At 41.6% G+C, this 57,671-nt stretch carries 52 protein-coding genes (1 of these 52 running past the window's edge); 29 read left to right on the plus strand and 23 right to left on the minus strand.

Annotation, left to right across the window (positions count from 1 at the left end):
- The first annotated feature begins 91 nt into the window (after window positions 1–91).
- Window positions 92–247 (plus strand): hypothetical protein, encoded by a 156-nt coding sequence (locus tag AB4484_RS10350; RefSeq protein WP_372077927.1) that lies wholly within the window; start codon window positions 92–94, stop codon window positions 245–247.
- A 10-nt stretch (window positions 248–257) separates the two neighbouring features.
- On the opposite strand, the gene AB4484_RS10355 is transcribed toward AB4484_RS10350, so the two are convergent.
- Window positions 258–1,967 carry a response regulator gene (locus AB4484_RS10355; RefSeq protein WP_372077930.1) on the minus strand — a complete coding sequence of 570 codons (1,710 nt, stop codon included), beginning with the start codon at window positions 1,965–1,967 and terminating at the stop codon, window positions 258–260.
- Between the two features lie 278 nt (window positions 1,968–2,245).
- On the opposite strand from AB4484_RS10355, the gene AB4484_RS10360 reads away from it, so the two are divergent.
- Window positions 2,246–2,998 carry an EAL domain-containing protein gene (locus AB4484_RS10360; protein WP_372077932.1) on the plus strand — a complete coding sequence of 251 codons (753 nt, stop codon included), beginning with the start codon at window positions 2,246–2,248 and terminating at the stop codon, window positions 2,996–2,998.
- 20 nt (window positions 2,999–3,018) lie between these two features.
- On the opposite strand, the gene AB4484_RS10365 is transcribed toward AB4484_RS10360, so the two are convergent.
- The gene (locus AB4484_RS10365) at window positions 3,019–3,831 is read right to left on the minus strand and encodes a helix-turn-helix transcriptional regulator (RefSeq protein ID WP_372077934.1); all 813 of its coding nucleotides are present in this window, start codon (window positions 3,829–3,831) and stop codon (window positions 3,019–3,021) included.
- Between the two features lie 173 nt (window positions 3,832–4,004).
- On the opposite strand from AB4484_RS10365, the gene AB4484_RS10370 reads away from it, so the two are divergent.
- Together AB4484_RS10370 and AB4484_RS10375 are read left to right on the plus strand one after the other, a co-directional pair.
- A complete protein-coding gene (locus AB4484_RS10370; protein ID WP_050621673.1) occupies window positions 4,005–4,937 on the plus strand; it encodes a LysR family transcriptional regulator in 933 nt (310 codons plus the stop codon).
- Window positions 4,937–5,320 (plus strand): VOC family protein, encoded by a 384-nt coding sequence (locus AB4484_RS10375; protein WP_372077936.1) that lies wholly within the window; start codon window positions 4,937–4,939, stop codon window positions 5,318–5,320. The genes AB4484_RS10370 and AB4484_RS10375 overlap by 1 nt, the downstream gene beginning before the upstream one ends.
- Before the next feature lie 113 nt (window positions 5,321–5,433).
- Here AB4484_RS10375 and AB4484_RS10380 read toward each other — a convergent pair whose 3' ends face one another.
- The 4 genes from AB4484_RS10380 to AB4484_RS10395 all read right to left on the minus strand — a co-directional run bounded on the left by AB4484_RS10380 (window position 5,434) and on the right by AB4484_RS10395 (window position 9,019).
- On the minus strand, window positions 5,434–6,969 hold the full coding sequence (locus tag AB4484_RS10380; protein ID WP_372077938.1) for a PepSY-associated TM helix domain-containing protein: 1,536 nt from the start codon (window positions 6,967–6,969) through the stop codon (window positions 5,434–5,436).
- Between the two features lie 111 nt (window positions 6,970–7,080).
- A complete protein-coding gene (locus tag AB4484_RS10385; RefSeq protein WP_372077940.1) occupies window positions 7,081–7,431 on the minus strand; it encodes a hypothetical protein in 351 nt (116 codons plus the stop codon).
- Window positions 7,432–7,732: 301 nt separating this feature from the next.
- Window positions 7,733–8,128: a cytochrome b562 gene (locus AB4484_RS10390; protein WP_372077942.1), complete on the minus strand. Its 396-nt coding sequence runs from the start codon at window positions 8,126–8,128 to the stop codon at window positions 7,733–7,735.
- A gap of 144 nt (window positions 8,129–8,272) precedes the next feature.
- Window positions 8,273–9,019 (minus strand): phosphatase, encoded by a 747-nt coding sequence (locus tag AB4484_RS10395; RefSeq protein WP_372077944.1) that lies wholly within the window; start codon window positions 9,017–9,019, stop codon window positions 8,273–8,275.
- Between the two features lie 320 nt (window positions 9,020–9,339).
- Here AB4484_RS10395 and AB4484_RS10400 point away from each other — a divergent pair, with 320 nt between their 5' ends.
- The gene (locus AB4484_RS10400; protein ID WP_372077946.1) at window positions 9,340–12,339 is read left to right on the plus strand and encodes an HD domain-containing phosphohydrolase; all 3,000 of its coding nucleotides are present in this window, start codon (window positions 9,340–9,342) and stop codon (window positions 12,337–12,339) included.
- Window positions 12,340–12,395: 56 nt separating this feature from the next.
- On the opposite strand, the gene AB4484_RS10405 is transcribed toward AB4484_RS10400, so the two are convergent.
- Window positions 12,396–13,421: a DMT family transporter gene (locus tag AB4484_RS10405; RefSeq protein WP_372077948.1), complete on the minus strand. Its 1,026-nt coding sequence runs from the start codon at window positions 13,419–13,421 to the stop codon at window positions 12,396–12,398.
- 91 nt (window positions 13,422–13,512) lie between these two features.
- Between AB4484_RS10405 and AB4484_RS10410 the strand changes: the two genes are divergently transcribed.
- On the plus strand, window positions 13,513–14,460 hold the full coding sequence (locus AB4484_RS10410; RefSeq protein ID WP_372077950.1) for a LysR substrate-binding domain-containing protein: 948 nt from the start codon (window positions 13,513–13,515) through the stop codon (window positions 14,458–14,460).
- A 36-nt stretch (window positions 14,461–14,496) separates the two neighbouring features.
- Window positions 14,497–14,817, plus strand: a complete 321-nt coding sequence (locus tag AB4484_RS10415) for a heavy metal-binding domain-containing protein (protein ID WP_004730185.1) — start codon at window positions 14,497–14,499, stop codon at window positions 14,815–14,817.
- Window positions 14,818–14,924: 107 nt separating this feature from the next.
- Here AB4484_RS10415 and AB4484_RS10420 read toward each other — a convergent pair whose 3' ends face one another.
- Window positions 14,925–16,181, minus strand: coding sequence for a peptidoglycan DD-metalloendopeptidase family protein (locus tag AB4484_RS10420; protein WP_372077952.1), 1,257 nt, complete (start codon window positions 16,179–16,181; stop codon window positions 14,925–14,927).
- A 161-nt stretch (window positions 16,182–16,342) separates the two neighbouring features.
- Window positions 16,343–17,182, minus strand: a complete 840-nt coding sequence (locus AB4484_RS10425) for a tetratricopeptide repeat protein (RefSeq protein WP_050621682.1) — start codon at window positions 17,180–17,182, stop codon at window positions 16,343–16,345.
- A gap of 276 nt (window positions 17,183–17,458) precedes the next feature.
- Here AB4484_RS10425 and AB4484_RS10430 point away from each other — a divergent pair, with 276 nt between their 5' ends.
- Window positions 17,459–17,974 (plus strand): cytochrome b, encoded by a 516-nt coding sequence (locus tag AB4484_RS10430; RefSeq protein WP_082151303.1) that lies wholly within the window; start codon window positions 17,459–17,461, stop codon window positions 17,972–17,974.
- Window positions 17,975–18,051: 77 nt separating this feature from the next.
- Here the strand turns inward: AB4484_RS10430 and AB4484_RS10435 are convergent, their stop codons facing one another.
- The 5 genes from AB4484_RS10435 to AB4484_RS10455 all read right to left on the minus strand — a co-directional run bounded on the left by AB4484_RS10435 (window position 18,052) and on the right by AB4484_RS10455 (window position 23,395).
- Window positions 18,052–18,486 carry a hypothetical protein gene (locus AB4484_RS10435; protein WP_048616918.1) on the minus strand — a complete coding sequence of 145 codons (435 nt, stop codon included), beginning with the start codon at window positions 18,484–18,486 and terminating at the stop codon, window positions 18,052–18,054.
- Between the two features lie 116 nt (window positions 18,487–18,602).
- A complete protein-coding gene (locus tag AB4484_RS10440) occupies window positions 18,603–18,869 on the minus strand; it encodes a hypothetical protein (RefSeq protein WP_372077955.1) in 267 nt (88 codons plus the stop codon).
- Window positions 18,870–19,102: 233 nt separating this feature from the next.
- The gene (locus tag AB4484_RS10445; RefSeq protein WP_372077957.1) at window positions 19,103–20,887 is read right to left on the minus strand and encodes an ABC transporter ATP-binding protein; all 1,785 of its coding nucleotides are present in this window, start codon (window positions 20,885–20,887) and stop codon (window positions 19,103–19,105) included.
- Window positions 20,881–22,644, minus strand: a complete 1,764-nt coding sequence (locus AB4484_RS10450; RefSeq protein WP_050649223.1) for an ABC transporter ATP-binding protein — start codon at window positions 22,642–22,644, stop codon at window positions 20,881–20,883. The genes AB4484_RS10445 and AB4484_RS10450 overlap by 7 nt, the downstream gene beginning before the upstream one ends.
- A 232-nt stretch (window positions 22,645–22,876) precedes the next feature.
- Window positions 22,877–23,395 (minus strand): NUDIX hydrolase, encoded by a 519-nt coding sequence (locus AB4484_RS10455; protein ID WP_017059522.1) that lies wholly within the window; start codon window positions 23,393–23,395, stop codon window positions 22,877–22,879.
- Window positions 23,396–23,697: 302 nt separating this feature from the next.
- Here AB4484_RS10455 and AB4484_RS10460 point away from each other — a divergent pair, with 302 nt between their 5' ends.
- Window positions 23,698–23,952 carry a DUF333 domain-containing protein gene (locus AB4484_RS10460; protein WP_017079683.1) on the plus strand — a complete coding sequence of 85 codons (255 nt, stop codon included), beginning with the start codon at window positions 23,698–23,700 and terminating at the stop codon, window positions 23,950–23,952.
- Window positions 23,953–24,163: 211 nt separating this feature from the next.
- On the plus strand, window positions 24,164–24,841 hold the full coding sequence (locus AB4484_RS10465; RefSeq protein ID WP_048616924.1) for a hypothetical protein: 678 nt from the start codon (window positions 24,164–24,166) through the stop codon (window positions 24,839–24,841).
- Window positions 24,842–24,845: 4 nt separating this feature from the next.
- On the opposite strand, the gene AB4484_RS10470 is transcribed toward AB4484_RS10465, so the two are convergent.
- Window positions 24,846–25,724, minus strand: coding sequence for a YdcF family protein (locus AB4484_RS10470; protein ID WP_372077959.1), 879 nt, complete (start codon window positions 25,722–25,724; stop codon window positions 24,846–24,848).
- Between the two features lie 356 nt (window positions 25,725–26,080).
- Here AB4484_RS10470 and AB4484_RS10475 point away from each other — a divergent pair, with 356 nt between their 5' ends.
- Together AB4484_RS10475 and AB4484_RS10480 are read left to right on the plus strand one after the other, a co-directional pair.
- Window positions 26,081–27,439, plus strand: coding sequence for an L-serine ammonia-lyase (locus tag AB4484_RS10475; protein ID WP_372077961.1), 1,359 nt, complete (start codon window positions 26,081–26,083; stop codon window positions 27,437–27,439).
- A gap of 33 nt (window positions 27,440–27,472) precedes the next feature.
- The gene (locus AB4484_RS10480) at window positions 27,473–29,281 is read left to right on the plus strand and encodes a recombinase family protein (protein WP_222717102.1); all 1,809 of its coding nucleotides are present in this window, start codon (window positions 27,473–27,475) and stop codon (window positions 29,279–29,281) included.
- A 42-nt stretch (window positions 29,282–29,323) separates the two neighbouring features.
- Here the strand turns inward: AB4484_RS10480 and AB4484_RS10485 are convergent, their stop codons facing one another.
- Window positions 29,324–30,706: a zincin-like metallopeptidase domain-containing protein gene (locus AB4484_RS10485; protein WP_222717101.1), complete on the minus strand. Its 1,383-nt coding sequence runs from the start codon at window positions 30,704–30,706 to the stop codon at window positions 29,324–29,326.
- Window positions 30,707–30,902: 196 nt separating this feature from the next.
- Here AB4484_RS10485 and AB4484_RS10490 point away from each other — a divergent pair, with 196 nt between their 5' ends.
- Window positions 30,903–32,072 (plus strand): hypothetical protein, encoded by a 1,170-nt coding sequence (locus tag AB4484_RS10490; protein ID WP_222717100.1) that lies wholly within the window; start codon window positions 30,903–30,905, stop codon window positions 32,070–32,072.
- Entirely contained in the window at window positions 32,065–32,502 is a 438-nt protein-coding gene (locus tag AB4484_RS10495) for a hypothetical protein (protein ID WP_222717099.1), read from the plus strand. The genes AB4484_RS10490 and AB4484_RS10495 overlap by 8 nt, the downstream gene beginning before the upstream one ends.
- Here AB4484_RS10495 and AB4484_RS10500 read toward each other — a convergent pair.
- Window positions 32,499–33,218, minus strand: coding sequence for a hypothetical protein (locus AB4484_RS10500; protein WP_222717098.1), 720 nt, complete (start codon window positions 33,216–33,218; stop codon window positions 32,499–32,501). The genes AB4484_RS10495 and AB4484_RS10500 overlap by 4 nt on opposite strands.
- Complete coding sequence (locus tag AB4484_RS10505) at window positions 33,218–33,589, minus strand: hypothetical protein (RefSeq protein WP_222717097.1); 372 nt, start codon at window positions 33,587–33,589, stop codon at window positions 33,218–33,220. Before AB4484_RS10505 ends, AB4484_RS10500 begins: the two co-directional genes overlap by 1 nt.
- Before the next feature lie 110 nt (window positions 33,590–33,699).
- Here AB4484_RS10505 and AB4484_RS10510 point away from each other — a divergent pair, with 110 nt between their 5' ends.
- Window positions 33,700–34,737 carry a hypothetical protein gene (locus AB4484_RS10510; protein WP_372077964.1) on the plus strand — a complete coding sequence of 346 codons (1,038 nt, stop codon included), beginning with the start codon at window positions 33,700–33,702 and terminating at the stop codon, window positions 34,735–34,737.
- Window positions 34,738–34,745: 8 nt separating this feature from the next.
- Here AB4484_RS10510 and AB4484_RS10515 read toward each other — a convergent pair whose 3' ends face one another.
- Entirely contained in the window at window positions 34,746–36,878 is a 2,133-nt protein-coding gene (locus tag AB4484_RS10515; protein ID WP_372077966.1) for a hypothetical protein, read from the minus strand.
- A gap of 86 nt (window positions 36,879–36,964) precedes the next feature.
- The gene (locus AB4484_RS10520; protein ID WP_061021697.1) at window positions 36,965–37,414 is read right to left on the minus strand and encodes a hypothetical protein; all 450 of its coding nucleotides are present in this window, start codon (window positions 37,412–37,414) and stop codon (window positions 36,965–36,967) included.
- A gap of 289 nt (window positions 37,415–37,703) precedes the next feature.
- On the opposite strand from AB4484_RS10520, the gene AB4484_RS10525 reads away from it, so the two are divergent.
- The 4 genes from AB4484_RS10525 to AB4484_RS10540 all read left to right on the plus strand — a co-directional run bounded on the left by AB4484_RS10525 (window position 37,704) and on the right by AB4484_RS10540 (window position 40,083).
- The gene (locus tag AB4484_RS10525; RefSeq protein WP_222717094.1) at window positions 37,704–38,024 is read left to right on the plus strand and encodes a hypothetical protein; all 321 of its coding nucleotides are present in this window, start codon (window positions 37,704–37,706) and stop codon (window positions 38,022–38,024) included.
- A gap of 18 nt (window positions 38,025–38,042) precedes the next feature.
- On the plus strand, window positions 38,043–38,720 hold the full coding sequence (locus AB4484_RS10530; RefSeq protein ID WP_372077967.1) for a hypothetical protein: 678 nt from the start codon (window positions 38,043–38,045) through the stop codon (window positions 38,718–38,720).
- 113 nt (window positions 38,721–38,833) lie between these two features.
- Window positions 38,834–39,313 (plus strand): hypothetical protein, encoded by a 480-nt coding sequence (locus AB4484_RS10535; RefSeq protein ID WP_372077968.1) that lies wholly within the window; start codon window positions 38,834–38,836, stop codon window positions 39,311–39,313.
- 122 nt (window positions 39,314–39,435) lie between these two features.
- Window positions 39,436–40,083, plus strand: coding sequence for a hypothetical protein (locus tag AB4484_RS10540; protein ID WP_372077970.1), 648 nt, complete (start codon window positions 39,436–39,438; stop codon window positions 40,081–40,083).
- Window positions 40,084–40,096: 13 nt separating this feature from the next.
- On the opposite strand, the gene AB4484_RS10545 is transcribed toward AB4484_RS10540, so the two are convergent.
- Complete coding sequence (locus AB4484_RS10545; RefSeq protein ID WP_222717090.1) at window positions 40,097–41,059, minus strand: hypothetical protein; 963 nt, start codon at window positions 41,057–41,059, stop codon at window positions 40,097–40,099.
- Between the two features lie 576 nt (window positions 41,060–41,635).
- On the opposite strand from AB4484_RS10545, the gene AB4484_RS10550 reads away from it, so the two are divergent.
- The 10 genes from AB4484_RS10550 to AB4484_RS10595 all read left to right on the plus strand — a co-directional run bounded on the left by AB4484_RS10550 (window position 41,636) and on the right by AB4484_RS10595 (window position 55,545).
- On the plus strand, window positions 41,636–41,893 hold the full coding sequence (locus tag AB4484_RS10550) for a helix-turn-helix domain-containing protein (RefSeq protein WP_321182947.1): 258 nt from the start codon (window positions 41,636–41,638) through the stop codon (window positions 41,891–41,893).
- A gap of 335 nt (window positions 41,894–42,228) precedes the next feature.
- Complete coding sequence (locus tag AB4484_RS10555; RefSeq protein WP_222717089.1) at window positions 42,229–42,537, plus strand: hypothetical protein; 309 nt, start codon at window positions 42,229–42,231, stop codon at window positions 42,535–42,537.
- Between the two features lie 136 nt (window positions 42,538–42,673).
- A complete protein-coding gene (locus AB4484_RS10560) occupies window positions 42,674–43,417 on the plus strand; it encodes a hypothetical protein (RefSeq protein WP_222717088.1) in 744 nt (247 codons plus the stop codon).
- A gap of 58 nt (window positions 43,418–43,475) precedes the next feature.
- Window positions 43,476–43,805, plus strand: coding sequence for a hypothetical protein (locus tag AB4484_RS10565; RefSeq protein WP_222717087.1), 330 nt, complete (start codon window positions 43,476–43,478; stop codon window positions 43,803–43,805).
- Between the two features lie 267 nt (window positions 43,806–44,072).
- Complete coding sequence (locus tag AB4484_RS10570) at window positions 44,073–46,115, plus strand: class I SAM-dependent DNA methyltransferase (RefSeq protein WP_222717086.1); 2,043 nt, start codon at window positions 44,073–44,075, stop codon at window positions 46,113–46,115.
- Window positions 46,115–47,473, plus strand: a complete 1,359-nt coding sequence (locus AB4484_RS10575; RefSeq protein ID WP_222717085.1) for a restriction endonuclease subunit S — start codon at window positions 46,115–46,117, stop codon at window positions 47,471–47,473. Before AB4484_RS10570 ends, AB4484_RS10575 begins: the two co-directional genes overlap by 1 nt.
- Window positions 47,470–49,326 carry a DUF262 domain-containing protein gene (locus AB4484_RS10580; protein ID WP_222717084.1) on the plus strand — a complete coding sequence of 619 codons (1,857 nt, stop codon included), beginning with the start codon at window positions 47,470–47,472 and terminating at the stop codon, window positions 49,324–49,326. Before AB4484_RS10575 ends, AB4484_RS10580 begins: the two co-directional genes overlap by 4 nt.
- Entirely contained in the window at window positions 49,319–52,546 is a 3,228-nt protein-coding gene (locus tag AB4484_RS10585) for a DEAD/DEAH box helicase family protein (protein WP_321182946.1), read from the plus strand. Before AB4484_RS10580 ends, AB4484_RS10585 begins: the two co-directional genes overlap by 8 nt.
- Window positions 52,547–53,083: 537 nt before the next feature.
- On the plus strand, window positions 53,084–54,562 hold the full coding sequence (locus tag AB4484_RS10590; RefSeq protein WP_372077974.1) for a peptide MFS transporter: 1,479 nt from the start codon (window positions 53,084–53,086) through the stop codon (window positions 54,560–54,562).
- A 200-nt stretch (window positions 54,563–54,762) separates the two neighbouring features.
- A complete protein-coding gene (locus tag AB4484_RS10595) occupies window positions 54,763–55,545 on the plus strand; it encodes a siderophore-interacting protein (RefSeq protein WP_372077976.1) in 783 nt (260 codons plus the stop codon).
- 115 nt (window positions 55,546–55,660) lie between these two features.
- Here AB4484_RS10595 and gntR read toward each other — a convergent pair whose 3' ends face one another.
- Together gntR and gndA are read right to left on the minus strand one after the other, a co-directional pair.
- Window positions 55,661–56,662, minus strand: coding sequence for a gluconate operon transcriptional repressor GntR (gene gntR, locus AB4484_RS10600; RefSeq protein WP_333912631.1), 1,002 nt, complete (start codon window positions 56,660–56,662; stop codon window positions 55,661–55,663).
- A 140-nt stretch (window positions 56,663–56,802) separates the two neighbouring features.
- A protein-coding gene (gene gndA / locus AB4484_RS10605; protein WP_372077979.1) for an NADP-dependent phosphogluconate dehydrogenase crosses the window boundary here: on the minus strand, window positions 56,803–57,671 show its 3' portion. Its footprint extends 640 nt past the window's final position; the window shows 869 of its 1,509 coding nt (coding positions 641–1,509); the start codon falls outside the window, past its right edge; its stop codon occupies window positions 56,803–56,805.

Below are 57,671 nucleotides of genomic sequence, written 5' to 3' on the forward strand. Positions count from 1 at the left end.
ATCAGCATGGTAAGAAAGAGGAAGATAGCGGCTCTTGATGATGAGTACCGCTCGGTACTTTTAAGCGCTGGAATTAAAATGCTCTAGCCGTGTGAATACTGTTGTAGAAGGTGTAGAAAACAGTGCAACTTGGCATATTTTACGTCAGCAAGGCTTTAACCTGTGCCAAGGCTACTTTACCGGTGCGCCGATCCCACTAAACGAACTTCCTAACCACTTCAAAGTAGACGGTACTCGTCGTAAGTAACTATCACAACTTACGAGAATTTTGCAACTCTACTTTCAGCTAAAGCAATATTATCTAATATTCCAAGTTGCTTTAGCTCTATTGGTTTATAAAGCTCTTTACATACTTTAAAACAACTTTTCAACAGAGATTTTACATCACGAGCTGAATAATTAGAAGGCCAACCAGAAGACAATAATTGGATAAGTTGCATATTGACTTCTCGAATGTAAATATTCCTTGAACGTATATCCACTAATTCATCTAATGCGCCGACAATTTGATTAGAACCTTGATATATATTCGCATTCTCAAGCTTCTCATTGACCACGTCTGTCTGATTCGCATGATTACTTGTCAAAGACTTCATCAATTCTACTTGAGATTTAAGTAGCATGGGACTCAATTGGCTTTCATTCATATCTGCTCTTATAGAGTGTACATACTCCTTAAACTCTTTATTGAATGAAAGTAAATTTAAGAGATATAAGAAGTGATATTTATTGTAAAACCCTTCCACTAAGTTACACGAGTAAATATGCTTTAATATAGAGATCGCTTCTCTTAGCTTCCCCTCAACAATAGAAAAATGACACATCAAAAGTTCTTGTTCAATATCATAATTAACAACCTTATCTTGAAGTTCATCACTTCGGTTGTATTTTTTTTCCTTTAATAGTGATATCTGTCTAAACTCGTTTAAAGCTTCAATCTTTAATTTTTGAGGTTCTAATTCTGAAACACCTTGCTCTTCAATATTTTTTATGTCAACTTGCGTTAAATCATAAATAAATAATACGCAACGAATATAATTGTATCTAGCCTCTAGATTATCTCTATATGTGTCAATATTTAACTCGTAATACATCATAAATCTTGACGCTGCATTCCTATAGTCCCCTTGAGACACACATAGGTTAGCAATAACAAGTTCACGTTCTGGGTTACCGGGAGTCAATTCAGAAATAATAGAAAACTGCTTAATAGCATTAGGAATATCGCCGTTATAAATATCATATTTGGCATTTAATGACATGGCTTGAGTCGAATTAGGAACCTTATCTAACATTTTTTCAACTATGGCTTGAGCTCTGGCAAACTCACCAAGCTCAATTAAGCTGTCAGCAAGGCCAGCATTTGCCCACTCGACATCTTTTTCGACAATGATGGAGTCATAAAGGTCTTTTGCTTCATTAAACATATTGAGGAGAGCGTAAAACTCTCCTCTGAATTTCTGAATCAAATAGTGATATTGGGGGAAAGTAAACTCTAATTCATCACAAAGTTCTAATCCCAATTTGTACTGCTTTTTGTTTTTCGCATTGTATAATTGGTATAACGCAGCTTTTCTAGCTAATGACTTTTTAATTTTGTTTATGAAATATAAAGAGTTAAACGGCTTGAGGATGTACTCATCAGGTGCTAGTTCTATAATAGAACGTACAATTTTTGATAGTGACTCTCCGGTAATTACAATGAAACTACTCTCAGGCTTTATTAAACTATAGTGCTGTAATTCTTCAAAAACTTGTTTACCATTTAAACGAGTAAAAAAATTATAATCACATATGATTAAGTCAAATCCAATCTTTTTACAGTGCCAAATAGCTGCTTTTGGATCCTTCGCATGAAAGATATTTTGATCATTTAGACCTAGACTAATTAGCATTCTTCGAATACTTGACAAAATGACTGGCGAGTCATCAACTATCAAGGCTGATATATCACTATAACTTTTCATAACCGCGAGTACTCTCCTATAACGCGGCAAGTGTAACATGCTCTATTTTGTAGGAAAGCCTTAGATTAAAAAAAAAGGTCCAACCACATATATTTAAACAGATCACATCTTACAACAAAGCTATCAAATACATGGCTGGCACTTTAGATGTTTCATGAAATCAATATTTAGACCATTCATATATCAAATCTCAATTTTTCATCTCAAAACGATATAGTGATGAATGCCCGCTTCTCTCAGAATCCGCACCAGCAACGCCGCTATACAAATGAAACACGATGAGAAGAGAAGCCAAACACATGAACCTATCAGACCACATCATTCAAGAAGCCTTCGAAAACGACTGGCACACCTGCTTTTATCAGCCAAAGGTTGAACCTAGTATCGAGAAAGTAACTGGTGTTGAAGCGCTGTTTCGTTTAGATATTCCAGAAGAAGGGATTTTTTCTCCAGGCGTGTTTATTGATCGTGCATTTGCATTGGGTTATGAGGAAGAGATCTTCTTTAGTGTTCTTGAACAGTCACTGACAGAAGTGAAATCTCTCTCATCTCACTTGAACTTGGCAGTTAATATCAGCAAGAAGGTGTTGGCTAACCCTGATAACGTAGAAAAGGTTCGTGAATTACTTTGGAATACGTCGTTCAAAGCAAAGCAGCTTACTTTTGAACTCAGCGAAAACGATCAGTTGGATGACCAACTTTGTGAGCAGATTAAACGCTTTCAATCTCTTGGCATTAAAATCTCAATCGACGATTTTGGTATTGGCCATTCAGATATGAATAAGGTGATGAGCCTTAATGTCGATGAAGTGAAGTTTGATAAATCAATTGTGAATAGCGCAGAACCAGCACGTTCGGACTTGGTAAAGCGCACGTTGGCGTACTGCAAAGAGTCTGGAATTGAAACCGTGGCAGAAGGTGTTGAAGATACAGATACACATCAGCTTGTCCACCAGCTAGGTTTTGACAACTATCAGGGCTTTCTATATTCAAAGCCACTGCCTTTGACTGACCTTAGACTTGTCATGTAAGAGTGCGAACTCAAGCAGCGTTAACTTAAGACAAACTCGACGCTTTTCTTTTTCTGCTTTAGGTCGTGATACCGAATGCATTTGAAGTAAATATCGTGTTTGTTTTGGATGTTCTGAGAGAACGGGTTATTCACCACTTTCTTTATATCAGCCTTGAAAAATGGCATACCAAGTTTGCTCATGTACGGCTCTAAGTAGAGATCATAAAGAAACTGAGACATTGCAGGGTCAAGAGTCGGAAAGCGAAATTCAGTGCCTGCCAAATTATCCGCCATGTAATCGAAGATCTTACGTCGGATCACGACGCTGACCGCACCAACACTGCAAAGCATTTTGCTGAGGCCGTCGTAAACTACATGCCCAATAATGACGCCTTCAAACAAGAAGCAAAGCACCTGCATATCTTCTTTTCTCACGCCGAGATACTGAGCAACCTCGATAAAGTCTTTGCCATAAGTTTTAAGATGCATCCCTTGAATCGACTTAAGCCTTTTCGCTGGAAGCGAACCCATGTTGTGTGACTCTACGCTGGTGACCTCATAGTCGTAACCAATCTCGGCACTAAACGGACGTTCCATATTCTTGGTTGCAGCTTTGACTTGAACCATCTCTTCCATTGAAAAGTCATACTCCACCTGAAAGAAGCTCGCGATACCGAGGCGACGAACAAAACTGGGCAGTGTCTTTGCCCTTTCCCACTGACTCACCATCACCTGATTAACACCGGAAAATGCTCGATGAGAATGGGAAAGTAACTCTGCAAACTCTTCTTGAGAAATTGAGGTTGCTTCGCGGAGCCTTTTTAACTCTTCTGAAAAATTCTCTTTATTCATCGGTCACTTACCTAGCTTTTTTATCAGTGTAGTTCACTTAAGCTCGTTAATAAATGAAGCCTTCAACATCGCCTTACCACGTCAGTTAATTAATGAAATTGATTCACAAATCAAAGTAAATCGCTCACAATTACTATTAAGTTCATCGTTGAAACTAGCCCAACTGGATACTTATGATAAACCCAAAACTCATTGCCCTACTTCCGGATCTCGCCTCGTTCATTTTAGTGGTTAACGAAGGTAGTTTTACGGCTGCAGCAAAACAGTTAGGTGTGACACCGTCAGCCTTGAGTAAGCTCATCACTCGCTTGGAAAAAGCGCTGTCGGTGAAACTGTTTGAACGAACCACTCGTACCCTTATCATCACGCAAGCGGGTCAATTGGTATACGATCAAAGCGTGGTCATGATCAATGCGGCGCAGCAAGCGGTTGAACTGTCTACCTCTGACCACACAGAGCCAGCTGGTTCTATAACGGTAGCGGCGCCTGAAGCATTCTTGAATTCGGTCTTGCAGCCTTTCGTAGTCCCATTTTTAAATCAGTATCCAGAAATCCAACTTAAATTGAGAGCGGCTGATGGCGACATCGATATTTTGCGTCAAGGCATCGACATTGCTTTCCGCCTGACCGATAAGCCCGACGAAAGCTTAGTATTGAAAGAGTTAGGAAAAACAAACCTCGTGTTGTGTGCAAGCCCTGGTTATTTAGACGCTAAAGGGATTCCTCACCACCCTACCGAGCTGTCTGAACACGACTGTTTGTACCTTGCAGAGACAGACAAAGACCACATTTGGGACTTTCTTAAAGATGATGAATTTCACACCGTGCCCGTCAGTGGGCGTTACGCAGTTAACCACTCGCAGATGCGTCTGAAAGGTGTGAAAGAAGGTCTAGGCGTCGGTATTTTCCACGACTTCGTGATTCAAGATGCGCTGGCTGAAGGCTCTGTGGTGCAGGTGTTGGAAGATTGGACCATCAAGAGTAATTACCATGGTGCGATTGCGATGCAGTTTGCTCAAACCAAGTACATGCCGGCTCGACTGCGTGTATTCATTGATTACGCCATGGAGCACTTAGGTGACAAACTGGCAGGAGAAATAAACTGATGCTGAAAGGAATACACCACGCGGCCATAATCTGTTCAAACTACGACGCGTCGAAACACTTTTACACTGAGATTTTGAAACTCGAGATAATTGCCGAAAACTATCGTGAGGCTCGCCAGTCGTACAAACTTGATTTAGCGTTACCTAATGGTGCTCAGATCGAACTATTCAGCTTCCCTAACGCACCAGAAAGGCCGAGCTTCCCTGAAGCTCAAGGGCTGAGACATTTAGCCTTTTGTGTGGATGACGTTCAACACGTCAAAAGCTATTTGGAAGGACAAGGAATCGAAGTCGAACCGATCCGAATTGATGAATTTACAGGTAAAGCATTTACCTTTTTTGCAGATCCTGACGGGCTTCCGTTAGAGCTTTATGAAATCTAGAGCTTTATCAAGTATAGAGCTGTATCAAGTCTAACGTCTTCTTACATAAACAGAGCATGTCATCTGAATAATGAAACTGACCTCCTCAAAAAGAAGGTCAGTTTGTGTATCAATTAACTCAATGCTGTCTTGAATTTCTCAACGCGTGAAAATAGTAACCAATCCAATAGCATTGCTGTCACGATCGTCGCGCCCGCCAGTGGAAACATTACCGAAATAACCACGACCGTCACCAAGCCTGCCTTCCAAAGCCCTGCATCACCAAACTTCGGTGGCGTACCAAGCTTTCTTTGACCTGAAGGTCTGCGCACCCACCACATCACACCGCCAGTCACGGACACAACAATGAACGCCAAGCAAAACAAGGCATTTAGAAGCTTATTGAGGATGCTGATGTCACCTTGATGCAATGAAATACCAACCGCTAACGTCTTGGCAATGAAGTTATAATCTTGCCATGTTACCTCACCAAGAATACGACCAGAATATTGGTCGAGGTGCGTGGTACGATCCTGCGTTGGATCGATGATATCGCCACCCATGGTATTGGCTGTGACCGTGTAAACACCCGTTTCTGAACGCGGGAAATTGACCTTGTATTGCGTAAAGCCAAGTGAGTATGCTTTTGCAATTACGTCATCAATGTCGAAATTGCTTGCTGACAACATATGTTGAGAGTGATCTTCACCCATCTTAGAGTGATCATGAGGTTCAGTCGCCTCTGCCACATGATGAACGTGTTCTGCTGGCTTATCTTGAGACAAAGGCAGTGGTGTTTGCTCCAAGTTCCAAGGGAGCTCTTCTTCTGAACCATGGTTGAGGGAAGCATGCGTCTTATCTGATAATGGAATATCGTCCCACATTTGAGCAGGGAAAGTGCTCCATGCTTGAACAAGCTTACCGCCCCAAAAACCTGTCCATGCCAATCCAGATAGAATAAACAACAACAGAATAAGCGATAAGGTACCACCGATGTTCGCATGCAGATCACGCATGAGAACACGTGGCCCGGATGACACTCTCAGCTTGAGAAAACCAGCTCGGCTTGCGTTGTCTCTCGGTAGCCATAAGTAAATGCCACTGACGAGCAACAGAATAGACAAGCTGATTGCGACTTCAATTAGATAATTCCCCCAATCACCAATCAACAAAGTGCCGTGAATGTCATTCGCGAGTTGGTACAAGCTGTCGCTGCGCGGAATCTCTCCGACCACTTCGCCCGTATATTGATTTACCGTGGCGAAGACCGATGTGCCGTCTACAAGTGCTACCGAAAAGCGGTTAGCCAGATCAGGCGCTTTGCTCGGAACAAACTGGGTAACCGAGCCTTGTGGGTATTGAAGTTGTACTGCAACTAACTGTTGTGACACTTTAATCGGCTCGCCCGATGCAACAATCTCGATGGCTTCGTGGTGGAACGTCAATTCGATTTCATCATCAAACAGCATCACCAAGCCTGTAATGCTCAGCATCAACATAAACGGGATGACGAATAGCCCAGCATAGAAGTGCCAGCGCCATGTGAGGAAGTAGAGCGTTTTATTGCGGTCTTTGCTTTTTATACTGGTTTTCGAACCGGTTGTTGCACTGCTTTTAGACTGCGAAGTTGCTTGTGCTTTCGCAGGGGTTTGAGATTCATTTCTCAACATTATAATTTCCTTTGACACACGCAAACGCACCTTCTGAAAAATCAGAAAGTAATCTGAGCATGTTTAACTTTACTTAATACTTTATTTTTTAATTATTTTAATGGGTTAGGTTTAAGAAATAACAAAGGGAGGGCCGCGTGGGGCTTGCCTCGTGTAGCGTTCGCTTAGAGCCAAAAAAGCGTAGCTGTCTGAGACAATAGAACTCAGTCGAGTTGTCAGTAGTGTAGTGGGAAGTTCATCTTGGTGAAACGTGGAAAAATGGCTAAACGGACACGGCTTTCCTTTGTGAGTATTAGGTTCACCTTCTTCGATTTGAACCAATTCAAAGCCATTAACCGTACATAACGACGCCCATACTCCCGCACTATTACCATGAGCATTGATAACAGGCATTAATGTCACTAGCGCCCAGCTTAATGCTGTTGCAAGTAACATGGAGAAGTTGAACGAGGTTCGGCGCATTATTCCAAATCTTTATAAATTTCCCTTATTATGAGGGACTTGGAATCTAGGTAAACGTAAAGATTAACAGCAAGTTAAAAAATTGAAGCTAACGCACACTCTTTTTCGTTAAATACTGGTTACAACACTAAAGCTAAGAAAGTATTACTCAACTCTTTGCAGCAGGCTTTCAATAAAAGAGACAATAAAAACGCCGCCTTACACCTTCCTCGAAAGAGGGTAATGTAAGGCGGCGTTTTAGAAATCGAGTCTTGAGGTTTGCTCTTTGTTACCTATCTAGCAAACGTTCATGATTAACGAATTAACCGAAAATCTTGGTCCAGATGCTTGGGTTACGCTTCTCATGGTACTCTTCACGAAGGCCGTCAATAGTACGAAGTTCTTGCTGTGCCGACGCTAAGTCACCTTGGTCTAGCTTCTGCTCAATGCTATCCAGTGATGCACTGATCTTTTTGAAGCCTTCCATGAAGTTGTCTTCTTTCTCGACTGGGTAAACACCCGTTTTCAGCTCTGCCACTAGCGTATCTAAACGAACGATAGGCTTTTGCATCTCTTCAATGCTTTGAGCTTCTGCCGCTTGTTTAAACGCAAGCTTCATTTCTTGCATGTTTTTCTTAAGGTCTACATTAGCAAATGCGTTGCCAGACAATACTGAAGCAGCGATTAAGCCAGATAAAAGGATTGAGCGAGTTTTCATTGTTTCTCCAAGTGAAGCGGTGTCTTTGAAGTTAGAGCCATCATTACTGTGGCACTTCGACTTTATTATTTTCGGCTAGTGTATACAAAAATCTGTCAGGCACAAAAATTGATTGTGTCGAAATGCAAACCCGCCGACATTCTCTTAAACAAGACCTGAATATTCTGGGATGTCATTACGACCGCGCAAGGCTAAAAAGGCTAGGAACTGCTTTGGCGAATGGGTAATCACTTTACTCGAATCGACACCCACTTCATCTAACAATGCTGCGACTAAGTCTAAGCCACCGACATCTAAACAGAAATGCGCATCGCTGCCTGTTGTAATAAATGCACCCTTCGCTTTCGCTATTCTTGCAATCTCATAGCAGCGGTCAACACTGCCAACTCGGCTATTGCCTTTGAGTGTGGTGGTGTTGATCTCAATCGCCACGTTGTTCTCAACCGCACATTGAATAACAGCTTCAAAATCGAAATCAAAATTAGGATTGCCTAAGTGACCAAGCGCATCAATTCGACCGCCCTTAATCACATTCATGAGAGCCTCTGTATGGGTAGCGACATCCGATGGACGAAAAACGGGCTCGTGGAAGCTGGCAATCACCCAATCTAGGTTCTTATCAACGCTCGGATGAATATCGATTTCACCTTGCGTGTTCATGATGTTCGACTCAACACCACGGATGATGGCAACCTCTTCGATAAAACGAGGAAGTACACGTTGGTTACTGAAGAACCAATAGTGTGGAGCGCCCGGCATTGATTCTGAATGGTCAGTGGTACAAAACATGGCTAAACCATTTTGTTTTGCCGACTTAGCATTTTCGATCAATGTGCTGTAAGCATGACCACTTGCGTATGTGTGGGTGTGAGTATCTACTTTGAGTTCCATGAATCAATGCCCTCTTCGCTCGGTCAAAATACGTTTTTCAGAAAGTAACCCTGAATCTCTTTCAGGAAAAGAATGCTTCAGAAAATGAGTGCCTAATGGCAACAATTCGACCAGTTTATCAGCTGAAAGTGACAATTAGCACCCAAACATAAAGGTTTATTACTGGTTCATTTACACAACACAAGAATACGTCGCTAACCGAACCAGCCAACGCTTGGTCTTATCTAAGTCGAACCGTACACACTCGGTAATTGCGCCAATTTTTTGCAACCTACCCAAGTTCGTCAATACTTAAACCAGTCTACAAACTGGAGTGTTAGATGAGAAGAAGACGATATCCGCTGAGTATCCACATCACTAGCCTTTTCCTAATTTTGACAACACTTGTCGGTGCGGTATTGATTTCGATAAGTTATCGGCACTCTCAAGAGTTGCTGTTAGGTACAGTGCGCGAGATCAGTAATGAGCATCGCGACAAGCTGGAATCAGTATTTAAACAAGCGATTGCCCCTGTCATCACAACTTTAAACGTGATGGCGGTGAGCCCGTTTGTTGCTCATCAAACTTCCGCTGTCGAAAAAGACTCTTGGCTGGCTTCGGTCGATATCATCTTCAAGCAAAACACCAATTTGGTCGCTCTATTTTATGGTTCTGAAGATGGTGACTTTAGAATCTTTCGTCCATTAAGCACCAATAAACAGCGAGCTGAAAACAACGCCCCCGCTAAAGCGACCATGATGGTCAGCAGCACCAATCTAGACGGTGAAAACTTTATTTCCTTCCTTGATGGCGCACATCAAGTGATCAGTACTAGACAAGCAGAGAGTAAGTTCAACCCCACCACTCGTCCTTGGTTTCGTAACGCAAAGCCTGACGGCTCAATACAACTCTCTGAGCCCTATCTGTTCTATTTCCTGCAAACCAATGGCATTACACTCTCTAGGCGTTCTGCCGATGGCAAGCATGTGGTTGGTGCCGACTTTACGTTGAGTTCCCTCTCTTCTCAGATCAGTGAATTGGCTTATTCTCCGCAAACCCGACTCGCCTTGTTCGATCAACATTTTAATCTTCTCGGTCAGCATCAACTTGAGCTATCAATACCCAAGTCTGATGACACAAGTAAAACTGAGCAAACGACAGGAAAACTCTCTGGCAGTGAGCAAGATCAAAGCTTCTTTAATGTGCCCAAACGTGAACAGATGGAAGCATTGAAAGCGTCCGTCATCGCGCCGCTTATCTCTGATGAAGAGAAGTTTAACCTCAATCTAAAAAACGTTGAGTACAACTTAAACACTTGGGCACTAACGCTAACGCCCGTTCAACTGACTCAAAACGTCACCTTATATTTGGCAGAAGCGACGCCACACAATGAACTGCTTGCTGATCTTATCTCGATGCGAGACAAGCAAGTTGCGGTCGCGATTGGGATGCTGTTCATCTGCTTCGCTATCGTATGGTTTGTTGCTAATCGCTTGTCTCAGCCACTCAATACGCTGATGCAACTCACCGACAACATCGCTCGGTTCGACTTCAGGCGTACTCACTATCCCAAAAGCATGATTCAAGAAGTGGCTAACCTCGCCCATTCAATTGAGCTGATGGAACACACGCTACATGATCTGATTACCCTACTTCGAGACACGGCCGGGAATCAGGAGTTTTCGATCTTAGCTAAGAACATTGCGCATCAAAGCTATTTAATCACCAAAGCAGAAACCATTGTCCTTTTCACTCAGTCCAAAGAGAAAGACGTGTTTGATACGGCGGCCAACCTTGCCATTCTGCCTTTTAAAGCCGATATCAATGACTTCATCAAACACACGCCTTGGTTGCTGTGTCAGCTTAAATCTGGTGAGACGATCCATTTAAACCGAGAAGACAATGTTCTCAACTATTATCAGGATTCGATCTTCAATTCAGACCTGTACCTGTTTCCACTGTTAAACAGAGAGAAGTTGTTGGTAGGGATTGTGGCAATTGGCTATGAAAGACCTATCACCAAGATGCAAGCCGATAAGCACGCCTTTTTACGAGAGCTGCTCAGCTTTGCGGAAATAGCGAAAGACAACATCGACCAAATGCAGCAACAAAAAGACATGCTTAATGCCTTTATCGAGCTCATTGCTTCGGCGATTGATACCAAGTCACCATACACGGGCGGGCATTGCCAACGAGTGCCTGAGCTCACCAAATGGCTAACTCAAGCAACCATTGATGATGACCGCTATTACCCGCAATTCTCATTGGACAGTAAACAGTGGGAAGAGTTGATGCTCGCCGCTTGGCTTCATGACTGCGGCAAGGTGACCACGCCTGAATATGTGGTAGACAAGGCAACAAAACTGGAAACCATTTACGACCGAATCCACGAAGTGCGAATGCGTTTTGAGTTGTTGAAACAGCAAGCGGAAACCGATTACTGGAAAGCCATAGCGAACGGTGCGCTACAAGAAGAACAACTCAAAATACTCGAACAAAGCCTGTCTGAACTGGATGAGGAGTTTGCCTTTGTTGCGGAGTGTAACCTTGGTGGCGAATCTATGACGGAAGAGCAGCTAGAACGCTTAGATCAAATAGCCAAACGCCAATGGAAACGCACACTGGATGATCAATTGGGGCTATCTTGGTCTGAAAAAGAGAGGTTCAACACTCCAAAGGATGGGGTTGAGAAAGAGAGAACGGAACCAACAAGTCAGGAAAAGGGTTTGCCAGTCATGGAGCCTCTGCTTGCTGACAAACCGGAGCATAAAATACCTTGGGACAATGGCTTTAACCCTGCCGATGTATGGCAAGAATCGTTTGTACTTAAGCCCGGAGAAGTTAAATACAACCAAGGTGAGCTGCACAATTTGAAAGTACGCCGTGGTACGTTAAACGATGAAGAACGTTTCATGATCAACGATCATATTATCCAAACCTTCACCATGCTCAATAAGCTGCCTTACCCGCCTTACCTTCAAAACATTCCGGATATTGCCAGCGGTCATCACGAGCGTATCGACGGCAAGGGCTACCCAAGAGGCTTAAGCGAAGACCAATTGCCTCTGCCATCCAGAGCAATGGCAATTGCTGATGTCTTTGAAGCGCTGACCTCTAGTGATCGCCCTTATAAGAAAGGCAAACTCTTAAGCGAATCACTCAACATCATGACCAACATGGCGACCAGCGGTCATATCGATCCCAAGTTGTATTTGCTGTTTTTGGAAAACAAAATCTACGACAAATACGCTGAGCGATTTCTAGAAATGAACCAACGCTGCGAGATTGATCCGCACGAACACATCGACCGAGTAAAAGAGTACATACGCTCATTGTTTTAAGTCTTAAGTTTTAAGTTTTAAGCTAACCATTCAGAGGATAAGCCATAGATCAATGGTTAGCTTTTAGCTGCCGAGTCCAATACCGCAACGTCCACTACAGTCGCTACAGCCACTGTGGTGTGCGGTTTCTGGTTGGCTTTCGTCTTGCTGTGTCTTTTCGCTAGTAGCGTGTTAGTGATGCTCGCCACGACAATCAGGTTAATACCAATCATCTGCTGAGTAGAAAACACATCATCAAAGAACAAGCCCTGCCAAAGTGCGCTAAACAGCATGTTAGTAAAAATCAGTGGTGCCAACTGGGAACCGCTGTCTGCCAGCTTATACGCCTTAGAACGGAAGATTTGGGTATTTATAGTAAACAATGCAAGACCAAGTGCTCCGAGAGCAATCCAGCGTAAATCATCAAAAGACAGCAACGCCGACACGAAGCCTTTCTCTGCACTTTCAAGTACATCAGGCACCGCAGAAACAGAAGTAAACACCACCATTGGTATCACAATAATTGCCGCAACTAAAAAGGTCCACGCGTTAAGCTCTGCCGGAGTCAGGCTGGTTTTAGACGCTCGGTACAAGCTCACTTGCGAGCCAGAATTAAATACCCCCGCGAGAAGCCCAAACAGAAGCGCAGGTCTAAAGAACTCCGAACCCAACTCAAACTGCGACCAATCCCCTGCCATCATCACTACGCCAACAAAGGTGACAGCTAAACACACGATCGTCGTTGTATGAATCTTGGTTCTAAATATTAACTTTTCTAACAATGGAATAAACAGAGGACCAGTACTGAACAACACGACCCCTTCAACAAGCGTTAAGGTTTGCAGTGAAGTAAGGAAACACCACTGACACGCCACCATAAAGATCGCCCGCATCACCAAAGGTTTCCACATTTCTCGTGTCGGCTTGCTGATTTTGTAAAAGGTCAGAAAAAGAAATAAGAACAGACTGGGTAACAAAAAACGCACGAAACTGAGTAACGAAGTGGGCATCACTTCAGATAGATACTTGGCCATCAAGCCGCTTAATGACAAACTGAACGTCGACAACAACATGAAAGTCGTCGCCTTGGTAATATCAGACATAATTATCACCTCCTATGACATCTATTTTAGAGGCGTGACGTAATGAAAAATAGCGAGTAATATTAACCATAACTGTAAGGAAAACTTACCAATGAAAAAACTCGTTCCGCTTAAATCCGTTTACGCTTTCATTGCTGTCGCTGAGACTGGCAGCATGACCGACGCCGCTCGGGTGCTGTACGTCAGTCACTCTGCGGTAAGCCAAGCGATCAAGTCGTTAGAACAACTGGTCAACAAGCCTCTGTTTCAACGAGTCGGTCGTCGTGTTGTTCTTAATGCCGCCGGTAAGCGATATTATCGAAAAGTCGCGCCCGCGCTTGAGCAAGTGATAGAGGCGACCGAAGAGCTTGCCAGAACGCCTAACGATCACCGCATTACCCTCAACATGGTCAATTCGCTCGCGATGCACTGGTGGATCCCACGAGTTCCCGACTTCCAAGCGTTCGCTCCCTCACTTGATATCCGTATTTCGACGCTGACTGGCCCTTTCGATATTGAACAGGAAGGGGTTGATGTTGCGCTTGTACATGGCAAACCCAACGAGTGGGAGCAATATTACAGCGAGAAACTGGGCGACGATGATCTGGTCTTGGTGTGCAGCCCTACTCTATTAAAAAACCAGACCGGATTGAGCGTCGAGCAACTCGTCAAACAAAACCCGACCATTGGCGTTTTTAACCCCAGGCGACAACACGACTGGCAAGTGTGGTGCGACAATTACCAAATCCCAATGCCCACATTCCATAGCAATCTGACATTCGATGTCTCCATTCAAGCGGTGCAAGCTGCAATTCGTTCATTAGGCGTATTAGTAACGCATCGCTTGTTTGTAAAAGATGACATCAGCCATGGGATGCTTGTCGAACTGGGTAACCCGGTTGCTAACCCGCACCAAGATTTTTACTTTGTTTGCCCGAAAAACAAATTAAAACAAGAAAGTGTGCTAAAACTGAGAACATGGTTAAGACATGAATTCACACGCTCAGAGACAGCACTTAACGATGACATTCAAGAGCAAGACCAAACTATCAATCAATAAGCGAGTGACAGCTCAGCAAGCTTACAAGAGGCCATTATGATTATTACCACCACACAATCAGTCGAAGGCAAGCGCATTGTCGATTACAAAGGGGTTATTGCCGGAGAAGCTATTCTAGGGGTGAACGTTTTCAAAGATATGTTTTCAGGAATTCGTGACTTTGTGGGTGGTCGCTCTGGCACCTACGAGAAAGAACTGGAAAAAGCACGTAACTACGCGTTCAAAGAGTTAGAACAGAAAGCGATTGAAGCGGGTGCAAACGCAGTGGTAGGCGTAGATATTGATTACGAAGTGCTTGGCACAGGTAATGGCATGTTAATGGTGTCTGCTAGTGGCACGGCGGTGGTGGTTGCTTAACTGAATCACTCGTTAAATCGTGTGATTACCTAGAAAAACGCCCCTTAGCTAAATCGCTAGCTAAGGGGTGTGATTATATTCGTTGGCCAATTTAGGCTTGAATATCTCTAACTCGCACGATCTGCTGGCTCAGAAATCATGGCATCAAAAGAGGCAATTCGAGCCAAAAACTCTTTTCTATCTTTAGGCATAATTGAGCTTGCCATTGGTAAGTTCGCCTTCATTGCATCGACGGCGCGACCACGAACCAATACCTCAAAGTGCAAGTGCGGGCCAGTAATACGACCAGTAGCACCCGATAGCGCAATTTTCTGACCTCGCTTAATTTGCTGACCTTTCTTAACTAAGAAGCGGCTCAAGTGAAGATAACGGGTCGTATATACGCTGTTGTGTTCAATAACCAAATATTTACCAGCATACGGGTGGTCACGAAGTGCCACCACACGACCATCACCAGTTGAGTAGATAGGTGAACCTACAGGTGTCGCAAAGTCGGTACCATTGTGCGGTGAGATTCGCCCAGTTACTGGGTGTCTTCGTGTCGGATTGAACGAAGAAGTGATTCTTCGGAATTTTCTGTCGACTGGGTATCTATCAAAGGCTTGCTCTAAACTATTTCCTTCTCTGTCATAAAAAAGACCATCTGGTGCGAGAAAAGCTGCGACTTCTCGGTTTCTTAATTGAATTGAGATACCTTGAATTTCTGTTTTGCCCGTTAGGTGATCATCCGTGTACTGCTCTTTGACCAATACATTAAAGCTGTCACCGGCTCTCAACTCACGAGCGAAGTTAACTTTATCTTTCAACGTGCGAGTAATATTGGCTATCTGAGCTGTCGTCAGCCCTGCTTTGTATGCCGATGTTGAAAAGCTACCGTGGACACTACCCGCATAGAGGTTTTCTTTCCATTCGCCTGGGATCTCGTGGAATTTATAGGTGAAGCTACCATCATCGTTTCGAGTAAAGGCAGCTTGCTCAACCAGACTCTCGTGATAAATCAGCTCCACAAGCTGTTTTGAGTCACTATCCAAAAGCAACTCTAGATGGTCACCAGGTTTTATTGTGTCGAGTTTCAAAGACTCCAGATCCGCTTCCATCACCTTTTGAACGGTTCCATAAGGCAGTTGCCATGACGAAAAGATGTTGCTTAGCGTATCGCCAACTTTCACAAAATAATGGACCTTAACCAAAGAGTTGGGAGTCGCTTGCGAGTCGATAGCTGCCTCATCACTAGGTTGAGAACCTTGATAAGGTGTTATTTTGATAGAGATTTCTGGTGCTGGTTCGGAGTGGAAAGAGAGCAAAGCAGCAAGGGAAAATGCGCTGATCGCAATAACGATCAGACCAATACGGAGGAACTTCATAAAATACTTAGCGGTTATAACGAGGAACTTAGAAAGTGTTATAACATAACAATTAGATCAAAAAAATAAATGAAATGTAAGAAACCGTAGTGCGATAGGTGTGAAAGTATGGTGAGCATGCAAAGCCCACCACCTTAGTTAACACGGATCTTTACTTCATATTACTCTTCACGAAGTGCTTCGAAGCGTTCTAAGCCTCGCAGCATCTCAAAGTCAGGTTCATCAGCCAATAGCTCTCGCATTGAACCACTGGCTTCGATAGAGCGCTCTAAGTCATCGATCGCTTGGCCTTCAGCACCTAACTTTGCGTAAGCACAAGCACGTTGGTACAAGGCGTGAGCGTTTTGATCGTCCACTTCTAACACGCGATTACATAAGCTCATCGCCCAGTGGTATTCCTGCATGTCCATTGCGGCATCAGCTTTGTAAGTTAGTGCTTCCAAATCACCCGGGCGGACTTTTAAGATCTCATCGTAGATTTCAATTTTTTGCTCGGCAGTTTGAACATTCTGAGCCCTCAACCACAAGTTGTGAATCTCATTGATGATTTCGATTTCTCGGTTGTTCTCTGAGATGATTCGAGTCTTGCGCTTAAGATCCCTTTCAAGAAGGTTAAACTTCTTCTCATAGTCTTGGGCAATGTCGTTGAGTCGTCGATCTGCCATCTCTTTGGTGGTGTGTTTCAACTCTTTGAGCGATTGCCAACCCACCAGTGCAATTAGGGAGGCAACACCGGCAATAATGTAGAAGAAGTAGGTTACGGTTACATTGGCGTAATTCAGAGACTTGTCTGCCACAGTCAGTTCCCGGTCAGTCATCTGAATGGTCAGGCGTCTTTCAAGATCCTGCTGTTCCATTCGAAGCTGCTTCAACTCATCCAAGATATAGCGTTCCATCAGCGGTCTATCCAAATACTCTTGTTCCGAGTACTTAACCTCTTCGCTTGCAAAACTCATCGTGCTGAACACCGAGATAACTGCAATCAATAAGATTCGAAGCATTATACATTCCTTATATATTTATCTTTAGACTAACTGTATCTCGTAATAGGCATACAAGCTAGGAAGTCGACAAGTTTGCTATGTCCATATTGGAATTAACACTCTAAAACATCATTGATAATTATAAAACACCTGAAGCAACATCATTAATTTCTAAATTATAAAAATACCGCGTAATACTGTTCTATATAATTAATTCGCGATGCGAATATACCGAGAATTGATTTATTGCATCGAGATGAATCTTATATTAATAACGATCAGAACGAGGTTAACTTGAATAATCCACGATACGATTTAGTAAGCCGTGTACTGCACTGGGTAATGGCTTCTGTAATCATCTATGCAACAATCGCAGGGTATGTGATGCACTATGTCACCAGTCATCCAGAGCTGTTTTCTTTTCTGTCAGTGCTCAACATGTCATTGGCGACCGTTGCGACACCATTGCTTGTGGTTCGTTATATCTGGAGCCACTTTCGCTCATCGCCAAGCATGCCAACTTCTGTGCCTGAAGGGCAAAAATGCGTTGCCAAGCTTGCACATTCCTTGATGTATCTTGTGATGTTTATGGTTTTCAGCACCGGCTACTTAATGCTAAAAGAACCGTACTCTTTATTTTGGTTAGTGAGCGTAAATAATCTAATTACCGACTCTGCAATCAACGGCTTCTTTTTCTATTTACATCGTGCCAGTTGTATTGCCCTAGCCTGTTTAATTGTGCTGCATATCAGTGCCGCACTTAAACATCACTTTGTCTCTAGGAACTATGTATTGAAGATGATGCTCTAGATTCAAAGAATTCAAGACGGTTTGCACAAACAAAAAAGCCATAGCATGTTCGCTATGGCTTTCTTATTTCAATTTGATTACTTAGTTTGAGTATCAAGCATCACTTGCCAGTATTCACACTTGGCCAAAAACTCTTTTAAATAAAGCTCTGGGTTAGCAAGCTTCTCACCGCCTTTAACATCAGCGCCAGTCACACGCCAAAACCCACGAGTGACCAAGTTTCGATGATAAATAAAATCGTTAAGTTCATTAGCCTTCAAAGGAAGTTGCTCGCCAAACGTATTTTCGTAGCGGCTCAGAGTCGAGGCTTGTTCACTTGGCTTCTCCCTTAAAAAGGTATCCAAATCCAAACCTAATGACTGTTGCTGCTCTTTTGATAGGGCTTTAGCTAATTTAGAGATCACACTGAACAGAGCCAACTCAACTTTTTGAGACGCTAATAACGATGCACCTAATAGCGCATGTTCGTTGGAAATGTGTTGTTCTGTTGATGAAACGGTTGCTGTTGTCACTGTGTTAACCTCAAATAATCATAACGGGTGTTACTGAACTGGATAGAGTCTTTTCACTAAGCTTAACCTTATTCTTGTTATTAAGAAGAATCTTGCAGCTAAGCAGAGCCTTTCGACTAAGCAGAATCTTTTAGCAGAACACGATCAGCATCAATAATGGTGAAGCCTGATGCACCTTCATTCTTTTCGACTTGCACTAAACCTTTAAAACCAATCTGCGACAGCTTCTTCGCAAGTTGATCTGGTGCTGTTTCAAAAACAACATTCATAAAAGGTAAAGACTCAGCATCAACAAAACCATGCTCGTTAAACAGTTCCATTGCTTGAGATAAATGGTCTGAGTCGGTTAATTCGATAATTTCTACAACTTCTTCCAACAACATTTTCGATTCCATATTCGCCAGAAAGTGACTGACACAAGCCGGTTCTTTTTGCTTGCATACATCCCGATGCCCGTAGACACCCCTTTAGTAGTAGGGAGATCATAACATATTAATAATCGAAAAATATGTTTAATTTCCCTAACCTATTGGGAATATTGGAAAACAATAGAAACTGATGAAGCATAGACAAGACCAATTCATCTTATCGAAAGCAACAGCCTGATTTGAGGTAATCAGGCTACCGTAGCTTGAGAATCGCCCGTTTCTACAATCGATTCTTGTAACAAGCCAGCATAAATACCATTGTGTGCCAACAGCTGTTGATGATTACCTTGCTCAACAATTTCACCCTTTTCCAACACCAAAATCGTATCTGAGTGACGAACGGTACTCAAACGGTGTGCAATCGCAATCACAGTTTTTTCCTTGAAAAGGCGCTGCATTGCTTTTTGAATCAGGTCTTCGGTGATTGAATCTACCGAACTGGTCGCTTCATCAAGCATCATCAATTGACCACCCTGTGCAACCGCTCTAGCGAACGAGATAAGCTGCGTTTGCCCTACAGACAAGTTGGATCCGTTCTTTTCCAAGTGGAAGTCATAACCTTGTGGCAATTGTTCAATAAACTTATCGGCATAAACATAGCGCGCAGCCTGTTCAACCTCAGGTCTAGATAGATACGTTTTACCCAGCGCGATATTGAATTGGATGGTCTCTTCAAATAAGTGCACGTCTTGCATCATCATTGAGAACAAATGAGCAGAGTCTTCGCTTGAGATCTGTGACAGCTCTATTCCATTCAACAAAATGCTGCCTTCATAATCTTGGTATGTTTTAGAGATCAGACGCAGAATCGTCGACTTGCCCGAACCCGTCGAACCCACAAGCGCGATTTGATGCCCTTTCTCCAATACAAACGAGACATTCTTTAGAACATATGGAGAGTCGTCTTTGTAACGGAAGCTCACGTTCTTAAACTCTAGGCTCACAAACTGTTCAAGCTGTTTCTCAACCTTGTTAGATGGCAGCAGGTTGCGCCCTTCCTCTTCAGTCGGCTCAACAAACAACTCTTCAATATGGTCAAACGCTGCAAATGAACTCTGAATCGAAGCGATCTGCGAAGTAAAGTCACGGATCGGAACAAACACTTTCTCTAATGTGTTGATGAACGCAATCAGCACACCCAAGGTGAGCGCCCCTTCTATCACTTGCTCAGAGCCATACCAGATCATAATCGCGATGGTGATAGAGGTGATGCCAGAGATAAACGAGAACAAAATCGCATCGTATTTATTGATCTTCTTCTGCGCTCTTAAAAACTCATCGGTATAACCTTGGTAGCGTTGCTCGACTTGCTCTTCCGCTCGGTACATCTGAACGGTTTTCATGCCAAATAAGACTTCTTGTAAAAAGCCAATACCGCGAGCCAGCGAAGAACGAGTCACCTTATAGAGAGCACGAAGTCGGTTTCTCACATACACCGTCAAATACATCACTGGTGGCATAATGATCAATACAATCATCGTTAACTGCCAATCAATGAAGAACATCATCACCAACAGAGCAATGGTATTGATGCTGTCTTTAACTAGCCCTACAACCGACTGAACAAACGTCTCGCCGATGGTTTCCAAGTCACTGGTTAATCGTGAGAGCGTTACCCCAATCGGTGTGTTATCAAAATAGCTGCGCGGCAGTTTGAGTACGCGAGCAAACAATACTGAGCGCATGTCAGTTATCGTGTATTGCCCGGTTTTACGCAGGTTGTACGAATAGGTGGTATCCACCACATAGCTCGCCACCAGCACAGCAACGAGATAGAAGACGTATTCGAGCAGTCCATCCATATCCCCGTGACTCAGGTGAACATCGATCACTTGAATGATCAGCCAAGGGAACAACAAGCTCGTGATGACAGAAAGAGGAAGCATAGCGATGCCAAGAATCGCAGAGCCTTTGTATTTCTTAGCAAACTTAAAAAAGTGCTTGAGGTACTTGAGATCAACACCTTTTAACATGCTGCTGCCTCCGTTTCATTCTGCTGTAGCTGCCATGTATCGTAATAGTAATCACAGGTTTTCAATAACGTGGCGTGGTCGCCCTTCGCGATCACTTTCCCTTCATTCAACACGATGACTTCATCCATATATTCAAGGGCATTAACGCGGTGTGAAACCACAAGAACCGATTGATTTTCTAAACGCTTAAACAGGCCTTCCAAGATCTTACGTTCTGTTTCATAGTCGACAGCCGATAGAACGTTATCCATGATGATCAGATCGGTGGGTTGTAATAAAGCACGCGCAATACTTAAGCGCTGCTTCTGACCACCTGACAGCATGATACCTTTCTCACCGACCAAGGTTTGATCGCCGTGTTCAAAACGCGTCACATCACTGGCCAACTGGCTGAGCTCTAACACTTCATCAACCTGACTCTTTGCCAAATCGGTATCTAGGCTACCAAAGCGGATATTGTCTTCGACGGTTGCTGAAAACAGGTAAGGGTCCTGAGTCACAGTTTTCACGTAACGGCGCAAGTCACTGCGTGAGAAGCTAGTGACATCTCTTTCACCAAGGAAAACAGAACCTTCTGGTACATCCAAGTGATGATTTAAGCAGTTCACTAACGTTGTTTTACCCGCTCCGATTCCACCTAGCACACCCACTTTCTTACCTGCTGGAATATCAAAGCTGATGTCATCGAGAATCACGCGTTCTTCACCTGAATAGCTGAAGCTGAGGTTGCGAACAGAAAACGTTTTTCCCTTCAGCGATTCAACATCTAACTCAGTCAGCTTATCTTCATCAAGCTCTGGGACTTTGGCATTAAGAATGGTTTGTGCACTTTGAATGCCCACCATGCCACGCTGATAAATGGTCGCAATTCTGCCAAGTTGCATCAATGGCATAGCGAGCAAAACTGAGTAAGTCAGAAAGGCGGTAATCTCACCAAGTGTGAGTTCCTGTCTCATTAACATGTAGCCACCAAGCCCAAGAATGATGATTTTCATCAGGTCATTGGCGTAGTCGAGTACCGGCATAAAGAAGACTTGAATGCGTGTAATTTTAAGGCGGCATTCAAGCAATAACTGGTTCAGCTTTTCAGTTTCGGCTTTCACCCAAGGTGACATCTGCTGGCTCTTAATCAAGTCAATCCCAGACAGGTAACTCATTAGTTGAGCAGACAGGTTTTGTAGACGCTTCATGTGCTCTAAATGCAGCGTTTTCATACGCTTGAAGCCCACACGGAAAATCACAAAAGCGATTGAGATAGGAATAATCGAATACAGTGTGAGTTCTGGCGATATGCGCCACATGTAAAGAGGCGTCAGCGACAATGCAAGCAACGCATTGAAGAACTGCAAGAAGCCGACACCAAACAGCAGTCGAATGCCACTAAGGTCATTGTTGATAATCGAGATCAGTCGACCCGAAGCAAAGCGTTCGTGAAAGCTGCTCGGTAAGCGATTCAGCTTTTGTAAAAGGGTACTTTTGAGTGCAGCCTCTGTAATTCGCCCCGGGTTAAGCGCATAAATACGAGATAAAATTCTCACCACCACCATGGCAACCGACATCCCGACTACAATCCAAACATAGGTTTGAAGTTGTTGATGGCCAGTTGAAGAGGCATCATCAATCAAATCTATCGCCAATTGGATATAGCGAGGGATCTCTACTTGTAACCAGTTGACGAGAAAGATGAACACAATCGCCAATAAGTACGATGTGCGATTCATGCGCAGATAATGGGCAATAAACTGTCTTTTATTCATAGTATTCTTTGTTTAGGGCAGGCTCACAGCGAGATTTAGCGATATAACCGGGCAGTTAAGCTAGATAGGTTCATCGCTGAGGTAAAGATACATCAAAAATACTTAGTTGACAATATCAACCATATTCGATAATTAGTTTCCGCTATTAAATTTTAGCATTGCTAGAAACAACTTTGCCGCCAAAAGTGGCGGCAAATAAATAGCTTAGCAGGCCTGGGGCTGTTGATAACGGCTAAAGCATCTCTTTGGCAATCAAATGCAGCAAAAAGGTTTCACGTTCAATACTCATGCCCTTCTTAGGGCTCTCTGCCATGGTCTTTTCGTTATGAGCGATCGCTTCATGGATATTCATCCACACCGGCTTCATCCCGTTTTTCACTTCATAATCTTCGTAAGCCGTTTCGCCAAGCTCACGATCAATCTTGCATGAGTAGCAGTAAGAAATCATGTGCATCATATCTGCATCGTCTTTGTACCAAGGACGAAACTCTTCAAAAATACCGAACGGCTTGATGCTATGGATATTCTTTGCGCCAGTCTCTTCTTCGAGTTCACGAACCATACCTGCGATCACATCTTCCCCTTCATCCAAACCACCACCAGGAATGGTGTAGTCGTGATAACGCTCTGTATACAGCATCAGAATGTCTTCACCATCTAATACAATGGCACGGGCAGCGTTGCGCTTATAGACCGTTTTATTGTCTAGATGGTCGATATCAGGGTGGATGGTTGTTTTTAGGTGTCTCATGATTCTGACTGCTCTACTGAATTTGGCGGCATCATATCATAATCATCAATAGATTCGAGGTTCACAACCGCTAACAAGAACTGATCGGACGGGGATATTCCAACGGTAACTTGAATCCACTTAGCTTGATCTAACACTCAAAAAATTGTTAAACATGAAGAAATATCAACCTATTTCAATATCTTGACTAAATTAGGACAACCTTTTCTGAAATCTAAAATATACTAATTTCATAGAGCTTCTCATTTGGTTCTGTAGAACTTAACGCATTCGATTATAGAGTTATCACGTAGGAGATAGACATGAAGAAAATTGGTTTGATGGCTGTATGTGCCGTTGTATTAGGCGGTTGTGCAAACGACTATGCAGAATATAGCGAAGGCCAACGTGTTTCAGTCGCTAACCCAGCAGCGGTTTATTGTGTTCAACAGGACGGTGAATTAGACACGGTTACTGAAAACAATCAGCGTACAACTTACTGTGTATTCGATGACGGCGAGCGCATTGAACAGTGGGAGTACTACCGCAATAACCATGAGCAAGAAACTGAAAAGTAATCACTTCTATTGCAAGTTTCCAATCTCAAAGCTTTAAAACCCTCCCCCTAAAAATTCAATTATGTTACGTAAACTGTCTGCCATAAGGCAGCGGTTTACCGTACACACACCCCAATTGAACACTGTTTTATTTCTAACATAGCTCTGACATTAGCCTAACCTAGACCGATAGAATGCCCGCCCGTTACAAAATTTTACACATAGAATTATTATGAAAAGCCAATCAAAAACGAAAGAACAAACTCAAATGTCATTTGAACTGCCTGAGTTCACCCTTTCTCAGTCGACATCTCAAGTGATCTACAAACGCTGCCAAACCGCTCTCGTTGTTTTAGCGATTGGTATTGTCGCAAATCTTGCGCTTCGAATTGATTTCGTATTGTTGAATGGCAATGTTGGTGAGGTTTCGGTGACTGAGATGCTGCAACAGTTACTGCTTATTATCGCGTCTGGATCTTTTGCTTATCTAGCGAGAGAGAAGCGTGAAGTTAAGCATGCAGCTATGCTCATCAGTGCATTTTTCGGTGTGATGTTTATTCGTGAAATGGACTTTTGGTTCGACAAGATTGTACATGGCGCTTGGGTTGTCCCTGCCCTATTAGTTGCTGGTAGCGCAATCTTCTATGCGATTAAAAATGGTAAACGAACCATTGATCAACTTGCGCTTATTCTCGCATCCCCACACATGAACTTGCTAGTAACTGGCGTGATGCTTCTTTTGGTGTTCTCTCGCCTATTTGGCATGGGCAGCTTCTGGCACAATGTTATGGGCGATGATTACGTTCGAGCGGTTAAAAACATCGCTGAAGAAGGCACTGAGCTTCTAGCTTACTGTCTGATTGCCTTTGCGAGCTTAAAGACCGTTATTGGCATCACTAGAAAGAAATAATCACCTATCGACACCAGCGATGTGTGTGATCCGATTCCGGATCTAAATAACGATTCAATAAAGTCAGGTTAGTATCTAGTAGAGCTAGGTATTCCCTGACTTTTTTTATATCGGTACCCACTGAAGTCTGCTGGATACAGCGCTCCAATACAGGGAGTAAACTCTCCACAATGTCAAAGTCAGATGAACGTCCGACGAGCTCCTTGGCAGTTATCAGTGCTTCCAAAGACTGTCTTTCTGGCTCTCGCCTTACTGAATCCAAATCTCGCTTAAACGCGCCCGCACAGACACCTTCAAGATAAACTCGGTAGGTCGTCAGTACGTCCATCAACAGAAACAATTGCCCTTGAGCACTTTGATGTGGGTATGGCACCGCAACATGTGCATCCAACCTGCGATCTATTTGCAGCTCCACCCCAAGTGCGGAACACTTCTCGATGAGAACTTTAAGCAAACCTTGCTCGTCCATGAGCGATTGAATCTCGAATATACGTTGTAAGTGGTAGTCATTAGAAACGAATGTCACCTGCACACTCTGCCCGCGAGTAAACAGCCCGCTTTTAATCATCTCTGAGGCCAAATTCTGTATGTTCTCGACAGTATTGGTCGAATGCTGCTCGAGTAAAATCGCCCCCAAGGAAAGCGGATGTTCACGCTTATTTTCAAGCTTCCTAAAATATTGGTGCATCGCATCGGCTTCAGACAGTATTTGCCCTTTTGTTACCCCGCCACAAAATGCTACCGCGGTTTGCTGATTCGACTCTTCTACCAAAGGCTCCGCCAGATACTCAACCAAAGCATCAACTCGACTGATTCCTTCATCAGTCAATTTATTCTCATTAAGTCGCTTACCCAGCACAATAAGGAGGTGATTAATGCTCATTTTATGTTCAAGTCTCGTTTTGGGGATTAGATGGAGTGAATTATGTATACAATACTTGTTAACAAAAGTATTTTGAAATTCTTATATGTTGCTCGCAATAATGCTCACTATTGATAGCGACATCTTAGGTAATACAAGAATAGACGTGTCGCTTTACAGCAAACATAGCACGCTCTTGTATTTCATCGCTCTATGCTTGTTAGCACTAGTCGATAAAAGAGCCCTTTCAATCAATGAATACGCTCAATCGAATAACTGTTTCAACCAAAGAACAGGTTCACTCAAAGAAGTGAAACTAACTAAATACAAATTTTACACAGAGTTCGTCCATCGAACCGTCTTCACAGGAAGTTACTATGCTGTCTATTTTTGATATCTACAAAATTGGGGTTGGGCCGTCCAGCTCGCACACAAATGGACCAATGATCGCTGGGTTTAACTTTACCCAAAAAATTGATGCTCAGCTTAAACAAGTGAAGCGTATTCAAATCGACTTATACGGCTCGTTATCATTGACGGGTATTGGTCACCACACAGACAGAGCAACTTTGTTAGGTTTGCTAGGTAACCGCCCCGATACCATTAAAATCACCAGTGCTAACCAAGCTATGCGCAAGGCGATTGAAGATAAATCTCTGTTGGTTGGCGGCAACCATGAAATTCATTTCGATGTAGAAAGCGACCTGCTCTTCCACAAAACCAACCTTCCGCTGCATGAAAATGGTATGACTATCTCTGCCTTTGACGAAAGCGGCAGTCTTCTGGATATGGAAACCTACTACTCGATTGGTGGTGGCTTTATCGCAACCGCTGATGAGCTACAAAACGGCAAACAAGAAGCAGAAACACAAGTTGAGTTCCCTTTCTCTTCTGCTGATCAGTTGCTTGAACTATCCGAACAACAAGGACTGAGCCTTGGTGGCTTAATTCTACGTAACGAAGTTTCATTCCAAGGTATGGATGTAATTGACCAGAAAGCCGACCAAATTTGGAAGGTGATGTCTCTGTGTATGCAGCGTGGCTTTGACACAGAAGGCATCCTTGATGGCGGTCTAGAAGTCACTCGTCGAGCACCTGCTCTGCTTAAAAAGCTGGAAGCAAATGCCTCGATTGAAAACGATCCAATGGAGATCATGGATTGGATTAACCTATTTGCTTTTGCTGTAAGTGAAGAAAACGCAGCGGGCGGTCAGGTTGTCACATCACCTACTAATGGTGCTGCCGGCGTTATTCCTGCGGTATTGATGTACTACCATCGTTTCATCAAAGAGCTAGATACTAAGCAGCTTAAAGACTTCTTGGCAGTCTCTGGCGCAATCGGCATCTTATACAAAACCAACGCTTCGATTTCTGGTGCAGAGGTAGGTTGTCAGGGTGAAGTCGGCGTATCTTCATCAATGGCTGCAGCAGGCCTAACTGCCCTACGTGGTGGTAGCAACGAACAGATTTGTATTGCAGCTGAGATCGCGATGGAACACTCATTGGGCATGACATGTGACCCGATCGGTGGCCTTGTACAAGTACCATGTATTGAACGAAATGCTATGGGCGCAATGAAAGCAATTAATGCATCGCGAATGGCGTTGAAACGCACCAGCAAGTGTCTTATTTCGTTAGACAAGGTTATCGAGACCATGTATCAAACAGGTAAAGACATGAACAAGAAGTACCGGGAAACTTCTCTAGGTGGCCTAGCCGTGATAAACATATGTTAATATCACTACTAAGTAAATCTTTATGGTAGTGGTATGAAAAAAGCATATTCTTACATTCGTTATTCTTCCCCTCAACAAGCAAGCGGCGATAGCTATCGCCGCCAACTGGCGGCTACACAAGCCTATTGTGATGCCAATGGTTACGAACTTGATACCGAGCTATCAATCTACAAAGAACTTGGTGTAAGTGGCTTTAAGGGCGACCAAGAGCATTTAAAGCAATTTATCAATGATTGCGAAACGGGAAAGGTTAAGAAAGGGAGTTTGCTTGTAGTCGAGAACCTTGATCGGCTTTCTCGACAAGCGATTAATGTCGCTATGCGACAATTTCTGAGTCTTCTCGAATACGTTGATATTTACACTTTACAAGACAAGAAACACTATTCGAACAATGACGGGCGAGATAGTGAAAATCAACTATTAGACATAATGACAAGCCTTATCATTATGTCGAGAGCGCACGAAGAAAGCCTTACAAAGCAAAAAAGACTAAAAGAAGCTTGGGCTAACCAACGAAAAAACGCTCATAAAATCAAGATGAGTGGTTGTTATCCGCATTGGTTGGTGAGATCTGATGATAAAACAGAGTTTTACGTCAAAGAAGACCGAGCACAAATCATCAAAGATATGCTTGATATGTGTATAAACGGACTTGGGGCAACGCAAATAGTCCGTTCTTTAAACAACAATATTGAAAAATATCCTCCACCATCTTCAAAAAAAGAGTTCTGGGTTAGGTCAACCGTAAAACGGTTGTTATCTGATAGAAGATTGTTAGGTGAGCACCAACTTTACAAAGGGCATCACGCCAAGCGTGAGCCTGTTGGAGACCCAATTAAAGACTATTTTCCACAAATCATTGATGAAAAAACGTTTGTTAATGCTCAAATTTCATTGAAATCACGAAAAATCGGAGCGGGAAAAGTAAAAGAAAACTCTTTTTCAAACATTTTCCGTGGTTTTTTACGTTGTGGTCATTGTGATTCACCTGTGGAATACGTCAACAAAGCCGCTAAACAAGTTTCTACGCTGTATTTAACGTGTAGTAATGCAAAACGTGGTGGCGACTGCAATCACTCCAAACACTATCGTTATTTACCGTTAGAACACATGTTAATTCATTTATCTACGGCTAATGGATTTATGCCAAAACCTGAAGAGCCAAACGATTTACAACAACAAATGGAGCTGACGATAATCAAGAGGGTGCGAGCAAACGAAAAGCTTTCTGTTCTGCTTGAAAAGGATTTTACCGCCCCTGTGATAATGGCAAAGATTGAAGAGTTAACGAGTGATGTAGGGAAATATGACGCTCAAATAAAAGAAGTTGAAGAAAAGCTTTTAACCATCAAACCTGATTATGAGTATGAAGATCTTTATCATGATGCGGTTTTAGAAGCGGATTCGGTGAAGAAATTTACGAACAGAACAATGTTTAATAGTTATCTAAACAAAAAAATTGATAGTGCCTATTTATACTCCATAGGCTTATTTCCATGTATGGCATTTAAAATGCACGATGGTAGCGTTCATACGCTTGTTTTAGACGAACGTTATAACTTTGGAGGTTGCACCCTACCGAATGAAAAAGATACGCTTATAAGACTCAACGGTGAAGGTTTAGAGCCTATTGATAAAATCATCTGGGAAATGATAGGGAATACCATTGATTTTGTTGGTAATATTGAGCATGAAAACGAAGAACTCTCCAAAATCTCTCGTAAAATCAGTCTCTTGCTTAGCAAGTTTATTATGGATAGTCAGAATCAAAAATTGCTCTCCGAGTTTAACAAAACTTTGAGCAACGCAATCAATTTAGTTAGCTCAGTAAAATCTGATTAGATTTGTGTTTCCCAAAGAAGACCGCATCAAGCGGTCTTTTTATTACATTGTCAATCGTCTCTTCGGCTGTTCCACGCTTAAACGCTCCATTTCGACCTTCTTTTTGTCTTCCTGTGTCAATTCATCTACCTTGCGAGAAAGTGGCTTAGAAGCGATGTTGTCGAGCTTATATCGGTAATTATTGTCGGTTACGAGTTCCAAACCATCCTCTATCTCACGCATACCAGTGATATGCTTTCCAATTAGTGGCGTAAATTGCTCATCAAACTCTGCTTCTTCCTTGAAATAGGCGTGTAATAAGTGCTGAGATTGGTCAGTTAAATCTAAACGTTGTGTCTGTTGCTCCAATTTCAGCGTGTAGCTTTTCACTTGTTCAGTGATGTAGTTCTGCGCTTCTTTGGCTTGTTTGCAGACCGATAACAATGCTTTCTTTTGATCAGCAAACTGCTGCGTCCAGCTTTCAAGATAAGCGGCATGGGAATTGAACGTTTCTAACCCTTGGTCAAGACACATAAATAGTGTTGCTGTCTCTGAAATTAGCTCTTCTTTCGAGTATGGCAGTGATCCAAACGGACTACCTAACTTTCTATCTAATCTGGATGGATGACCAGTGCTGTGGCAAATCTCATGAAGCAGTATGGCATACCGAGCCTTATCGCTTTTGAACTTATCTCTTGGCGGTATGACGATATGGTCTTCTTTGACGCTGTAATAAGCTCGGTCTTCGTCTTTCTCAATGACGGGAATACCCATCGCATCGATGATAAGTTTCGTTTTTTGGATAAAGGCATAGTCTTGCTCTTCTTCGCTCATGACTCGACTGGCTAACGCCTCTTGTTTGGCGAAATAAGGTTGTTCGTCAATGTACGACTGAGGCAGTAAGTTTTTGATTTTCTCTATCGGAAAAACACGATAACCACGCAGCCCACGCTTCGCTTCAAAGCCTTTGTCTTTCATTTCCTTGAAGCTCATACCCTTGGTCAGTGTTTCGAACTGAGCCTTGCTTATTTTCTCACCGTCCTTAGCGTAATTTTCCAGATATTTCACCACGACATTTTCAAGCTTTATGCCTTTCAATGGTTTGTCAGGGTCAAAGTCGTCAGATTTTTCGGGTAGTTGGTCTTTGTGCTTTTCAAGTAGTTCAGAGGCTTGCTTGAACGTGCTGTAAATCGGTACTTTAGTAGCGCTATTTTGCTGCGCTTCTAAAAGCATAACGATGTTAATTCCATTGTATTCATTGCCAAATATATTCAGAGGTAAAGCGCTTAAGTTAGAACGATAAAAACTCACTTCAACATCACTGTCAGAGCTTGGCTTCTCACCTTTTGGTTTGGAGAAAAAGTCGAATAGTCGGTCTAATACTTGGTCTTGCTGGCTTTTTTTGTTCTTAGTGCTGCCAGCGGCACTCGATTTGGATTTACTCATAAATAACTCCTTTTTTGATGAGCTTCTTTATGTGTTAGCACGCTTTTAAATATCTCCAATTTACTGAAATTATTGACGGTTGGTTTTTCTTTTAGGTATTAGTTTTTTGCTTGTTTGGGGGTTAGAAAAATGATCAGACTCTTGTGAAAAGCTCGATTTGTGGTATGCCATTTAGTAACGATAGGAGGAAAAAAGGATGAGAAATGCGTATACCCAATTGATGATACAGAAGAGCAAATTGTTGCTTGAGAAACGTCCTGAGTTATTCGAACAATACGTTGCTTTTGCCAAGACGTTGGAAGGCTCTGGTGATAAGAATGTTGTGGCTGGCTTGTTGCAGTATTTCTATGAACAGGACTTGTTAAGACCAGAGCTAATTCTGGAAGAGCGCAGCCCATTTGCCGCTCAGATGTTGTTTAGTTTCGAACAATATGACTTGTATAAAGCTATGCTAATGGATTATCAAGCTCACGAGCAGATTGGTTTATATCTGGCTGACAATGGCTTTGACTTGCCCGATTGGGTGTTTGACTCATTTAATCAGTCAATGCCTTTAAATCCACAGCGTATGACGGAAATAAAGCAGAACTACTCAGCGAACCAAATCGTAATTGGTTCGAGTGTCGATGTCCCTGAAGGGTTCTATTTTGGCGATAAGATTTTGTCGAGTTTCAATGATAAAGCCTTGCAAGATGTGGCTTTTGATGTGTTAGAAGAGCCGAAAGGGGTAAACGAAATTTTATCACTGGATGCCCTTCGTCAATTGCATTGCAATTCAATTATTTCCACTGGCGATAGCGGAACGATGATCAAGGACTATTTCGACTTAAAACAACAAAAAGAATGGCTGGATGAGTATCTGGGATTGCATAGTGATACAGCACAGCGTGAGAGTGTTTATTATCACAACGGTAAGCCTAAACCTCTTGCTTCGTCTGTTACAGCAAATGGTGTGCTATTAGGTGAAAATCCCAGTGTGGATGAGTTGATTAACGCTTTACTGGTCGTGAAAGACAAACACATTCATTCTTTTCCGTACAAAGAGCAAAGCGTTGAAAATCTACGTATGGCACTGGAAATAATCAAACAAGATGCGTTATTTGAGGTTACAAGGAGCACGATAGGCGAAAAGGTCGATCAGCGTGTCAGGCTCGTGGTTCAGCAAGTTTGCTTCCCTGATCGTTTGTTGGTTCAAGAGCAAGACAATCCGTTTGAAGGTGTTGAATTGGACGTTGCTCAACCAGTGCCAAATTACGAAGAGCAAGTCTTAGCTGATCTGAAAAGAGAAGTTCAAGAAAGGCTTGATAATGAACCAAAGATTGTAAAGCGTCAGGTGAAGCGCTCGAAGGGGCTGCGCTATGACTAAAAAAGAACTATTAACACTGAGTTTCTTTGGTCATTTATTTGATAGTGATTTTGAAACAATACTCACAGCACAAGACGATTATTCCGCTTTTGAAAATGCGTATCTTGATTTGAATGAGCCGTTTGTCTCATCAATGTTTAAACGCTTGAACGTGGTGTTGTTTGAAGCAGTTCAGGAGCAGGACAAGGTCGATGAAGCGTTGCAAGTGGTTAAACAAGCCTTTCTGACTTGCCAGTTTCAGTGCCAGCATGAGCCTTATACTTTCTGGTATGGTTTTGGATCGACTGATTGTCATGAAAAGTTAGAGTCGATTCTGGCGCATCCATCGGTGGCAACGTTCTATGTTGTGTGTGAAAAGGTGATAGATGATCTGTTCCTTGTTGAGCTGTCAAAGCAAAGTCAAACAAAGCCACGTTTGAGGCTTGGTTAATTGTTCTGTGTGGCTATGGCTTGTGATAAACAGGCTTTTATCACGTATATCTCTGGGAAGGTGATTCGCAGATTGTAGATCTTAAAGCATGGTGTGCAGTGTTGGAATATTTGACCAAAGCTCATAGCCTCCATTACCAATGCCTCAAAATCTCGATCCGTTTCATACTGGTAAAACTCTCGAAATCCCTTTGCCATTCTGTCAGTTGCTTTTTGATAAGCAGTTTCATCAGCATAGTGCAACGCTGTAAGTAGTTGTGATACGTCTTTAAAATCGATACCGATAGAAACCAGCTCTTGTTTAAATCTTTGCCATAGTTCGGTATTGCAACGGGTGTATTGAATCGCAGTGAGCAGATTATCCGCATAGACTGTTTTCGCTATGTGGAAGCGTGAATGTCTTTCTACCATTGCATCATAAAGTTCTGTAATTCCGTATGACTGAGTTGGGTTAATACCCGTTGCAAGGTGAAACTGTTCCGTTACTTGCTGATAGAAGTGCTGCTGTGCTTTGTGATAAGTTTTAAACTCTTTGATATTGCCGTGGCTTCGCTTTCGTTTAGCTGTAGCAAGCCAGTATTGTCTCATCGCATTGATATACACTAACTTTTTGTACTGCTGCAAAAACGCTTCATAATCATAGTCAGATAGCAGACAAATATCTTCGATAGTAAGGTTTGATGTGTAATTATTCAGTTGGTTAATTATGGGTTTCATCACTTCACCTCCTGCGTTTTTCTCTGGATAAAATCCGTAATTTTCTTCTCTTCGGTCTTATCTTGATATGCCAGTAAACACTGGTGTTTTTTGACCAACGGTTTGAAAAAATCGACTAAGAACAGACGATCAGCTTTGCTGACTTCCTCTGCCTGAATCAACGCTTGTTGGTAAGCTGGTAAACGCACAACGTCCATTTGTTGCTTTGCCCTGAAAAACTGGCGATTGAAGCTCTGCTTTGATATGCCTTGTTTACACAGCTCTTGTTCAAATAACACTTCAAAATCGCTTTGGTTCGCAATCAAATCTATCACGCCTTTCAGTTCTCCTTTGTTTAGCTGATCTTCGATCTGCTCGATACTCCAACTCATAAAATCTCCTTGTTTGAATTACCTCTTATTGGTCTACCACAGACTGTGTGATTTGCAATATTTCACTGGCGTGATAACACGTGTATGAGTCCAGAATATAAGGAGTTTGTATGGATAAAGAAGCGCTATTGAGAGAAATTGAAGAGCTGGAAAAGCGAGAATATTACTGTGGTCTTGTCGTTAAAATTGAAGAAAACACACCCAAAAGTTGGACTGTGTTAGTCGAGAAATACCCTTCAAAACTTGAAGAGGCGCAGTCGTTATCGTCAGTTCAGCAAAGGGTAAAAATCACCCTGTATCATATTCAAAAGTTGATTAACGAACATAAAGAAAATCACGAAGTTAATGTTGATATAATTGGTAATCAACCAGAAGTGGATCGTTTACGAGTAAAAGTAACATCAAACAAAAACAGGCTGTTCGATTTTAACTCAGCGACACCCTGTCCAAGCATTTGCACTTTTACGTTGGATAAGTCGTTTTTTAAAGCTTGCCGTGACTATCTACACAAAGAGTGGAAACAAGGGTTCAGTGATGATTTGAAGCGTTATGCCGACCAAACTTTGACCGTAAAATTTCGAGGTGGAGAGCTTCAGAGTTGTGCCAATTCTCAAGGCAAAAATATCGTACTCAAACCACAAACTCAGGCTGGATTGGTGTTCATTATCAACCGCCACTGTGAAACACGATACTGGCTAAAAATGCCCGTTCCACAAGAAATGCGCTGGGCTTTAGAGCAAGGCGCTATCCAAGATTATGGAGAAATTGTTTCATCATTAGACACTGCCCCACAAGTTAAACAATTGTTTTATCGCTGTGATTTTGAGGTAAGTTTAAAGCAGTTCTGCAAAGCTCTGATTGAACGCATTTCACACATTAATACTTACAATCCATTACTTGATGATCTGGGTGTTGATAAAAACAAAGAGGTAGCCCAACGAGCGTTTTCTGATGCACTTGATGAGATCGGCTGGGATCAGATAATGCTTGCAGAAGAACGTTCAAAAGCGTTGTCGCTGTATCACGAGTGGGTTGAGCTGATTACGAGAATGTTGAGTCACTACCTTTGGTATTACCACACAAAATGTTTAAATAAATCGATGTTTGAGCTGAAGCAATTCTCAACAGCAAAGCCTAAGCAACGTTAGTCTTTCATCTAAATTGACGGACGGTAACGCTTAGTCGGTTGAGCTGTGTTTTTTGAAAGCGGTTGAGTGCTTCTCAACCGTTCTTTTTGTGCTTCAATTTGACGTTTTACTCGCTCACGCTGTTCTGGCGAAAGATGTTCACTCTCTAAAAGGTGTGTCCCAACAGCTTCACCAAACTGATACTGGTCAGGGTTCTTCTGGCTGTATCTAACAAAGTTCTTCGCAAATCGAGCCAACTCTTGCTCTAACTTCTCATCAATCATTCTTTGCAGTTTTTTGTCGTTGTTCATATTTGCATACTCGACAACAATCCTCTGGCTGTGCTTGTCGGTAGAGAACATGACTTCAATGTGTAAATATCTTAGATGTTGTCGTCCAAATGAGTATTTGGTTGGTCTGATGAAGATTGCTTGACCTTCGATTAAAGACTTCGCCTCACGAACCAACATCGAGTGTAAAACTTTGGCTGCACTTGGGGCGTGGAGAGTGTTCATCGTTATTCGAGAATGGTTTTCATCAATCTGCTTAATCTGAATTAACGACTCGCCTTTGCGGTTAAATACCGTTGTTTTATGCTTTTCTTCAAACACTTCCAACCCATAATAATCAAATAGCGACTGGTAACGGTTCAGGTGGAAATACTCTTGATAAACGTGGTTGTGCTGCTGGTTGTCCATCTTGAAAAATACCACTTTGCGATAGTTGATAGTGCGTGGCATAAGCTCCATTAACTCGCATTGGTGCTGGCGAATATCATCTAAATCTAAGTCAAACTGCTGCGCTATCTCTTTGCCTGATAACTCTGGCGAGTTGAACAGTGAAGCGTTGTATTTCGTGGCTTTAAGGTTGTTTTGACTGCTCACTTGCTTATTATCCAGTTTATGAAACGACAAATGATGTTGCTTGTTTAAGTTCACCAATACACCTGTGGCAATGCATCGGTTGTAGAACGTCTTAAATGCCTTGTTTTTGGCTTCTTTGTGTTGACTTGGTGGTATTTGTCCTAACTCTTGAGAAAGCGCCTTATTCACTGCGTTAAGGTTGTTTAACAGTACCGTTTCCATCTTTGCGACTGGCGTTGTGTTGCCGTAACGCTGGCTTTGCTGTTCAAAGTGGGATTGTTTTGCGAAACGATGAAGATTTTGTTTCAAATTACGGTTAATGAAGGTATCAATTGTGAATATTACTGGCATAGATTGCTGCTGTATTTCAAGCTGTTGGTTGGGCTTAATGTTGATCGACAACCCTTTCTTCTTCAATTCAGTGATTTTAGCTTGTAGTGGTTTGTCACCGTTTAAGACTTCATTGATCAGATGTTCTAACTCACGAAAAGAACGCTTTACCTCAAACCAGCTCTGGCTATGTCCGAAAAGATATGCCAGATACTCTCTACGTGCAGATTTGGCTTGGCTTTTCTGTTGACCTGTCGCAATGCCTTGTTCTAAATATTGGTTGAATTGTCGTTCAATCTGCTTATGAACCTTTTGCTTTGTTTCAGAAAAATAACGTGGGTTCATATAACGCTTGGTCGTGGGGCAAAAAGCGTGGGTGTAGAAATGAATATGTGGATTCGCTTCTCCTTTAATGTGAAAGTTCAGAGCCAATTCAATCTCTTCGGGTGTGGTCTTTTTCCCTTTGATTTTCTGCTCTTTTTTGATCTGGTTGTAATAGCTCGCCAGATAGTGACGAGTAATGTTTTCCATCATCGCTTTAGCTTGTGTTTCATTACCACCAGATGCTTTGAGTAACCTTTGATATTCAGCTTGAGTAAAGCTCAATGAGCCTTGATAGTTGAACAGTTTCTGAGGGGCTAAACACTCTTGGTAATCGTCAAGTTGCTTGGATTTACGGCTGTTTTTCACGTAATGCTGGGTGATGTAGCGGTGCTGTTCTAAACAGTAAGTATTCACTAACTCTGACAGTTCAGATTGGCGGAGAGATGCGCCTTTGTGCGCCAGTAATGCGCCTAAATCGGGCTGATTTGGGTTTAGACCAAAAGAGAGATTGCAACGCTTGTCGGAGTAGCGTTTGTTCTTCTTGTCTGTGATGAGATAAAGGATGTGATTGGTTAAAGAACCTGTGTGTTTTCCCTTTCGTTTATTGTCGCAGGAAAAAGCGACTTTCTTTATTTTTACGATCATAAGTAAACTTCCTTGTTTACTTAAGTCGTACCATGACACAAATCGATGTCAATATCTTAAATGAAATCGCTCACGTCAGAAGGGAGTTAAGGTTTTGGCTTTAAATACCAACCTGAACCGCGTGTACCGAACTCACTCCCTTTGATGTGAATCTTTCCTTCTTCTAAGAGAGTTATGGTTCCCCCCACAGTTTGTTCACCTTTGGTCATTTGAATCTGGTAATCGTCACCTTCGTAACTCAGCACATCCAGCAATAATTTATCGCCTGCAATGATTGCTTCGTCACCGTGGAGAGAAAATACGTTCATCTTATCAGGGAACCTTGATAATTTACGGGCTTGCTTCTCAGAATATTTTGAAAGGTCTAACACATAGTCGCCTTCAAAATCGTGACCTCCAGAAAACAAAGTAGAGAGTAAGAGCACAAGTATTAGAATGCCGCTGAGTGCAATTGATTTTACTTGAAGTGGTAGCGCTTTAACATCATCAATGGTCTTAACTTTTTTTAATGAAGCAACGCTTTTTTCAATGGACATTTTTAATCCTTATTATTTCGATTATTCAAAACCGATTAATTATTGAGGTTTTTTATTGATTACACTTTTCAATATATTGTTCCAGAATAATATATTCAATAGTGTTAATAACATGTTTTTAGTCCAATGGAGCGATTGGGGCAGCAATGGTTTCGGTCTCTCCATTATTTTGGAAAATCTATATCAGGTCCCTTGAAACCTGGTTTGGTCCTGATAATCTAATGGTAAATAAATCGCATCAGGTAAATTGTTTATGTCATTTGTTCGGAAAGAGACGGAATATTACAATGTGGCTGTTAGTGATGATTTATCAAAATACTTAGAAATGTATCGCTCTCTTGATCCTATTTTTTCAACAATGGATGATAGGAAACTCATTCTTTTTGTTGTACATAAAGCAATTGAAAAAAATGAAAATATTTATACAGAGGAACTTGATTTATCAAGAAATCGAAATGTAAAGTTAAAGAAAACGAGTTTAATAGCAAAGCATTTTGAAAGTATAAATAAAAAGTATAGAGATTATGGTGTTCAGATTAGTGCAAGGCAATATTTCCACCGTTTAGTGATGAATTACTTAATCGAATCAAAAAAAAGAAAAACCGTTTAAAATAATGGAGAGTGTAAAGTGGTTAAAAATATAAAGTCATGTGCAATTGTTGGTGTTGCTGTATTAATTTCAACATCTACATTTGCGGCATCAAAGCATGAAATAGCCTATGAAAAAGAAAAACGTTTTAATTTTGGTTCATTTTCAGTAGAAAGCTTGGAGAAGATTGAACCAACTAAAACACAAGAAGTAGATGGTGTGGAAATGTTCTACTACGATGCGGACGAAGTTAAGAAACACCCTTTTTCACGTGGTCATCACCCTCAAACGACATTGTTAATAGACAAAGATAAAACAATGGCACTGTATAATGCAAAGTTCAAAACTCAAGAAGACTGCATTAGTGACCTTGGGAAAAGAGAGCTAAAAAGTTATTATTACAAATCATATAGAACACGTGCAGTTAAAAGCTCTCCAAAATCTACAAAATGGAAAGTTACCACAAGAACAGTTGATGAAAGCGGTTTGACAAACACAGTATCAGAAGTGAAAGTTGAAATAAATCCCAATGATTATGAGATGGTTGGCGATTTCCAAACGCTTAAAGCTTATTTCAATCCATTATATCCTAAACATGCCGGTTCATTTGAACAGCCCGTAGAAGGTGATTTTTATGTTGAGATGGAATGTAAAGTGGACGGTTCAGCAAAACTTTTGTTTAAAGATGTATACCGAAACGAAGCTTTGAAAAAATAAGAATAAATAAGAGATTGCCTGACAATCTCTTTTTCTTTAATGCGCTATTGGTGGTTGTTCTTTTTTAGATGTGCGTGTTTTTAATTTAATGATGAAGAAGATGGTGATATAAGATGGGCTTGTACAAAGATATGAAAACTTTTCGTGATGGTATTTATGAGACTGGTCACTCAATGCACGATAACAGCTTTGTTTTGAAAGTTGAAACTCGAATTAGACAAAAAGGTGATAATTTTATTAATTACGATTTTTATCTAACATACAATTTGTTTGTATTAATGTCTTGGCTTTCTTTGTTCTTGGGATACCCAATCATTCGTTTCTATTTCCCAGAAACTGATATCGGAAAATTACAATACACTATGTTTCACGATCTTGATAACATCAATCTTAGTGTTTTTGGTTCAGCCGTTAAAGCAGCCTTTTGTGCCTTTTTATACACTTGCGTTACGTTTACACTCTTTGGTTTATGCATGGCAATCAAACATGGTTCAGTCCGTTTGTTTTTTGATTTCTTAGGACAAAGCTTTTATCAAGGTTATAAAAGTGGTGTATTCCTTGGCATTCTTTTCTTTTTTATTCTTTTTACTTAATGTTTTTCCATATTTTAATGTCTAAAAATAAACTGATAAAAAATTGAATGCCGACTTATATTCATAGTGTCGCTGTTAAAAACCCTCAACAAACTAATTACAACATTTTAAAGGTATATACTATGGGCAAGAAACATGTTAAAGACAATGTTTTATACATACCTTACAACACTTCCTTTTCAAAACTTCGTGATTTTTTAATTGCTACAATTATCATCGCAATCCCCTTAATGTTCTCTGGATGGGTTATTTATGATTCTTTGTTTAATACCTATGTCGATGCAAAAGGAGTTGAGTTTATCAACTTTGAAAGATATGGCGATCTTGGCGTAAAAGAGATGATGTCTCCTCTGGCGCAAGTGCCTATCATCTTCTCCATTGCGTTTTTACTTTCAGCATTAGTCAAATTCCTTTATTCAGAATTTGCACCTAACCTGTTTCGTGGTGACGGCCCTGTTTGGATGATTTTCTTACTCCCTCTTTGTGCTCTTCCTGCGTTAATTATTCCGTTTTTTGCTTTTTCTAACTTTTCCACAGCAGACCTAACTCAATATGGAATCGAAAATGCAGAAAATCTATTAGTTTCTATTGGCGCGTTCGGCAACCTCCCAATAATTGTTATTAGCTATCTCATTTATGTTCGTATTCTGTTTAAAAAGAAAGGTAAGCACGAATACAGAATGTTCCATGCTGATACAGGTCGTGAATACCATCTAACAGATGATGGTGAAGTGTTCTTTGCAGACTTCCGAGGCGGACGAGACTTCTAAGCCGAAACCTTATCTATCTATCAGTCAGACAACGGTGGTTGTAGGCAATCCAGTGTTTTAGATGCTTTTCCAACTCCACTATCTCAACCATCTTCTGCTTCATGGTTAAGCCAGCATCATTTTGAGTTTGATGACAAGCTTTGATGTGCTGGTTTAATTTATTCATTGCTTTTGTTACTGTTTCAATGGTTTGTTTATTCTGTTCAGTGATGGTCAGTCGTTGAAACTTGGTTTTGCTCAACAGGAGTAGCAGCTTATCGAGCTGAGATGGTGGCGTTTGGGCTGCGGTTAACTTCTGCTTTAATCGGTCAAAATCTTGCAGTAAAGCTGTTTTGACTTGTGTTGAAAGAGCGATGTCTTTTAGTTGCAACTTGGCTATGTTAATGACCGATAGCGCTTCTTCTTGAGGTTTGTTAAGTGGCTTGGTTGTGAACTGAGCCATTGTCTTTTCAAATCTCACTGGATTGCTCACGGCAATGCGTCTTTTCGATTTTGTACTGGTTGATTGTGCCAGTGCTTTTACCTTTTCTTGATGTGACTTAACAAACTCACCATCTACACTTAATCGTTGGATCTGCGGTTGGGCTATCTCAAAATCAAACACCAGTAGCAGCTCTTGTAAGATATGCAGATACGTTGGTAAGAACTGCTTATTTCTTACCGAAAGTTGTTCTGATGCACTGAGTTTATCTTCGATTGTCTGATATCTGTTTATGTCAAAATCAACAGGGTTTGTATCACTGAGGTGTGCTCTTAGCTTTGCATCTAAATCCAGCAATTGCTGGGCGTTCGGTGCGAACAACGCTGATTGGTTGTTGTGAAGGGTTAAATCTTCGCTTTGAACCGTTAACGTTTCGCCATTAAACACCGCATTGATTAGCTGAGTTTTGTGTTTGAATCCACATTGCTGCGTCAATTCAGATAGATACTGTTCGATCTCCTTATTGGTTGAGTAGTGAAAGAACTTTTTGCTCATTAATTCTCCCCAATCGAGTTTTGAAAAGTTATCAATTTTGATAACGATTTTTTTGAAGGTGGAGTGAAAGTGATTGGGTGGTTTGTCCACTTTCGGGTTGTGGTGTGATGATTTATTTCTGAGTTTGAGCGTTTGATCGGACGGTTCAGCAGTTGGTTTTGGTGTTGTATTTGTATCGTCATAGCATCTCCTTTTTCTGTGCTTATCTCTATGTTGTATCGCACTTTTCAGATATTGCAATAGCACTTCTCTCACGACTGGTAAGGAGTCAACTGGGACAGTTGATTAGGTTTCATACGATACACCCACGCAGTGGTGGGAGTATAAACCCTTGTCTTGCAATGGCTTTTGATCTTTTGATTTGAATATTCTGTGATTTAAGCGGTTTTGGATACTTCCTTTTTAGGTGGTAGGGAGTATTGACCGCTCACCAGTCTCAGGAGGTGTGATTGGTCAATGGTCTTACAGGTGGATAGTCCAGGTGGTTTTTAGTTGAGTTGTCTTGGGCAGACCGTTGGATAATCGAACAATGATCTATGATAATCCTTGCCCCTTTCTACCAACCAGAGCGTTATTGTGTCTACCCTTACCATTTTTGATAAGAAATTGATTATTGAGTCTATCAAGGCAGAGCTTGAACCTACACGCCAAGATAGAAGTGCAATGTCAGATATGTCTTGGGTTATGACTGTCGTTAAAAATGAATTGTGTGAGCAAATGCTTGTTCAAACTCGAGGTAATCAAGCCAAAGCTGCAAGGCTTTTAGGGATAAATAGAGGGACTTTTCGAGATCGAATCAAGGCAATTCATGAACGTAAAGAGTGGTTAGATTAACTTATCCACCTAACATACCAGAATTAGCCCGTATTGCTCCGATCTTCGAGTGAAGGTCTATTGGCTTATCAAGTCAGATATACGGGCGAAAAGCCGCAATTAACGATACTTGAAACATACTTCCTCTCTTGTTGAGCTTATACAACCGTTCTTTCCCTCCAAATCCATCAATTTTTTAATATCCAAAGCTATTCGACTCTTCGAGTCCGTTCTGAATGTAAAAGCAATGCTGTTCTTTAACGCATTAAGTAATGGCTTTAAGCTTTCCCAGAAATGGCGAACGCAGTGAGTTTAATACAAGATGAGCAGAATTGTTTTCGTTGGCACTTCCTTTCTTGACCGAAATAGAACTAACCATTTTACTTCTTTTTAAAGGACGGGAAAGTCGGCTGGCTGGTCAGCGACTTTATATTAAAAATAAAAATGTATTAAATAATATTAAAGATATTAAAAGAGGTGGACACCTTATCAGTATTATCGGACGGTTTATCAGAAAAAGGGGACGGCTTATCAGTGTTGAATGGACGGTTCACCAGTTGGTTACTTCCAGCCCTTCTATTATTGACGAACGGTATAGGGTGGACAGTTTTGATCTTTTTTTGATAAACCGTCTTGACAAATATTTTAAATATGTAAAAACATAAGAAGGATAAAAATCAAATAGAGAACTTTACTGAATTAATTTACGCTAAATAACCTCCACGATTGCACTCACCCTCACTGGGATAGGCTTTACGCTTTGATTTTTGCTCTTGACGACAATAATCAAAGGAGAAACTTATGTCAGTTAAAACACCTCTAAATAATCACAACGATAAAATCTTAATCGTAGAACGCCAGTTTATCCATACTCATTTCAACGAATATCAACGTCTGATTCTACCGCCAAGCTTGAGTTTTAAAGCGTTAAAAGTGGCGTTTTATTTACTGCATTATAATCAGCTGATGAACCACATAAATAAAACAAACGATATTAAGGTTTGTCGTCTTTCAATGTCTGATCTGTGTTGTTACTTCGAAACAAGCAAAAAGGTGATGCTGGCTATTGTTGAGTCGCTAAACCACCCTTTAATCGCAATGGTTTCGGTTGATAATAGTGGTGTGTCTTACACGGTAGACAGAGCTGCACTATGTCCAAAAAAAGCGGTAATAAATGACGAACATACAACCTCCTCTTATTTCATCGATTTAGATAAGATGAAGCCACATCGTTCAATCATTGGCTGGATGATGGGCAATTTTAAAGCGTTTTACGGTCAGAAAGTAAAACTTAATCGAACGTTCTTATTCGACTTTTTTGGGTATGCCTGTGAAACAGAAAAACAGCGTAAAGATGCGGTAAGAACCCTTAAGCGAGCGGCTAAATCACAAGGCTATGAGTATCAAAAATATTGCTTCGTGCCAACTCAACAGATTGAGTTAGATGATTACGCTATTCACCTTTCTCAGCTTTACTCAGAGCAAGAGCAAGAAGTTGATTTACGATCTGTTTCAGATTATGAGGCGTATTATGGTCAGTTGTAATGTTTCGTATGAAGAATCTTTAGCACATTGGCAACGATCACATCCTTGCGTGGTGTGTGTGTCACTTGAAGAATATCAAGAGCATGAGTTAATTGAAGTGGTTGGTTTACCTGACGGTGATATACACGTTAAAGCGAATCAAGAGCAGCCTATCGAACAATGTCTTTATCAGTTATTGGCTTATGAAAGGCTTGTCGTTGCCGACAAACAACGCTTCTTTGCTGAGGTAGAAAAGCGCCTGACCAGTCCATCACTTTTTACTGAACATGTGCTCAATCAATTAAAGCAACGAACTGTTTCAGTCAGATCTGTCCATCGGTATAGAACAGCGCAGCAACTACGTAACGACTACATCAACGCTCAACTCTCTCGATTAAAATCACACTGACATTAGCTCCGATTTAAGGGGCTAATTTACAACAACAATATAGGTAGTCTTGTCTTCCTATCTTTGAGAATTGCCCTGTTTAGGTCTTTTTTGCGTTTTAGGGAAAGTGATTGCGGGATTTTTGTGGGTATTGCGGAAAAAGATAAGTGATTTGGTAGGTTGGGTTAACGCTTTGACTTGATGCAATAAATTGAAGTGCCTCTACAGCTTCAAGAACTTCACTATGGTATAATTCGGCTAATTTTGTATGAATAAAGATGAATAATAATGACGAACAATAACTTTTCTTCAACGGCAGCGCTGCTGTGGTCAGTGGCAGACCTACTGCGTGGCGATTTCAAACAGTCTCAATACGGTCGTATTATCTTACCTTTCACTCTTCTTAGACGTTTAGAGTGCGTGATTGAAGAGACTAAATCTGATGTTTTAGACAAGTATGAAGCAGTGAAAGCAATGCCTTTTGAAGCGCAAGACAAGATCTTGACTCACTCGGCAAAACTGAGCTTTTACAACACTTCAAAAATGGATCTGAGTCGTCTCGGTGAAACGAACGTTGCAAGTAACCTTGAAAGTTATATTCAGTCATTCAGCCCCAACGCTCGTGAGATTTTCGAGCATTTCGATTTCTTCAATACGATAGATAAATTGGAAGAAGCGGATCTTCTTTACAAAGTATCAAAACAGTTTGCGAATGCGCCATTATCACCAGAGCAAATCAGCAACTATGGAATGGGTTTGGTGTTTGAAGAATTGATCAGACGCTTTGCTGAAAGTTCAAATGAAACGGCTGGTGAGCACTTTACGCCAAGAGATATTGTCCGTCTAACTACGTCATTAGTTTTTACAAACGATGATGCAGCTCTTACACAAGCTGGCTTAGTGCGTTCAATTTACGATCCTACGGCTGGTACAGGTGGTTTCTTATCGTCAGGTATGGAATATCTTCACGAATTGAATGATCAAGCTTCTCTATCTGCTTTTGGTCAAGAGCTAAATCCTGAGTCATACGCAATCTGTAAAGCAGATATGCTAATCAAAGGTCAGAAGGTCGATAACATTAAGTTAGGTAATACCTTGTCTAATGACCAACTCCGCACTGATAAGTTTGATTACATGTTATCGAACCCTCCGTTTGGTGTGGATTGGAAAAAGATCCAAAAGTTCATTAGCGATGAGCATACAGATAAAGGCTTCGAAGGTCGTTTTGGTGCAGGTTTACCACGAGTATCTGACGGTTCGTTACTCTTCTTAATGCACCTTGTGAGCAAAATGCGCCCTCAACATGAAGGTGGTTCACGTATCGGTATTATCTTGAACGGCTCACCACTGTTTACGGGTGGTGCTGGTAGCGGTGAAAGCGAAATTAGACGCTACATTCTTGAAAATGACTTGCTTGAAGCAATTGTCGCTCTACCAACTGATATGTTCTACAACACTGGTATTGCAACTTATGTTTGGGTCTTATCAAGCCAAAAGCCAGCTAATCGTAAAGGTAAAGTTCAGCTAATCAATGCTTCAAAAGAACGTGCTAAAAAAGGCGGTCGTGGTCGAAGTGGCGGTGGTGAAGTTGAAGGGGGGGATCAAGATGTCTTTTACTCTGCGATGCGTAAATCGTTAGGCAGTAAGCGTAAAGAGCTGACCGAAGAGAGCATTGAGACGATTGTAAAAACCTACGGGCAATTTGCCGAAAATACTTTTAGTAAGATTTTTGATTATAAAGAATTTGGCTACCGCAGAATTACAGTTGAACGTCCTCTTAAACTTGTGATTTACCCGAAAGACGAATTACGAATTGAAGCGCTTAAAGCGGATAAAGCGTGGACAAAATTGAGTGAAGCACTTCAACAAGCCGTATTAGAAGCCCTTGCTTCACTCACAGAAGAGAAGGTGTTATCTCGTGATACATTCCTAAAAGACTTTACCGTTAATTTAAACGGCTCAAAGCTTACCGCAGCACAACAAAAGCTAATTGTTAAGCACTTAGGTGAACACGCTGATGAAGCAGAAGTGTGTAAGGTTAAAGGTAAAGTGGAAGCTAATCCTGACCTACGTGATAACGAAAACGTGCCATTAACGGAAACCGTTGAAGAATACTTTGCTCGTGAAGTATTACCGCACGTTTCTGATGCGTGGATTGATACTAAAAAGACCGATGAACTGGACGGTGAAGTTGGTGTAGTGGGTTATGAAATCCCATTCAACCGTCATTTCTATGTTTATGAGCCACCAAGAGCCTTAGAAGCCATTGATGCAGATTTAGATGCGGTATCGGCTGAGATTATGCAGCTACTTAACGAGGTGCATTCGTAATGACAGGTCGTTATAAAGCATACCCTGAGTATAAAGAATCTAACCATATTTGGCTTGGAAGTGTTCCTGCACATTGGGACATTCTGAGAGCAAAACGTATTTTTACAGCGGTTAGAGTTCCAGTGAAAGAGTCAGATGAACAATTAGCAGCCAGTCAAAAGTATGGTGTTGTTCCACAATCATTAATGATGAAACTTAATAATGCAAAAGTTATGTTGGCATTAAAGGGGACTGATTCATTTCGTCATGTAGATAAAGATAACTTCGTAATTAGTCTTAGAAGCTTTGAAGGGGGAATTGAGCATAGTGCGTATGAAGGATGTGTGTCTCCTGCCTATACCGTTTTAAAGGCTTCGCTAAAACAATGCCCAGTATTCTTCAAATATTTATTAAAGTGCGAGCCATTTATTGCAGCACTTCAATCTACGACTGATAGCCTTCGTGATGGAAAGTCAATTTCATATGAACAGTTTGGCTCCATTTATCTTCCGTATTGTAATTTTGAAGAACAGCAAAAAATGGCCAACTTCCTCGATCACGAAACCGCCAAGATCGACACCTTAATCACGAAACAAGAAAAGCTGATTGAGCTGTTAAAAGAGAAGCGTCAAGCGGTCATTTCACACGCAGTGACCAAAGGGCTTAACCCTGATGCCCCAATGAAGGATTCTGGTGTGGAATGGCTGGGGGAAGTGCCTGAGCATTGGGAAGTTGGTCGAGTAAAAAACTTAGCTAAATTAATATCAAAAGGTACAACTCCAAGCACTATTGGCGGAGGTTTTATTGACGAAGGCATAAGGTTTTTAAAAGGTGAGAATATTGGTAAATCACTTTTCGTTAACCTATCTCCAACTTTCTATATATCCGAAGAAGTAGACGCTCAATTGTCGAGAAGTCGGTTACAAGAAAACGATGTGTTAGTAATCATTGCGGGTGCGACAACTGGCAAAGCCTCTATTTTAACCAAAGAGTTATTACCTGCAAATACCAATCAGGCTGTTAGTTTCATTCGCCCGAAGAAAACTATTTATTCAAAATTAATCGCACTTTGGCTTTCAACCGAATATGCTCAACGTATTATTTGGATGGGAGCAGTTCAAGCTGCCCAACCCAATTTATCAATGGAAGATCTGGGTAACTTACCAATAGTGTTACCTGACGAAGACGAGGTTATCCCTTTACTAAACGAGATAGACAGAAAAATTGAACAATTTGATGCTCTAACTTTAAAAGCTAATAGTGCGATTGAGTTGATGAAAGAACGCAAAACAGCTCTTATCTCAGCAGCCGTAACTGGCAAGATTGATGTGCGTCACTTTGTTTTAAAGCAAGGGCAACAGCAAGGAGTTCAGGGATGAGTCGTTTAGAAAACAAAATTGAAGCTAATAATCGTTCGATCTTTGAAGTGCTTGATAATAAAAAATACACCGTTGATTATTATCAGCGTGAGTATAGTTGGGAACAAACCCACATTGAGCAGCTCGTTACAGATTTGTGTAATGCGTTTTTAGACAACTATGCTCCATCTCATCAACGCTCAGATGTAGCAGATTACAACAGCTATTACTTAGGTCCATTTGTCCTGAGTGATAAATCAAACAAGCGAAGTATTATCGATGGTCAACAGCGTTTAACCTCACTAACGCTCTTTCTTATCTACCTAAACAACAAACAAAAAGAGCTTGATCTGAATGAGTCAATTTCTGGAATGATTTTTTCAGAAAAGTTCGGACAAAAGTCATTCAATATCGATGTGCCAGAACGAACGGCTTGTCTTGATGCTCTGTTTAATCAAGGGGAGTTCGTACTACCTGACGAGGCGGATGCGTCAACTATTAACATGGCAGCTCGTTACCAGAATATTTGTGATGCATTCCCCGTAGATCGTATTGATGAGAATGTGTTACCTCTGTTTCTTGACTGGCTACGTGAGCTTGTTGTTTTAGTGGAAATAGTGGCTTATAGCGATGAAAATGCCTACACCATTTTTGAAACGATGAATGATAGAGGTTTAAACCTTACACCAACCGAAATGCTAAAAGGTTTTTTGCTTTCTAAGTATCGAGATAATGAAAAACGTAAGTTCTCTAATGATTTCTGGAAGCAAACCATTATTGACTTAAAAGCGTTTGATAAAGAAGAAGATCAACGTTTTATACAAGCTTGGTTAAGAGCAAAGTATGCTGAATCAATCAGACAAAGCAAAGCAGGCTCACTTAACGAAGATTTTGAGAAAATTGGGACACGTTTCCATAATTGGGTTAGAGATAACTTAACTCGAATTGGTTTAGCGAAAGCTGGCGAAGCGGAGTTTGATTCGTTTATCAACACTGAGTTTAAATACTATGTTAATGCCTATCAACGCATTCGAGAAGCTGAAGAAAACTTCACGCCTGATTTGGATTCAATACACTATATCTATCAATGGGGTATCGCAACCTCGTTGAGTTACCCTTTAATGCTGGCTCCACTCAAAGCAACCGACTCCGTGGCTCTGGCTAACCAAAAAATGAACTTAGTCGCTAAATACATAGACATATTCTGTGTACGCCGTTCAATAAACTTTCGAACTTTTTCAGCCAGTTCAATTCGTTACACAATGTATAATTTAGTTAAAGAGATACGAAATAAAGACTTTGATGAGTTGGTCGAAATTTTTAATAAAAAACTCGATGAAATGGATGAGCAATGGGATGGCCTTGAGTGGTTCCGCTTACATGGTCAAAATGGTCGTTTCGTAAAATATTTATTGTCACGCATTTCTGGTTATGTTGACGGATTAGCAGGCGAAAATACCGATTTTGCGACTTACTATCATGCAGAAAATGGTAAGCCATATGAGATTGAGCATTTATGGGCAAACAATTTTAATAATCATAGAGACGAGTTTGAGCAACTAAACGATTTTAATGATACTCGCAATAGCATTGGGGCATTGGTCTTATTACCAAGAGGAACAAACCAATCATACAGCGATAAACCTTATATAGAAAAAGTAGTTCATTACATCAAAGAGAATCTGTTAGTTAAGTCTCTGCACCCACTAACCTACGAGAATAACCCAAACTTCAAAAAGTTAGTTTCAAATTATGGGCTATCATTCCAGCCACACCCTGATATGAAGGTTGCGAATATCCAAGATAGATGTGATTTATACCGACAAATATCTGAAAAAATCTGGTGCTTACAAGAGGACTGTGTTGGTGAGTAAAGAAAAAACAACAAGAGAGCTTCAATTCCAAAACGACATCCTTGACCAAATGCAGTCGAACGGCTGGCTGTTAGGTCAATCGAACAAATACAACCGTGAGTTGGCTCTTTATTCTGAAGATGCGGAGGCATTCATTCAGAACACTCAACCTCAGCAATGGGAAAAGTTAGCGCAACACTCCCCAAATACAGAGCGCAATCCTACCGCTACTCGTGATGCGATGTTCAAAGCGTTAGATCGTGATTTAAAGAGTAAAGGCACGTTGTGGGTTTTACGTAACCAAGTTAAAGATCGTGGGGCTAAGTTTCGCTTCTGTTCTTTTAAGCCCGATCACGACTTAAATCCAGATGCTACGGCTCAATATCAGAAAAATATCTTACGTGTTGTGCCAGAGCTGATTTATTCACCTAACGGCTATGACGGACGTATCGATTTAACTTTGTTCGTCAATGGTATTCCTGTTGCTACCTGTGAACTCAAATCTGAGTTTAAACAATCGATTGATAATGCCAAAGTCCAATACATGAAGGACAGGCAGCCCAAAGATCCAGCCACAAAGAAAGCAGAACCATTATTAACCTTTAAGCGTGGTGCATTGGTTCATTTCGCTGTAAGTCAATACAACGTAGCTATGACGACTTGTTTGATGGGAGATAAGACATTCTTCCTACCATTCGATCAAGGAACGTGGGACGGTGGCAAAGGCAATGACATACCAGAAGATGATTCTTATGCGACTTCTTACCTTTGGAATGAGATTTTCCAGAAAGACAATCTACTGCTTATTTTAAGCCGTTACATTCATTTAGAACGTAAAGAGATTGAAGAGTTAGACGGAACAATTAAAGTCAAAGAAACGATGATTTTCCCTCGTTACCACCAATGGGCGGTCGTGTCTAAACTGATTAACACAGTCGATCTGGAAGGTACGGGTGAGAAGTATCTGGTTCAACACAGTGCTGGATCAGGTAAATCTAACTCTATTGCTTGGCTTTCACACCAACTCGCTTCAAAACACTATTACACTGAACATCCAGAGCTTGACAAACAAGCTGGTGATAAGGTTTTTGACTCCGTTATCGTCATTACAGATAGAACCGTTCTTGATAGCCAGTTGCAAGATACGATCTATCAGTTCGATCATAACGAAGGAATGATTGCTCGTGTTAATCGTGAAGCAGCGCAAGGCTCTAAATCGAGTCAATTAGCAGGAGAGTTAAAGGCTGGCACATCCATCATTATCGTGACCATTCAAACCTTTCCACACGTCTTAGAAGCGATACGTGAAGACGCAACGTTAGCTGGTCGTAGTTTTGCTGTTATTGCTGATGAAGCTCACTCAGGACAAAGTAGCTCTAACGCTCGTAAATTGCGTGAAGTGTTAATGGCAGAAGAACTCGAAGACGATACTGAATTAGACAGTGAAGATATGCTGCGTTTGTCTTTGGAAGCTCGTAAAGGATCAAACAAACTTAGTTACTTTGCTTTTACCGCCACACCAAAAGCAAAAACATTAGAGCTGTTTGGTCGCAGACCTGATTTATCCGAACCTGTCAGTGATACAAATAAGCCCGAAGCGTTCCACGTTTACTCTATGCGTCAAGCGATAGAAGAAGGGTTCATCTTAGACGTTCTACAAAACTACACCAGTTATCGTGTCGCTTATCAACTGGCACACGAGAACCCAACGTCAGACCAAGAAGTTGATAGTAAAAAAGCCGCTTCAAAAATGGCGAAGTGGGTTCGCTTGCACCCTTACAATATTGCTCAAAAAGTTGAAGTGATTATTGAACACTTCAATAGCAAGGTGAAACACCTGTTAGGCGGTGAAGCTAAGGCGATGGTCGTTACGTCAAGCCGATTAGAAGCCGTGCGTTATAAGCTGGCGTTTGAAAAATACGTGCAAAGTAAGGGCTATAACAATGTCAATGCGATGGTGGCGTTTTCTGGTGATGTGAATGATCCTGAATTACCCGATCAGGCGTTTACAGAAAATAACATGAACCCGAATTTGCGTGGTCGTGATATGCGTAAAGCATTTGATACGGCAGATTATCAAGTGATGTTGGTTGCAAACAAGTTCCAGACAGGTTTTGACCAACCAAAGCTTGTTGCTATGTATGTCGATAAGCCACTAAAAGGCGTTGAGTGTATTCAAACCCTCTCTCGTTTAAACCGAACTTGTAAAGGTAAAGATAGAACGTTTGTGCTTGATTTTGTTAACGAGCCTGACGATATTCTTGAAGAGTTTAAAGTCTATTTTCAAACGGCTGAATTAGCAGGGGTATCTGATCCTCATATCGTCTATGAGTTGATGGATAAGCTGAATAAGGTAGGGATTTACCAGTGGTTTGAAGTTGAAACATTTGTTGAAGCTTATAACAGTAAAAAAGCCAAACAAGCCAAGTTAGCCAACTTGTGTAAAGCTCCCGTAACACGCTTTGAACTTCGTTACAAAGAAGCGACACACGTTTTAGAATCGGCACAAGCGGATCTGTCTAAGGCGAAAATTGAGAAGAACGATAAAGCGATAAAGTTTGCTCAAAACAGTGTGAAAAACGCTAAGGAAGCCAGAGATATTCTGGAAGTGTTTAAGAAAGATTTAGTCTCTTTTGTTCGCTACTACGAGTTCATTTCACAGATTGTCGATTTTAGTGATTTCGATTTAGAGAAGCTGGCGTTGTTTGCAAAACACCTTGCGCCTCTGCTGCGTTTAGAGTTAGTTCAAGAGGATGTGGATTTAGCGGATGTGGTAATGACGCATTACCGTTTACACGAGCAGCGAGAAGCTGATTTACAGTTAGGTCATAAAGTGGGTGAAGATCCCACGCCTTACTTACCACCAACAAAAGAAGGCTCAGGTGCAACACCGAAAGATCCAAAAACTGAATTGCTTAACGAAATTATCGAGCGAATGAACGATTTGTTTATTGAAGACGGTTTGACGGAAAGTGATATGTTGAACTATGCCAATACAATTATGGGCAAAGTCTCTGAAAACAACGTAGTAATGGATCAGCTTCGTAATAACACCAAAGAACAAGCTATGTTAGGTCAGTTCCCTGAATCAATTAATGAAGCTGTGATTGAGAGTATGGGCGTTCATGAGCAAATGGCTATGAAAGTCCTGTCTAATGACGCTGTGGCTAAGAACTTTGCTGCATTGATGTTTGATATGTTGATGAAAGGTTTGGGGAAGGAAGTGCCAAAGAATATCTAAAACGAGGACTTTGAGCTACTTATGATTTTAAAGGAGTGGAAAACCACTCCTATTTTTTACACCAAAAATAAAAGTAGTGTTATTGACATAAGTTTATCCACATGGCACCACCGTGTGAATAACAGACAAGAACACGAGTGGAGAAAGCCTCTATAGAGACGGCATTCTTGTAAACTTAGTTTTCAATATCTCAACAAAGCCAGCCACCACGCTGGCTTTTTTATTGGCCAAAGCCCAACAGCCAATTAAAAGTGATACTCACTCAAAATCATTTACAGAATGATCGTCGCTAACTTTCCCTTTATTAGTTCATTACTTAGCCACAAATGATGATGGCTAAATTTCACACTGCTATGCATCCACTAGCAAAATCTAACGTTGCAAATTTCATTCATGAGAAATATGAATGCACTCATAAGAAAAGATATATCGAGTAAAGTTCTGTTTGGGACAGATGTTTCAGTTTATGTATTACTAGTAATGATATTATAATCGGGTAATTACACTACATATTAATACAAATGTGAGAATAAAATAATGTGGAATAGATTAAACAAATCAATGATGTTCTGCCAAATGATGTTCGGGCTTTCGTTCTATGGCGTCATGGTGATCTTGACTCGTTTCTTCCTTGAAGATCTGAACTACAATGAAGCCGACACCATGATGGTTGTTGGTGCTTTCTCTGCAATCGGACCGCTATTTGCTATTGCAGGTGGCTTTATCGCCGACAAGTTTTTAGGCGCTTACCGATCTTTAACCATTGCCTTCCTAGGCTTCGCAAGTGGTTACGTTCTACTGGTACTTGGTGCAGCAGCAACCAATGTTCCGATGGCATTATGTGGTATTGCGTTAGCAAGTTATGCACGTGGTTTGATGTCCCCTTCTTACCCAAGTCTTTACAAACGCACGTTCAAAACTCAAGAAGATTTTGAGAACTGCTACCCAATCAACTACTCAGTAAACAATATTGGTGCTCTGTTAGGCCAATACCTGTTCCCAATGCTAGTGCTTGTTGTTGGTTTCCACGGTGGTTTCCTTCTTTCAGCGGTTCTAGCCGGCGCCGCACTTCTGATGATGATCTTTGCTCGTAAAGGCCTTGTTGAAGCAAGCGCTGAAATCGACCAAAAACCAGTAAGCACTAAAAACTGGGCAGCCTTCCTTGGTCTTTCTGCAGCAATGATCGGTTTGGTGTTCTTCATGTTCTCTAACATGGATATTGGCCAAAACATCGTATACGCAATTGGTGGTGCAGCGATTATCTACTTTGTCTCTTTGATGATGAAATCGAAGAAATCAGACATGCTAAAAATGGGCACTATCTTAATCATCACATTCCTGACGACATGTTTCTTCGTTTACTACGGTCAGATGATGACTTCGATGACAATGGTAGCGATCAACACAATGCGTGGCGATCTATTTGGCTTCATCCCTGTCGCACCTGAAGCTTCAATGGCAATGAACCCACTATGGTGTATGGTTGCTGGCCCTATCATCGCGGGTATCTTCTCTAACCTAGAAAAGAAAAACATTAACTTCTCAACTGCAACCAAAGTCGGTTTCTCTTTCATCCTTACGGCTATCGCTTTCGGTATCCTTACGATGGCAGTAACGACAGTGGGTGACGATGTTCTGATCCGCCCAGAAGTCTTCCTAGCGATTCACTTCTTCCTAGCATTCGGTGAAGTGATTGTAGGCTCAATGGTTGTAGCCTTCATCCTGTCTGTTGCGCCTAAGCACATTGAGAACTTCTCAGTAAGCTTGTTCTCTGTTGCTATCGCACTGTCAGGCATTGTTGGCGCGGTATTCTCAACGTCTATTGCACTAGAGAAAGGTCAAGAGATCACACAAGAGATCGTGCAAACGGTTTACGGTGATTACTTCCAAATGCTCACTGTTCTTGCAGTCGTGATGGTAGGTATCGCAATGGCAGCATCGTTCATTATTCGTAAGATGCTAGAAGCTGCGAAAGCCGCTGACGAAACGATTGAACTAGAGCAAGCAAACAACTAATTCTGTTCGCTGAGTCAAATCAATCCTAAGAGCCCTTTAGTTTTCTAAAGGGCTCTTTTTTGTAGGATCCGTTTCTTAATCGGATCTGTAATATAAGTTAGGTAGTACATGTGTAAATCAAAGTAAATGATAACTATTAGTATTGAGTGTTTTTTAGTTCAGGATTATGATGTGGAAATCAAAATCTAAGAGAGCCTTATATGAGCAAGCCTAGCCCTATCACATTAACCGTTACTCAAACCTCAACAATTACTCCAAACATGCAGCGCATAACGCTTAGCGGTGAGGGATTAAGTAAATACCCAACAGAATGTGCCGGCGGCTACATCAAGCTTTTATTCTCGCCACTCGGCACGACTGATTTAAGCCAATTAAACGAAGGTGAACGCTCAACTATGCGCACTTACACCATTCGTCAGTACAACCCTGTAGAGCAGTGGATTGAAGTTGATTTTGTTCGCCATATCACTACAGATTTGCAATGTGGTTTTGCGGCTCGATGGGCAATGAACGCAAAAGTGGGCGACACGGTTTCAGTGGCTGGCCCTGGTTTAATTCAAGGTCTGAATCTAGAGTCGGATTGGTTCTTCTTAGTTGCAGACATGACTTCCCTACCTGCGCTTTCTGCAAAAGTAAAAACGCTCCCAGAAACAGCAACGGGTCACGCTATCATTCAGATCAACTCAGCAGCAGATAAGCAAGCACTTGAAACCCCTCAAGGCATCAAAGTAACCTGGTTGATTGAAGATGAAACCTCAGAATCACTTTCACAAACCGTGCGTAACACAGAGTGGTTAGAAGGTCAGGTTTCAGTATGGACTGCGTGTGAATTCGAAAACATGCGCGAGCTAAGACAATACTTCCGCAACGAAAAAGAAGTTGAAAAAGAGAACATCTATATCAGCAGCTACTGGAAACGTGGCGTCACTGAAGATGGTCACAAAGTTCTGAAACAACAAGATGCTCAAGATTTAGCGGGTTAAGTATTTTACTACCTAGAGCTTCTTACTAGATAAAGAGAAAACGCCCTTAACGAAATTCGTATCGCTAAGGGCGTTTTAGTTTGAATCCAATGAAGAGCAAAGCTGAAATGTAAAATTAGATACTCTCACCCACTTCAATCTCGTAACCGAGATCCAGCTTCGCTACCCATTCTTTATTGCCTTGTAAACGAGCTACAATTTGCTGTGCAGCGACTTTACCAATCTGCTCCCTTGGTGTTACTACAGTCGCTAAACGAGGCGTCATTGCCACTGTGATGTCGTGCCCGTGGAAACCTGCAATCGCCATCTGCTCTGGTACTTGAATACCACGACGTACACATTCGTAAAAAGCACCGATTGCTAAATCATCGTTGGTACAGAAAATGCCATTCACTTCAGGGTGCTTCTCTAGTAACTCACCAATCAGTTTCGCACCAAGCGTAAACGAGGACGCGTCTTCCGTTTGCAGAGTCACGGGCGCTTTATCAGCTTCTTGCATCGCATGTTCGTAGCCCGCCATTTTTAAGCGAGTTCGCTCATCCATCCGAGCCGCTAAGTAAGCGATATTGGTGCGTCCTCTGTCGAGCATGGTTTTGGTCATGGCTCTAGCCGCTTCGAAGTTATCAAAGCCAACAGCTTGTTCAATTCTTGGCGATACCGAGTCCATAATCTCAATCACAGGAATCGAAGCGGTCTGCAGCATTTTTCGAGATCTATCGGTGTGAACATTCTCAGACAGAATAATCGCATCCACATTGTACGAAAGCAGCGAAGCGATGCTTTGTTCTTCCAGTTCAGCGCTATAACCATAGTGGGCAATCATGGTTTGGTAGCCCGCAGGCGCGGTAACTTGTTCAATGCCACGGATAACTTCGGCGAAAACTTGGTTAGTTAACGAGGGGACAAGAACACCGATAGCATTACTTTTAGCGTTGGAAAGGATGTCTGGTGCTCGATTAGGGATATAACCGAGCTCGTCGACTGCAGCGTTGATCTTGTCTCGCAGAGCTTCAGACACTTGAGAAGAGTCTCGCAGACAGCGACTGACGGTCATTTTGGTGACACCAACTAGGTTGGCAACATCTTGTAATGTGGGACGTTTTTTCTTATTCGACATAGTATTTAATTGTTATAGTTATGAATTATGTTACTGGTAACAGTGTATCCAACTGACGTAGAAATTGAAGTCTAATTTAGTAAAATATTGATATAGCGTCATAAATACAAACGCCCTCAGTAGAGGGCGTTATTGATTATTTAAGCGTTAACTTTTACTTCTGTTCTTGGGGACTGACTCCAAGTGACATGGAACTTTTCGACTTCTTCTCTATCCACTCGTGAATAGGTATGAGAACCAAAGTAATCACGTTGTGCTTGCAGTAAATTCGCAGGCAACACCTCACAACGCAATGAGTCAAAGTAGCTTAATGCAGAACTGATTCCTGGCATCGGCACACCATACAAAGCTGAATTCGCTACCGCGATACGCCAAGCTAGTTCGCGCTCTTCTACTTGTTTAATGAAAGCCTCATCAAACAACAAGTTCGCAAGTTCTCTATTTTGTTGGTAAGCCGACGTGATGCTTTGTAAGAAGGCCGCGCGAATAATACAACCCGCACGCCAGATCTTAGCTATTTGAGTGAAATCGAGATTCCAACCCTCTTTGTCTGACGCTGTTTTCAGTAAATCAAAACCTTGCGCATAAACAGACAGTTTGGCGCAATACAGAGCATCATGAAGTTCTAAGATGACTTCAGTTTTATCTAGCTGACTCGCATCGGTAATATTGCCCCTTAGCAGTTTGCTACCTTGAACACGCTGTGCTTTTTTACCACTCATCGCACGCGCATAAACCGCCTGTGCAATGGTTGGCGTTGGGCAACCTTCTTGCAAACTGTTTACTGCTGTCCATAAGCCAGTGCCTTTTTGACCAGCCTTATCAAGCACAACATCAACGAATGGCTTACCCGTCACCACATCTTCTTGTTGAAGAATATCGGCGCTAATTTCCATCAAATAACTATTAAGGACGCCATTATTCCATTGGTCAAAGACTTTGCCGATCTCTTGAGCAGGCATTTCAAGTACATCACGCATGAACTGATACACTTCGCAAATAAGCTGCA

The sequence above is a fragment of the Vibrio sp. 10N.261.46.A3 genome (assembly GCF_041472995.1).
GTDB classification, from domain to species: domain Bacteria; phylum Pseudomonadota; class Gammaproteobacteria; order Enterobacterales; family Vibrionaceae; genus Vibrio; species Vibrio coralliirubri.

Excerpts from the sequence above, each read along its gene's own strand:
- AB4484_RS10355 (WP_372077930.1), bottom strand. The coding sequence starts at position 1,967 with ATGAAAAGTTATAGTGATATATCAGCCTTGATAGTTGATGACTCGCCA.
- AB4484_RS10360 (WP_372077932.1), top strand. The coding sequence starts at position 2,246 with ATGAGAAGAGAAGCCAAACACATGAACCTATCAGACCACATCATTCAA.
- AB4484_RS10365 (WP_372077934.1), bottom strand. The coding sequence starts at position 3,831 with ATGAATAAAGAGAATTTTTCAGAAGAGTTAAAAAGGCTCCGCGAAGCA.
- AB4484_RS10370 (WP_050621673.1), top strand. The coding sequence starts at position 4,005 with ATGATAAACCCAAAACTCATTGCCCTACTTCCGGATCTCGCCTCGTTC.
- AB4484_RS10375 (WP_372077936.1), top strand. The coding sequence starts at position 4,937 with ATGCTGAAAGGAATACACCACGCGGCCATAATCTGTTCAAACTACGAC.
- AB4484_RS10380 (WP_372077938.1), bottom strand. The coding sequence starts at position 6,969 with ATGTTGAGAAATGAATCTCAAACCCCTGCGAAAGCACAAGCAACTTCG.
- AB4484_RS10385 (WP_372077940.1), bottom strand. The coding sequence starts at position 7,431 with ATGCGCCGAACCTCGTTCAACTTCTCCATGTTACTTGCAACAGCATTA.
- AB4484_RS10390 (WP_372077942.1), bottom strand. The coding sequence starts at position 8,128 with ATGAAAACTCGCTCAATCCTTTTATCTGGCTTAATCGCTGCTTCAGTA.
- AB4484_RS10395 (WP_372077944.1), bottom strand. The coding sequence starts at position 9,019 with ATGGAACTCAAAGTAGATACTCACACCCACACATACGCAAGTGGTCAT.
- AB4484_RS10400 (WP_372077946.1), top strand. The coding sequence starts at position 9,340 with ATGAGAAGAAGACGATATCCGCTGAGTATCCACATCACTAGCCTTTTC.
- AB4484_RS10405 (WP_372077948.1), bottom strand. The coding sequence starts at position 13,421 with ATGTCTGATATTACCAAGGCGACGACTTTCATGTTGTTGTCGACGTTC.
- AB4484_RS10410 (WP_372077950.1), top strand. The coding sequence starts at position 13,513 with ATGAAAAAACTCGTTCCGCTTAAATCCGTTTACGCTTTCATTGCTGTC.
- AB4484_RS10415 (WP_004730185.1), top strand. The coding sequence starts at position 14,497 with ATGATTATTACCACCACACAATCAGTCGAAGGCAAGCGCATTGTCGAT.
- AB4484_RS10420 (WP_372077952.1), bottom strand. The coding sequence starts at position 16,181 with ATGAAGTTCCTCCGTATTGGTCTGATCGTTATTGCGATCAGCGCATTT.
- AB4484_RS10425 (WP_050621682.1), bottom strand. The coding sequence starts at position 17,182 with ATGCTTCGAATCTTATTGATTGCAGTTATCTCGGTGTTCAGCACGATG.
- AB4484_RS10440 (WP_372077955.1), bottom strand. The coding sequence starts at position 18,869 with ATGTTGTTGGAAGAAGTTGTAGAAATTATCGAATTAACCGACTCAGAC.
- AB4484_RS10445 (WP_372077957.1), bottom strand. The coding sequence starts at position 20,887 with ATGTTAAAAGGTGTTGATCTCAAGTACCTCAAGCACTTTTTTAAGTTT.
- AB4484_RS10450 (WP_050649223.1), bottom strand. The coding sequence starts at position 22,644 with ATGAATAAAAGACAGTTTATTGCCCATTATCTGCGCATGAATCGCACA.
- AB4484_RS10455 (WP_017059522.1), bottom strand. The coding sequence starts at position 23,395 with ATGAGACACCTAAAAACAACCATCCACCCTGATATCGACCATCTAGAC.
- AB4484_RS10460 (WP_017079683.1), top strand. The coding sequence starts at position 23,698 with ATGAAGAAAATTGGTTTGATGGCTGTATGTGCCGTTGTATTAGGCGGT.
- AB4484_RS10465 (WP_048616924.1), top strand. The coding sequence starts at position 24,164 with ATGAAAAGCCAATCAAAAACGAAAGAACAAACTCAAATGTCATTTGAA.
- AB4484_RS10470 (WP_372077959.1), bottom strand. The coding sequence starts at position 25,724 with ATGAGCATTAATCACCTCCTTATTGTGCTGGGTAAGCGACTTAATGAG.
- AB4484_RS10475 (WP_372077961.1), top strand. The coding sequence starts at position 26,081 with ATGCTGTCTATTTTTGATATCTACAAAATTGGGGTTGGGCCGTCCAGC.
- AB4484_RS10480 (WP_222717102.1), top strand. The coding sequence starts at position 27,473 with ATGAAAAAAGCATATTCTTACATTCGTTATTCTTCCCCTCAACAAGCA.
- AB4484_RS10485 (WP_222717101.1), bottom strand. The coding sequence starts at position 30,706 with ATGAGTAAATCCAAATCGAGTGCCGCTGGCAGCACTAAGAACAAAAAA.
- AB4484_RS10490 (WP_222717100.1), top strand. The coding sequence starts at position 30,903 with ATGAGAAATGCGTATACCCAATTGATGATACAGAAGAGCAAATTGTTG.
- AB4484_RS10495 (WP_222717099.1), top strand. The coding sequence starts at position 32,065 with ATGACTAAAAAAGAACTATTAACACTGAGTTTCTTTGGTCATTTATTT.
- AB4484_RS10500 (WP_222717098.1), bottom strand. The coding sequence starts at position 33,218 with ATGAAACCCATAATTAACCAACTGAATAATTACACATCAAACCTTACT.
- AB4484_RS10505 (WP_222717097.1), bottom strand. The coding sequence starts at position 33,589 with ATGAGTTGGAGTATCGAGCAGATCGAAGATCAGCTAAACAAAGGAGAA.
- AB4484_RS10510 (WP_372077964.1), top strand. The coding sequence starts at position 33,700 with ATGGATAAAGAAGCGCTATTGAGAGAAATTGAAGAGCTGGAAAAGCGA.
- AB4484_RS10515 (WP_372077966.1), bottom strand. The coding sequence starts at position 36,878 with ATGATCGTAAAAATAAAGAAAGTCGCTTTTTCCTGCGACAATAAACGA.
- AB4484_RS10520 (WP_061021697.1), bottom strand. The coding sequence starts at position 37,414 with ATGTCCATTGAAAAAAGCGTTGCTTCATTAAAAAAAGTTAAGACCATT.
- AB4484_RS10535 (WP_372077968.1), top strand. The coding sequence starts at position 38,834 with ATGGGCTTGTACAAAGATATGAAAACTTTTCGTGATGGTATTTATGAG.
- AB4484_RS10540 (WP_372077970.1), top strand. The coding sequence starts at position 39,436 with ATGGGCAAGAAACATGTTAAAGACAATGTTTTATACATACCTTACAAC.
- AB4484_RS10545 (WP_222717090.1), bottom strand. The coding sequence starts at position 41,059 with ATGAGCAAAAAGTTCTTTCACTACTCAACCAATAAGGAGATCGAACAG.
- AB4484_RS10560 (WP_222717088.1), top strand. The coding sequence starts at position 42,674 with ATGTCAGTTAAAACACCTCTAAATAATCACAACGATAAAATCTTAATC.
- AB4484_RS10570 (WP_222717086.1), top strand. The coding sequence starts at position 44,073 with ATGACGAACAATAACTTTTCTTCAACGGCAGCGCTGCTGTGGTCAGTG.
- AB4484_RS10575 (WP_222717085.1), top strand. The coding sequence starts at position 46,115 with ATGACAGGTCGTTATAAAGCATACCCTGAGTATAAAGAATCTAACCAT.
- AB4484_RS10580 (WP_222717084.1), top strand. The coding sequence starts at position 47,470 with ATGAGTCGTTTAGAAAACAAAATTGAAGCTAATAATCGTTCGATCTTT.
- AB4484_RS10590 (WP_372077974.1), top strand. The coding sequence starts at position 53,084 with ATGTGGAATAGATTAAACAAATCAATGATGTTCTGCCAAATGATGTTC.
- AB4484_RS10595 (WP_372077976.1), top strand. The coding sequence starts at position 54,763 with ATGAGCAAGCCTAGCCCTATCACATTAACCGTTACTCAAACCTCAACA.
- gntR (WP_333912631.1), bottom strand. The coding sequence starts at position 56,662 with ATGTCGAATAAGAAAAAACGTCCCACATTACAAGATGTTGCCAACCTA.